We start from the raw sequence: 55386 nt of genomic DNA, 5'->3' as shown, positions 1-55386 counted from the left end.
GGCGAAGAGGTTGAATCGGGCGGTGCGGCGTTCCAGGCCGATCGCGGCGCGCGTGCCCTGCACGGCGGTATCGCCCGCGAGGCCGGTCTCGCCGCCGCTGCTGGTCGCGACCGCCGCGGTGACGATGCCGAGATTGCCGATGCGCAGCGCGGCGCCGACACCGCCCAGCGCGAAGCCGCTGGCGCCCTCGGCATGCGCCTCCAGCGTCAGCCAGTCGGTCAGGCCGTAGCGGAGCGAGCCGCTGGCGGCAGCCTCGCCATAGTCGCTCTCCTCCAGCCCGTAGCGCCGGCGCACGCCGCCCGCCTCCAGCGAATAGCTGGCCAGTCCCGCGCGCAGCAGCGCGGTGCTGGCATAGAAGGGCAGGCTCACCACGGTCTGCCGCCCCAGCGCATCGGTCACCGTCATCAGCACCTCCCCCGCGCCGGTGACGATGGGCAGGCTGCGCAGCTGGAAGGGCCCCGGCTGCACCGGCTGGCTGAGCGAGCGGACGCCGTTGACCAGCACATCGACGGTGGAGGGCACGGCGGCGGAGCCGCCGAAGACCGGCAGGGGATAGGTGATGAGGTCCGGCCGCAGCCCGAAATCCGTGCTGACCTGCGCGCCGCCGAGCCGCACCGCGCGGCTCCAGCCCAGCGCGCCGCTGACCACATCGCCGATGCGCCAGCGGCGCAGTTCCTCCGGCTCGCTGTAGGTATAGACCGTCTCCAGCCGGGCGAAGCTGGATTGCTGCGCGTAAGCCGGGCTGTAGCTGCTGAGCGCCGAGGCGGTCAGCGTGCCATGCGGGCCGAAGCCGCGCGCCTCCAGGAAGGCGCCGCCATAGTCGCCCTCGCCGCTGAAGGTGCCGAGCACGTCGTAGTTCAGCAGCGCGCCCCAGCCGGCCGGCGCCAGCGCGGCCATGCGCGGCAGGCCGCCGGTGAACAGCTCCGAGGGCTGCCGGGCCGCATCGGTCGCCGTGACCATCAGCGCCTGGCGCCGGACATCCACCCGCGTCTGCAGGCCGGGGATGCGGGAGAGCGGGATCGGCGCCTCCCCCTCCTCCAGCCCGCGCGGCAGCACGAAGCCGAGGGCACGCAATTCCTGCGGCCGGGCCAGGATCTCCTCCCCCTGCTGGACGAATTCGCCGATCTTGCCGGAGGCATGGCCATTGACCACGATCTCCAGGAACATCGGCGCAGGCTCGGCCAGGGCGGGGCTGGCAGGGATCGGGCCGGCGATCAGCAGCAGGCAGGCGCCGAGGGCGCTGGTCAGGCGTCGACGCACAAGGCCTCGCTCAGGCTGGCAGCGGGATGGCGGTCTCGGTCGCCGGCCCCGGGCCCGCCTGGATGCGCAGGCGCAGGCTGCCGGAGGCCGCGGCCAACGGCAGTTGCCAGCGCCGCTCCGCCCCGGGCAGGACGAAGGGGTTCGCGCTGACCGGCTGCGCCGTGACGGCGCCGCGCGGCAGCAGGGCCTCCAGCTGATCCACCCGCACATGGCGCGGGCCGGTGTTGCGCGCCAGCAGCAGGATCCGGTTGCCCGGCCCCCGCTCCGCACGCCAGCTCAGCGCCGGCGCGGCCGGCAACAGGCCTGCGACGATCACGGGCATGGACAGCCGCAGCGCCACCACCACCTCGCGCGGGCGACCTGCCGGCGGGATCTCGTCCAGGATCAGCCGGTAGGTGCGCTCCAGCCGCTCGGCCGGCCGGCGCAGCGCCAGGCGCACCACCTGGTCCTCATCCGGCCGCAGCTCGAAGATCGGTGGCGAGGCCAGCAGATCCGTGGTGGGCGTCAGCACGTCCCGGTCGCCATCCTGCGACCAGGCGAAGAGGCGAAGCTGGGCCGCGGTGGCGCTGCCACCGCGGTTGCTGACCTGCAGCGTGGCCGTTGCCCGCCCTGGCCGGAACTCCACCATGATGGGGTCCACGGCCAATGTCGCCGCCTGCGACGATGCGGGGCGCAGCAGGGCGGCCAGCGCCGCCCCGCCGAGAACGAGCCGACGCCGGGGAAGGGAGGGAACGGCCATCTGCGCTCAGTAGGTCAGCGTCAGGACGACGGAGTCGGTATAGGTGCCGGCGGGCTTGTTGCCCTGGGCGGCCGGGATGCGGCCATAGAGCGTGGTGCTGCCGGCGCCGGTCGAGGCGCTGATCTCGATGTCCACCGCGTCCGTCGCCGCCAGGTCCGCGCCACCGGCCGAAATGGCGACCTGATAGTTCAGGAAGTTGGTGCCATCGGTGATCCGGCGGCTGCCGCCGGAGTAGTTGCCGCCCTCGCCGACCGTGAAGGTCAGGGTGCCGCTGGTGCCGGTGCACTGGCCGCTGGCGGTGGCGGTGGTGTCGGTCGGGACGGTCTGGGAATAGCCCGAGAAGGTCAGGGCGGTGGCCGAGATCGTGCAGATCTTGGTCACTTCGGCGGAGACGGCCATGTTGCCGGTGGCGGTCTGCGCGGCCGCCGGCAGAGCGAAGGCCGCAAGTCCAAGGCACGCAGTGGAAAGAAGAAGGCGCTTCATGTCGGATTCCCCAGCTGTAAGGGTTTCAAACAGGGAACTACAGCATGAAGCATCAATGCCTTGGGCAGAGGGCAACCTCGGCTATTGCAACACTTCTTCTGCTCCCCCGCTTGCGATACCACCATAGCGTGTAGGGAGACGACTCGATAAGCGCCAAACGTTTAAATGATGCGTAATCTACACTTCCTGACAAACCCATTTGGTGACAGCGCATTGTTCGGCACAAACGCCTACGATGCCCTTACGAAGGCATACAATGTTCGGGTTTGTGGGCGGGCCTCTGACAGCGGCGATGGCCAAGGCGCATGCCAATACGCCATCGCGGTCTGCTGCTGCAGGCGACGGCCTGATGAGGAACGGGGCCTCCCCGCTTCCTAGGCCGGGCTGCCGGGATCGGCCGGGCGCTGGCGCACCCGGCCGGGGGCCTGGCCGGCCTCAGGCCAGCGCCGCCCCTTCCCGCCGGCTGCGCAGGAAGTTCCACAGCAGGATCGGCAGCGCGATGGCCACGCCGATCGCGGTCGTCGGCCCGCTGGGGGAGATCGTCATCAGCGCCGCCACCACCAGCCCGAACTGCGAGCCGATGCCCATATGGGTGAAGGCATAGCCGGTCAGGCCGATGCCCAGCACCAGCACGCCCAGCGCGCAGGTGATGGTGACGAACAGGAAGCTGGCCAGGGTGAAGTCATCCACCATGATCAGCATCACCGGCGCATAGGCGAAGACGAAGGGCACCGTGGCCTTCGCAGCCCCCAGCCGGAAAGCCGTCAGCCCGGTGCGGAAGGGGTTGGAGCCGGCGATGCCGGCGGCGGCATAGGCCGCGACGCAGACCGGCGGCGTGAGGTCCGCCAGGATGCCGTAGTAGAGGATGAACAGATGCGCGGCGAGCGGCGGCACGCCGAGCTGGATGACCGCAGGCGCCGCGATCGCCGCCAGCACGATGTACAGCGCGGTCGTCGGGATGCCCGCGCCCATGACGATGCAGATCACCGCGACGAAGAGCAGCGTCATGAACAGGGTCAGCCCCGCCAGGCTGCCCATGCCGGCCGGCAGGATCTCGAAGATCGGCGCGAACCACTGCGCCGTGCTGGCAGCCGCCTGGGTCACGATGAAGCCGACGCGGAAGCCGGCGCCGGTCAACGTCACAACGCCCACCACCATGCCGACCGCCGCCGCCGCGGCGCCGACAGCCAGCGCGTAGCGCGCGCCCATGTCCAGCGCATCCCACAGGTCGCGCAGGGTCAGCCGGTTGCGCGGATTCAGGAAGCCCACGATGACACACAGCGTGATTCCGACGAAGGCCGCGAGATAGGGCGTGTAGCCATCGACGATGACCCAGATGAGGGCCACCAGCGGGATCACGGTCGGCCAGCCGTCGCGCACCGTCGGCCACAGCTTCGGCACCTCATGCGCCTCCATGCCGCGCAGGCCCAGGCGCTTCGCCTCGAAATGCACCTGCACGAAGACGCCCCAGAAATGCATCGCCGCCGGCACCGCCGCCGCGATCAGCAGCGTGGTCAGCGGAATCTCCAGGAACTCGATCATGACGAAGGCCGCCGCGCCCATGATCGGCGGCGTGATCTGCCCGCCCGCGCTTGCGGCCGCTTCCACGGCGCCTGCGAAATGCGGCTTGTAGCCCACCTTCTTCATCGCCGGGATGGTCAGCGACCCGGTGGTGACGGTATTGGCGATGGAGGAGCCGCTGATCGAGCCGAACATGGCGGAGGCCAGCACCGCGACCTTGGCCGGCCCGCCCGGATAGCGCCCGGCGATGATGCTGGCCAGGTCGATGAAGAACTGGCCCAGGCCCATGCGCGTGGCGATGACGCCGAAGAGCACGAAGTGGAAGACGAAGGTCGCGACCACCTTGGCGGGAATGCCGAAGATGCCCTCGCCCGTCAGATAGACATGGTTGACGAAGCCGGACCAGTCGGAGCCCGGATGCGCCAGCACGCCGGACAGGTGGTTGCCCCATAGCGCATAGGCGATGAAGATGCAGACGATGATGGGCAGGATCGGACCCATCGATCGCCGCGTCGCCTCCAGCACCAGCACCACCATGATGGTGCCCATGACCACATCGGTCTCGCTGGGATTGCCGATGCGGAAGGTCAGGTCATCGAAGATCAGCGGCAGGTAGAGCGTCGCCACCACGATGGCGCCTGCAAGGATCCAGTCCAGCACCGGCACGCCGCCGATGCGCGGGCCGACCGAGAGGAAGCCGCCGGGAAACAGCAGGAAGATCAGGCTCAGCACGGCGGCCAGGTGGATCGCCTTGTGCCAGTGCTCGGTCAGGATGCCGAAGCCCGCGGTGTAGTAATGGAAGACCGACAGCGCGACGAGCAGGAAGGAGACCAGCCGGGCGGTGAAGCCTGTCAGGTCGCGGAAGCGCAATTCGCTGTCCGCCTCCTTCTCCAGCCGCGCCGCGGCCTCCAGGTCGAGTTTGTTGGGCGCGGGGGAGCCGCTCATGGTCAGGGCCTCGGGAGAGATGAAGACAGTCCGGAACGCAGAACCCGGCCCGACGCTTTCGCATGGGCCGGGTGGGGCGGCTCAGCGGCTGCGGATCAGCGCAGGATGCCGGCCTCGCGGTAGTAGCGTTCGGCGCCCGGGTGGAAGGGCACCACGCCGCGGCCGGTCAGCGCGCCTTCCTTGACGATCTCGCGGCCCTTGGCATGGCCGCGGTCCAGCAGGCCGCGGGTGGTGTCCGACCACAGCGACTTGGTGATGGCATAGACCGTCGCCTCCGGCACCGTATCGCGCACCGCCAGCACGGCACCGACCGTCAGGGTCGGCACATCCGCCTCCAGCCCCTCATAGGCGCCGCGCGGGATGGTGCCGGTGCCGTAGAAGGGCGCGCGGGCGATCACGCGCTGCGCTTCCTCGCCCTGGATCGGCAGGATGCGGCAGCCGGCGCGGCTGCAGAATTCGGTGAAGGCGGCGGCGGGATAGCCGACCACGGTGAAGGTCGCGTCCAGGCCGCGATCCTGCATCCGCTCCGTCCCCTGCGCCTGGTTCAGGTATTCCGCCTGGTATTCGCGGCCCGCCCGCAGGCCATTCGCCTCCAGGATCATCTCCGCGCCGATGCGCGCGCCGCTGGCCTGCAGGCCGATGGCGATGCGCTTGCCGGAGAGGTCGGAGAAGCCGCGGATGGCGCTGTCGCGGCGCACCACGGCGTGGATGTGCTCGGGGAAGAGATGCGCCACGAAGCGCAGGCGGTCCACCTTCGGGCGGCCCTCGAACAGGCCAGTGCCGGTATAGGACCAGTGCGCCACGTCGGACTGGGTGAAGCCGGCCTCGGCATTGCCGGACTGGATCAGGTTCACGTTCTGCACGCTGCCCTGGGTGGCAACCGCCACGGCGACCATGCCGGGGACGCCATCGGTGGCGCCGGCCGTGTTGCAGGGCGCGCCGGGGGGGCAGGAGATGGCATTCGCGATGATGCCGCCGATCGGGTAGTAGGTGCCGCCAGCCGAGCCCGTGCCGATGCGGAAGAACTGCGGCGCCTGCGCGGATGCCAGGCCGGGAGCGAGGGCGGCGGCGGCGAGGCCGAGGCCGCGCCGCGTCAGGGAATGCATGGTCATCGGAATCTCCCGTTGGGTGCCAGTTCCGGAACCCTATCCAGCGGCGGCGCCGGGGACAATCTTGCGCCGCAGCAGCCGCCCGGCCAACGGCAGCGCCAGCCCGGCCAGCGTCACCACCATCAGCACCAGCGCGATGGGCCGGCCGAGGAAGCCGGTCAGGTCATCGCCGAAGATGATCAGCGACTGCTTCAGCGTCTCCTCCACCATGGCGCCCAGCACCAGCCCCATGATCAGCGGCGCCGGGGAGAAGCCGGCGCGGCGGAACAGGAAGCCGAGGACGCCGGCCACCAGCATCACCATCACATCGCCCACGGACTGGTTCGGCCCATAGGCGCCGATGACGGACAGCGCGAAGACGGCGGGCCAGAGGAAGGCGTTGGGGATCAGGCTGATGCGGGCGAAGAATTTTGCCATCGTCAGCCCCATCACCAGGTAGAAGACATTGGCGGCGAGCATCGAGGCGAAGACGGCGTAGAGCAGCGTCGGCTGTTCGGTGAAGAGATGCGGCCCCGGCCGCACGCCCTGCACGATCAGCCCGGCGAGGATAATGGCGGTGGTGGCGCTGCCGGGGATGCCGAGCGCCAGCGTCGGCACCATGGAGCCGCCGACCGCGGCATTGTTCGCGGCCTCCGGCCCGGCCACGCCCTCGATGCTGCCCTTGCCGAATTCCTCGGGGGTCTTCGACCAGCGCCGCGTCTCGTTGTAGCCGATCAGCGCCGCGGTGGTGGCGCCCAGTGCCGGCAGCGCGCCGATGAAGGTGCCGATGGCGCTGCCCAGCCAGATGGCGCGGTTGCATTTGCGCATCTCCGGCCAGCCCGGCACACGCGCGGCATCCAGGGCGATGATCTTCGCATCCGCCGCCCGTCGCGCCGCCTGGTCCAGCATCTCCCCCACCGCGAAGAGGCCTATCAACACGGGGACGAAGCCGATCCCGTCGGACAGCTCCATCACCCCGAAGGCGTAGCGCTCCACGCCGGTGGTGAGGTCCATGCCCACGGTCGCGATCAGCAGGCCGAGCGTGGCCGCGATCAGGTTCTTCAGCGGACTGTCGCCGCCAATCGCCGCGCACATGGAAAGCCCGAACAGGGCCAGCGCAAAATACTCCGGCGGCCCGAAGGAATAGGCGGCGCGCGCCAGCAGCGGCGCCGCGAAGATCAGCACGACCACCGAAAAGATGCCGCCGATGGCGGAGGCGATGGCGGACATGCCCAGCGCCATGCCGGCCTGGCCCTTCTCCGCCATCTTGAACCCCTCCAGCGCCGTGGCGCTGGCCGACGGGTCGCCGGGGGCATTCACCATGATGGCGGTGATGGAGCCGCCGAAATTGGCCGCGCAGTAGATGGCGCCGAGGAAGCAGATGGCCGGGATCGGCCCCATGCTGATGGTCAGCGGCAGCAGCAGCGCGATGGTGGTGGAGCCGCTGATGCCCGGCAGAGCGCCAACGAAGATCCCGAGCACCGTGCCCAGCAGCACCATCAGCATCACATAGGGATCGGTGAGGATGGCGAGGCCACCAAGGAAGGCGTCCATCTCAGACCCCGAACAGCATCTGGCCGACCACGCCATCAGGCAGCGTAAGCCGGAAGATTTTGATGAAGACCAGCCAGGCGGAAAGGGTGAATCCCACGGCGACGGCGAGCAGCATGAACCAGCGGGTCTCGCCCCAGAGCCGGCCCACCACCACCAGGAACACCGCGCAGGCGCCGAGCAGGCCGATCACCGCCATGACCGGCAGGAAGGCCAGGCAGCAGGCGAAGATCAGCCAGCCGCGGGCATCGATGCGCGGTGCCGGCGGCTCGGCATCTTCCGGCGCCACCACCTTCGGCTTCTCGAACGCCAGCAGGAGGGCGAGTGCCAGCAGCAGGCCGCAAAGCAGGCGCGGGAACTCCACCGCGCCCAGCCCCGGCAGGCCCGGCGGCACCGGGTCGAAGGTCCAGGTCGCGGCGAAGGCCGAAACCGCGACCAGACCGATCAGCGCCGCGCTGACCTGATTGACGGTCACCGCAGCAGGCCGAGCGCGGTCAGGGCCTCCCGCCCCTCCTCGAAGAAGCCGGTGAGCTGGGCGCCCCAGGGGCCGCTGCCGGCGACGCTGTCGGGCGCCTGGCCGGTATTCTCCAGATAGGTCTTGTAGGTCGGCAGGGCCATCAGCTTCAGCAGGCCCTGCTCCAGCCGCGCCAGGCGGTCCGGCGGCGTGCCTTTCAGCACGCAATAGCCGCGCACGGTGGCGGAGATATTGTCGATGCCGAGTTCCTTGCCGGTCGGCACATCCGGATGGCTCGGCAGGCGATTGGCCGAGAGCACCATCAGCGGGCGCACCTCGCCCGCCCGCATCTGCGCCTCGGCCTCGCCCGGATTGACCAGGGCCAGGTCGATATTGCCGCCCACCAGGTTGATGACGATCTCCCCGCCGCCACGGAAGGGCACCAGCGTCGGCGCCTGCATGCGCGCGGCGCGGCCGAAGGCGAAGATCGAGACATGGTCGACGCCGCCCACATGGGTGCCGCCGAAGCGCAGCGACCGCGCGCGGCCGGCCGAGAGAAGCTCGTCCGCGCTGCGCAGCGGGCTGTCGCGCCGCACCAGCACGAACATCGGATCCTCCGTCGCGCGCGCCACCGGCATCAGGTCCGAAAGCTGCGGCAGGCTGCGGTTGCGCAGCATGGTCAGCAGATGGGTCTGCGTCACCAGGATCACGGTATGGCCATCGGCGGGCTTCGAGGCGAGGTATTGCAGCGCCTGCGCGCCGCTGCCCGCGGTGCGGTTCACCACGGTGAATTCCTGGCCGAATTCCGCTGCCGCATTCGCCGTCATCATGCGCACGGTGATGTCGGTGCCGCCACCGACTCCGGCATGGGTCACCACCTCCACCGTGCGGCTGGGAAAGGCCGCCTGGGCGCGGAGGCTAGAGGGTGCGGCCAGCCCGGCGCCGAGGGCGGGCAGCGCCAGCAGCAGGGACCGCCGGCTCGGGCGGGGCAGGCTTTCGGTGTTCCTCATCGTTCTTGGCTCCCTTGCGCACCGCTTGCTGCGGTGTCGTTGGCGTCCTGGCGGGCGGATGTCCCGCGCCGCTGGCATCGGTGGCCTGGAAGCGGCGCTTGCCGCCGGCGATATGCGCCTCCCCCGCCGCGCGCGCGGCCTCCGCATCGCCGGCGGCGATGGCAGCCAGGATGGCGGCATGCTCGGCATTGCTCTCGCGCATATTCTCGGGCTCCACCAGCGCGCGGCGGCGGAACAGGTGCAGCTCATTGCCCAGGTCCTCATAGATCCTGAGGCCGCGCGGCCCGCCGCCATGGGTGAGGAGGGCGGCGTGGAATTCCAGGTTGGCGGCGTAGTAGGCGGGCGCCGCATCGGCCTCCCGCGCCGCCTCCATCCGCCGCACCAGCGCGCCCAGCTCCCGCAGCTGCGCGGGCGTCGCGGCGCCGGCCAGGCGGGCGCAGGCGAAGCCGGTCAGCGCCGCGCGCAGGTCGTAGATCTCCAGCGCCTCCGCCGCGCTGATGCTGCGCACATAACTGCCCTGGTTGCGGACCGAGACGACGAGGCCGGAGCGTTCCAGCCCGCGCACCGCCTCCCGCACCGGGCCGCGGGAGACGCCGAGGCGCAGCGCCAGCTGCTGCTCGTTCAGCCGCTCCCCGGCCGGCAGGCGGCCGTCCAGGATCATCGCCTCCAGCTCCTGCCCCACCAGGGAGGCCAGCGACCGGGTGCGCACGATCTCCAGCGCCGAGGGACTGTTCCGGTCTTCCGCCATGCGGTTGACCCTGGCGGGTGGAAGTGCAGTCTGTCAACAGTTTGCCAGGGGGTGGGGTGGTGCTAGACCATCCACCGGAGAAGGAGAAAACCATGCCGCAAGCCGACGCCGGGATGCCGCGGGCATCGACCGCCCTGTCCCGCTTCACGGTCCTCGACCTGACCCGCGTGCGATCCGGCCCCACCTGCGTGCGGCAGCTGGCCGACTGGGGCGCCAATGTCATCAAGATCGAGATGCCGGAAGGCCTCGACCAGGGCGACCCGATGGGCGGCCCGCGCCAGGGCTCGGACTTCCAGAACCTGCACCGCAACAAGCGCGGCATGACGCTGAACCTGAAGGACAAGGACGGCGTCGCCCTTCTCAAGAAGCTGGCCGAGAAGGCCGACGTCGTGGTGGAGAATTTCCGCCCCGATGTGAAGACGCGGCTGGGCATCGACTACGAGGCGCTGTCGGCGGTGAATCCCCGGCTGGTCTACGCCTCCATCTCCGGCTTCGGCCAGGACGGGCCCTATGCTGGCCGCCCCGGCTTCGACCAGATCGCCCAGGGCATGGGCGGGCTGATGTCCATCACCGGCCTGCCGGGCCAGGGCCCGGTGCGCGTCGGCATCCCGATCGCCGATCTCTGTGCCGGCCTCTTCGCCGCCCAGGGCATCTTCATCGCCCTGCTGGAGCGTGAGGTCTCGGGCAAGGGGCAGTGGGTACAGACCAGCCTGCTGCAGGCGCAGATCTTCATGCTGGACTTCCAGGCCAGCCGCTGGCTGATGGAGGGCCAGGTGCCGAAGCAGGCCGGCAACAACCACCCGACCAGCATCCCCACCGGCGTCTTCCAGACCAGCGACGGCTACATGAACATCGCGGCCTCCGGCCAGCGCATCTGGGAACGCTGCGCCGATGGCCTGGGCAAGCCGGAGTGGAAGACCGATCCGCGCTTCAACAGCGGCGCCCTGCGCAGCGAGAATCGCGACACGCTGAATGCGATGATCGAGGAGGTGACGCGCACCAACACCACCGCGCATTGGGTGAAGTCGCTGAACGACCTCGGCGTGCCCTGCGGGCCGATCAACAAGGTCGACGAGGTCTTTGCGGACGAGCAGGTGCAGCATCTCGGCATCGCCCAGACGCTGAACGGCGGCGACCGCAACGTGGCCTATGTCGGCCAGCCGATCGGCCTGTCCCGAACGCCCTCGCGGATCGTCTCGCATCCGCCGGAGATCGGCGAGCACACGGATGCGGTGCTGGCGGAGCTCGGCCTGGACGCGGCGACCATCGCCGATCTGCACAGGCGCCAGGTGGTTTGAGGGAGACGCGACGATGGACGGCATGATGGTGACGGGTTCGGAGAAGATGCTGGCCCGCAAGGCGGACGGCATCGGCTGGGTGACCTTCAACAACCCCGAGCGGCACAACGCCGTCTCCATGGAGATGTGGGAGGCGCTGGAGCGGATCATGGCGGACTTCACCGCCGATCCGGCGGTGCGCGTGGTGGTCCTGACCGGCGCCGGCGGCCGCGCCTTCGTCTCCGGCGCCGATATCTCGAAGTTCGAGAGCGAGCGCAGCGGGGAGGCCGCGGTCGCCGCCTACCAGGCGCAGACGGCGCGCGCCTATGACGCCGTCTATGACTGCCCGAAGCCCACCATCGCCATGATCCAGGGCCATTGCATCGGCGGCGGCACCGCGCTCGCCGTCTGCTGCGACATGCGCATCTGCGGCGAGACGGCGAGCTTCGGCGTGCCGGCGGCCAAGCTGGGCCTGGGCTATCCGCTGCATGGGCTGCGCAAGCTGGTGGATCTGGTCGGCCCCTCCTTCGCCAAGGAGATCTTCTTCACCGCGAAGAAGTGGTCCTCTGAGGAGGCGCGCATCATGGGCCTGGTGAACCGCGTGGTGCCGAACGACCAGCTCGAATCCTTCGTGACGGACTACGCCAAGACCATCGCCGGCAATGCGCCGCTGACGGTGGGCAGCGCCAAGTTCATCATCGGCCAGGCGCTGAAGGATCGGGGCGAGGCCGACGAGGCCGCCTGCGACGCCATGGTCAAGGCCTGCTTCGCCAGCGAGGATTATGTCGAAGGCCGCCGCGCTTTCATGGAAAAGCGGCCGCCGCAGTTCAAGGGCCGCTGACGGGGCCAAACCGGGGCGACCCACTCTGGACGGGCGGCGCCTCGCGGGTGCATTTGTCAGGATGAATCACGGAGTCCTGCCCATGCCGCTCGTCACCCGCCGCCTTGTCCTGGGGGCCGGCCTCGCCGCCCCCTTCGCCGCGCGGGGACAGGATGCCTGGCGCCCCTCCCGCCCCATCCGCCTGATCCTGCCCTTCGCCCCCGGCGGGCTGACGGATATCCTGGCGCGCGCCGTGGCGGACCGGCTGAGCCCGGTCTTCGGGCAGCCCGTGGTGGTGGAAAACCGCGCCGGCGCCGGCGGCAACCTGGCGGCGGAGGCGGTGGCGCGCGCCACGCCGGATGGCCATACGCTGCTGGTCGCGACCCAGGGCATCATCGCCATCAACAAGGCGCTCTTCGCCCGCCTGCCCTATGACCCGGACGAGGATTTCGTCCCCCTCGCCATGCTCGCGCAGCAGCCCAACCTGCTGGTGGTCTCGCCGCGGGCCCTGCCCAACGTGACCAACCTGCAGCAACTGGTCGCGGCGGTGCGGGCGACGCCGGGCGGCATGCCCTATGGCTCCAACGGCGTCGGCTCCTTCACCCATCTGTCCATGGAATTGCTGCGCGCGGTGGCGGGGCTGGAGATGACGCATGTGCCCTATCGCGGCAGCGCCCCGCTGCTGACCGATATGGTCGCCGGCACCATTCCCTTCGCCTTCGATGGCCTCGCCACCTCCGCCCCGCAGGTGGGCCCGGGCGGCGCGCTGCGCGCCATCGCGGTCACCTCCGGCACCCGCTTCCGCGCGATGCCCGAGGTGCCGGCGGTGGCGGAGACGGTGCCCGGCTTCGATGCCAGCCCCTGGTACGGCATCTTCGCCCAGTCGAAGCTGGACGAGCCGGTGCTGGATGCGCTGGAGGCCGGCTTCCGCCGCGTGCTGGAAAGCCCGGAATGGGCGGCGCTGCTGGAACAGCGCCAGGCCGATGCCATGCCGCAGGGCCGGGTCGCCCTTGCCCAGGTGATGGCCCGCGAACGCCGCGTCTGGCGTGAGGCGGTGGCGCGCTCCGGCGCGCGCGCGGATTGAGCCTCTTCGCCGTCATCCCGGCCGCCTTCGGCGGGCCGGAGGGGCCGGCAGCCGCCAAGGCGCGGCTGCTGTTGCTGGACAGCCTGGGCTGCGCCCTGGCGGGCCTTGGCCATCCGCGCGTCGCGGCCTTCGCCCAGGCGATGCAGGCGGGATTCACGGGCGAGGTGGCGCTGGCCGGCGCCCGGCTGGCGCCAGCCGCCGCCGCCGCGGTGCTCTCCGCCGCCACCTGCTGGGACGAGGCGAATGAGGGGCTGGCGCGCGCCCATGGCCGCCCTGCCCTGCCCGTCGCGCCGCTCGCCCTGGTGGCGCGTGCCCAGGGCGCCGATCCCGCGCTGGCGCTGGCCGCCTTCGCCCTGGGCTATGAGGTCGCGGCCCGCGCCGGGGAGGCCTGGCGGATCAAGCCCGGCATGCATGTCGACGGGTCCTGGCACAGCCTGGGCGCCGCCGCCTGCGCGGCGCGGCTGGCGGGGCTGGATGCGGAAGCGGTGGCGCGCGCCGTGCGGCTCGCCGCCTGCCAGATCCCCTTTTCCCTCTACGCACCCATTGCCGCCGGGATGGATGGTCGCAACAGCTTTCCCGCCCATGCCGCCCTGCTCGGCCAGATGACGGCCGCCGCCGCTGCCGCCGGGATGGATGCGCCCGAGGCAGGTTTCGCCGAGGCCCGCCGCATCGCCCTGGGCCATGCGGCGGAGGCGGTGGTGGCCCCGCCAGGCACCTGGCTGATCGAGGAAGCCTACCAGAAGCCTTACGCCGGCGTGCGCCACGCGCATTACGCGGCGGCGGCCGCCCTCGCCCTGCGGCCACGCCTGACGGCATCGCCGCGGCGGATCATGGTAGGAACCTATGCTGAGGCGCTGCGCTATGCCGGCAATCGCGCGCCGCGCGCGGCCATCTCGGCGCAGTTCAGCCTGAGCTGGGCGGTGGCGGCCGCGCTGGCGCAGGGCGACCTCGGCCCGGCCGCCTATACCGAAGCCGCGCTGGCCGATCCCGCGCTGCGGGCGCTGGAGGCGGCTGTGGAGCTGGTGGAGGATGCCGGGATGACGGCCGCCGGCCTGCGCGGCGCGACGGTCACCATCGATGGCCTCTCCGAAACCATCCACCACGTCACCGGTGATCCGGGCCATCCGATGACGGAGGCCGAGACGGTCCAGAAGTTCACGCGCTTTGCCACGCCCGCGCTGGGCGAGACGGGTGTCGCGCGCGCCATCGCGGCCCTGCTGCGGGATGCGCCGGCGGAGGGCCTGTTCGGTGGATGAGACGGAGGTGCTCATCGCCGGTGCCGGCCCCGTCGGCCTGGCGCTGGCCCTGGCGCTGACACAACGCGGCGTCGCGGTGCGGGTGCTGGAGAAGCGGGAGGGGCTCTCCGCCGCCTCCCGCGCCTCCACCTTCCACCCGCCGACGCTGGATGCCCTGCACGAGCTGGGCGTGCTGGCGCCGCTGCTGCCGGGCGGCGTGCGGGTCGATCGCATCCTGTGGCGGCGCGTGGACAGCGGCGCCGCGGCGACGATCGACCTCGGCATCCTGGCCGGCGAGACCGGCTTTCCCTTCCGCTGGCACCGGGAACAGCAGGACCTGACCCCGGCCCTGGCCGCCGCCCTGCCCGCCGGCTGCCTGCGCTTCGGCGCCGGGGTGATGGCGCTGGCGCAGGATGCGGCTGGCGTCACCCTGCGGGCGGCCGATGGCAGCACGCATCGCGCGCGCTATGCGGTGGGCTGCGACGGGGCCTCCGGCGCGCTGCGCGGCCTGGCCGGCATCCCGGCCGAGACCAATGCCTATGCGCATCGCGTGCTGCGGCTGCTGACGCCGCTGGACCTGCGGCAGGTAGTGCCGGGGCTGGATGGCCTCGGCTACCTGTACGACGAAACGGGCTCCTGCTCCCTGCTGCGCATGCCGCGCAACTGGCGGCTGATTTTTCGCATTGCACCGGAGATGAGCGATGCCGAGGCGATGGCGGAGGACCATGCCCGCGCCCGCATCGCCCGCTTCCTGCCGCAGGCGGCGGGGATGGAGATCGAGGGCCGCGATGTCTATGGCGTGACACGCGCCATGGCCACGGCCTATCGCGCCGGCCGCGTGCTGCTGGCCGGCGATGCGGCGCATCTGACCAATACGCGCGGCGGCATGAACATGAATGCCGGCATCCATGACGCCATGACGCTGGCCGCCACGCTGCCCCGCGTGCTGGGCGGCGCGCCGGAGCAGCTGCTGCAGGGCTGGGCCGATTCCCGCCTGGCCGTGGTGCGCGAGGCGCTGCTGCCGCGCACCGACAGCCGCGTGGCCGCCAGCCCGGCCGAGGAGGTTTCGCGCATGGCCGCCCTCACCCCCGCCGAACAGCTGGTCTGGGCGCGGGAGGCTTCGATGCTGGATCTCGCCAGGGTGGGAATGCCGTCATGAGCTGGCCCGAGCCGGACTATCTGCCGACCCATCGCATCGGCCTGCTGGCACCTTCCGCCAATCCGGCGGTGGAGCCGGAGCTGCGGAACCTGCTGGCACCGCGCGCGGCGCTGCATGTCACCCGCCTGCCGGTGATGCCCGGCACCACGCTGGAACAGCGCAACGCCGCCTATCCGGCGGCCTTCGTCGAATCGCTCGGCGATTTCGGCGCCCTGGCGCTGGATGCGGTGATCGTCGGCCTCACCGGGCCCAGCTATGCCCAGCCGCCGACCGAGGATGCGGCGCTGCAGAACCGGCTGGGCAAGCTGGCGGGCCGCCCCGTGCTGCTGGCGGCGCGTGCCATCGCGGAGGCGCTGGAGGCGCTGGGCCGCCCAAAGCTGCTTCTCTTCTCGCCCTATCCCGGCTGGCTGACGGAGCGGGCGGAGCGCTATTGGCGCGGCGCCGGGCTGGACCTGACGGAGAGCTTCAAGGTCTCCGACAGGTTCATGGCCTATGAACTGTCGCCGGAGGAGGTGGCCGATGGCCTGGCCCGGCTGTCGCTGCCGGCGGATTGCGCCGTGCTGCTCTCGGGCACCGGCATGCCGACGCTGGATGCCATGGGCTGGATGGCAGGGCGCATCGGCGTGCCGATGGTTTCCTCGAACCTCGCCTGCGCCTTCGCCGTGTCCCGCAGGCTCGGCCTGCCGCCGAGCGCGGCCATGACGAAATGCTGTCCGGAGCTGGCGGCCCGGCTGGGCTGAGCGCACAAAAAAGCCTTCGGAAGCTCCCCCCCGAAGGCTGTTCCTGCCGGCCGTGCCGCGCGGACTACTTAGTGCGCTGCTTCCGCGCGGCGTAGCGGGCGTCGCGCTTGGCCTTCTGCTCGGCCGCCAGCGCCAGGGCGCGGGCCTTCTTCTCGGCATCCAGGATCATGCTGCGGTTCTGCGCATCAATCTCCGCGATGCGGGCGCGCTGAGCTTCCTCGGCGGCCTGGCGCTCGGCCTCGCGACGGGCGGCGGCGGCCGCGGCTTCCGCGGCGGCCTTCTCGGCAGCGATGCGCGCGGCTTCCGCGGCCTTCTCGGCGGCGCGTTCCGCGATACGGGCGGCGCGGGCATCGGCGATCGCCTTCTGCTCCGCCAGCTTCCGCTGGACTTCCGGATCCTCGAGGCGCGACTTCAGCGCCTGGAACTTCTCCGCGGTCTTCTTCCGGGCCTCTTCCGCCGCGTTGCGACGGTCATTGAAGTCGAACAGTTTTCGTGCCTGCATGGCGGCTATGTAGACCCTGCGGACCTCCCGGAAAAGGGGGGATCGCTGCGCGTGGGATGCAACCCTGGCATCTTTCCGGGCCGGAAACCGGCCATTCGCGCCTCAATTGGCCAGGGTCACCCCGGATTCCCGCACCAGCTCGGCCCAGCGGGTGACCTCCGCCTGGTGGAAGGCGCCGAAGGAAGCGGGCGGCAGGGTGGCGATCCGGAAACCCGCCGCCTCCAGCCGGCCGCGCACCGCGGCATCGGCCAGCGCCACCTCGGTGGCCGCGAAGACCGCCTGCAGCACTGGCTCCGGCGTGCCGCGCGGGGCGAAAAGGCCGAACCAGGCATCGCCCGAGATATAGTCATAGCCCTGCTCGCGCAGCGTCGGCACCTCCGGAAGGTCCGGGAAGCGCGCCGCCCCGCCCACGCCCAGCGCGCGGATCCGGCCATCGGCGGCAAGCGCGGAGACGCTGGCCCAGGTCGCCATCATGAAGTCGACCGTCCCCGCCACCAGGTCCAGCGCCGCCGGCGCCGCGCCGCGATAGGGCACATGCGTCGCCTGCATCCCGTTGCGGCGCACGAAGGTCTCGCTCATCAGGTGGGAGGAGGAGCCGGCGGAGGAGGAGGCATAGGACAGCCCCGGCCCAGGCCGCCGCCCCAGCGCCACCAGGTCTGCCACGCTCCGCGCGGGGGAGGAGGCCGGCACCACCAGCGCATGCGGCGCCCGCGCCACAAGCGTGATGGCGGCGAAGCCGGCGGGGTCGTAGGGCAGGCCCGGGATCAGCGCCCCGTTGGTGGCATGGGTCTGGTTGTTGCCGAGCACCAGGGTCAGCCCATCCGGCGCCGCGCGGAAGGCGGCCTCGGTGCCGATCACGCCGCCGCCGCCGCCGCGATTGTCCACCACCACCTGCTGGCCCCAGCTCTCCTGCCACTTGGCCGCGAGGGCGCGGGCCAGCACATCCGTGGTGCCGCCCGGGGGAAAGGGCACCAGCAGCCGCACCGGGCGCGCCGGCCAGGCGGGCTGCGCCGTGGCCGGCCGGGCCAGGGCCAGTCCGGACAGCAGCAGGATGGCGCGACGGCTGGGCATGCGGGCATCTCCGAAGGGTGCATCTCAGTCTCGCGCGGCCGGGGCGGTCCGGGCCAGGGGTCTCGGCGTCTCGCCAGCTTGTGCCGCGGCGCGGCGCCCCATAAAGCTGGCGCCGGACAAAGGACCTCGCCCAGGGCATGCACGAACCCGATCTGGTCTTCCGCCTCGGCCCGAATGGCCCCGCTGCCCGGACTCAAAGCCACCCTGGCTTGGCCGCGACCTTCCTGCCCCCCGGCCCGGTGCGGCGGGTGTGCCGGGCCTGATGGCCCACCACGTCTTCCTGCATGTGCCGAAGACCGCGGGCTCCACGCTCCGCACCGTCCTGTCGCGGCAATATGGCGCACGGCACGTGCTGTATTTCGACCTGGGCGCCGGCGATCCACGCCCGATGGCGGAAGTGCTGGGCGAGCTGCGCGCGCGGGTCGGGCCGCGCGACATCCGGCTTTTCACCGGGCACCAGTATCTCGGCCTGCATGAAGCACTCCGCGAGCCCTGCCTCTACTTCACCCTGCTGCGGGACCCCGTGGAGCGGGCGCTGTCGGAATATTTCTACGCCTTCAGCTATCCGCATCATGCGCAGCGGGAGGAGATCCTCTCCGGCGCGCTGGGGCCGATGGACTTCCTGACCAGCCGGCATCGGCGCGGCGACGACCAGGCGCGGCAGATCGCCGGGCGCAGCCAGCGGCCGCTGCTGGAAGCGGCGCTGGCCAATCTGCACCACGCCGTCGCGGCGGTCGGCATCGCCGAGGATTTCGATCGCTCCCTGCTGCTGATCGCGCGCCGGCTGGGCTGGGCGCCGCCCGTGCATGTGGCGCGCAACGTCACCCGCCTGGCGCCGGAACAGGCGGCCCTGCGGGCGGCGGCGCGGCGGCAGGCGGAGTCGCATCGCGGCCTTTTCGCCATCGACCAGGCGCTGCATGACGCGGCCCGCGCCCGGCTGGCAGCGGATTGCGCGGCCGAGGGCCCGGATTTCGAACCCGCCCTGGCCGCCTTCCGCCGCTGCCAGGCGGCGCTGGCGGAAGGGGCCGGCGATGCGGTCTTCGAACGCTATGAATTCCGCGCCGATGACGCCCTGCCCCCCTGGGCGGAGGCGGTGCGCGCAGGGCCGGATTTCGCCCAGGTAGCGGAATTCCTGGCCCGCCCGCCCCTGCCGCTCCGCCCGCCGGTGAATCTGCTCGGCCAGGTGGAGCGGGTGGCGGGCGGGCTCGTGCAGGGCTGGGCGACGGACCTGCTGGCGACGCGGCCGGTGACGCTGCGGCTGATGGCCGGCGAGACGCCGCTCGGCGCCACCCGGGCGCAGCTGTTCCATCCCGGCGCGGAGGCGGCCGGCCTCGCCCGCGGCTGCTGCGGTTTTCGCCTGCGCCTGCCCGAACATCCGCCGGGCCCGCTGCGGCTGGTGGCGGAGGGCACGAATATCGCCCTGCCCGATCCCGAAAGGTTGCTGGCCCCATGACCCGCCCCGGCACCCAGGGCTATGCGGCGGAAGCTGCGACCCTGCTGCAGCAGTATGAGAGCATCGACTTCGCCACGCTGCACGCCGCCTTCCTGGACCTGATCCCGCCCGCCCCCGCCCGGGTGCTGGATATCGGCGCCGGCACCGGCCGGGATGCCGCGGCCCTGGCCGGGATGGGCCATCAGGTGCTGGCGGTGGAGCCGACGGCGGAATTGCGGGCCGGCGGCGCCTTGCTGCACCCCTCCCCGCGCCTCGCCTGGCTGGATGACGGTCTGCCGGGGCTGTCGGGCGTGGTGGCCCTGGGTCAGAGCTACGACCTGGTGCTGCTGACCGCGGTCTGGATGCACCTGGATGCCACGGACCGTGCGGCGGCCATGCCGGTGCTGGCCGGGCTGCTGGCGCCAGGCGGGCGGCTGTGGCTGTCGCTGCGGCATGGGCCGGTGCCGGAGGGCCGGGTGATGCATGCGGTGGACCCGGCCGAGGTCATCGCCCAGGCCGAGGCCGCGGGCCTGACCTTGCTGCGCCGGCGGGAGGGGGGGGATACGCTGGGCCGTGACGGGGTGCATTGGACATGGCTGGCCTTCGCCCGGGCGCCCTGACCGGCTATAGCCACCGGCATGAGTGACACCTCGGCCCTCGATACCGTCGCGCGCGAAGCCGCCCGGCGCCGCACCTTCGCCATCATCGCCCATCCGGACGCCGGCAAGACCACGCTGACGGAGAAGCTGCTGCTCAAGGGCGGCGCCATCCAGCTGGCGGGTGCCGTGCGCGCCAAGGGCAATGCCCGGCGCACGCGGTCCGACTGGATGAAGATCGAGCAGGACCGCGGCATCTCGGTCGCCACCAGCGTGATGACCTTCGAGCGCGACGGCATGGTCTTCAACCTGCTGGACACGCCGGGCCACGAGGATTTTTCGGAGGACACCTACCGGACGCTCACGGCCGTCGATGCCGCGGTGATGGTGCTGGACGCCGCCAAGGGTATCGAGAGCCAGACGCGAAAACTGTTCGAGGTCTGCCGGCTGCGGGACATCCCCATCGTCACCTTCGTCAACAAGATGGACCGCGAGGCGCTCGACCCCTTTGCGCTGATCGACGAGATCCAGCAGACCCTGGCGCTGGACGCCGCCCCCGTCGCCTGGCCCGTCGGCCGCGCCAGCACTTTTTGGGGGACCTACGACATCCTGGCGAAGCGCCTGATGCCGGTGGATGCGACCGAGGAGAGCGGCATCCCGGTCAGCGGGCCGGATGATCCGAAGATTGCCGGGCTGGTGGGCGAGGAACGCGCGACCCAGCTCTCCGAGGATATCCTGCTGGCGGAGGCGGGCCTCGCGCAGTTCGATCTGGCAAGATTCCGGGAGGGGACCCTGACGCCGGTCTATTTCGGCTCCGCCCTGCGCGACTTCGGCGTGGGCCATCTGCTGGAAGGCCTGGCCGACTTCGCCCCGCCCCCCGGCAACCGCGAGGCCGACCGCCGCCCGGTGGCCGCGGCGGAGGAGAAGCTGACCGGCTTCGTCTTCAAGGTGCAGGCCAATATGGACCCGAACCACCGGGACCGCGTGGCCTTCGTGCGGCTGTGCAGCGGGCGGCTGACCAAGGGCATGCGGCTGCGCCAGGTGCGCACCGGCAAGCAGGTGCCGGTTAACGCCCCGCTCTTCTTCTTCGCCAAGGAGCGCCAGGTGGCGGAGGAGGCCTGGCCGGGCGACGTGGTGGGCATCGCCAACCACGGCACGCTGCGCATCGGCGACACGCTGACCGAGGGCGAGGACATCAATTTCCGCGGCGTCCCCAGCTTCGCACCCGAGATCCTGCGCCATGTGCGGCTCGGCGACCCGATGCTGGCCAAGAAGCTGCGCACGGCACTCGACCAGCTGGCGGAGGAAGGGGTGGTGCAGGTTTTCCGGCCGCTGGACGGTTCCCCGCCGGTGGTCGGCGTGGTCGGGCAGCTGCAGCTGGATGTGCTGAAATCCCGCCTGGCGGTGGAATACGGCGTGCCGGCGGGCTTCGACGAGACGCGCTGGCAGACCATGCGCTGGATCTCCTCCCCCAAGGGGGACCGCGCCGCGATCGAGAAATGGGCCACCACCAATCGCGGCGACACCGCGGCGGACCATGACGGCGAATATGTCGCGCTGTTCGGATCCGACTGGCGCCGCAAGCGGGCGGAGGAGGAATACCCCGACCTGCGCTTCGACGCGGTGCGGGAGCAGAGCGGCCTCGTGGCGATGGTCCGGTGACCGACCGCCGGCCGATCGCGGCGCGCGAACTGGCGCTCACCGGGCGGGTTGCCGGCTGGCTGGTGGCGCGTGGCGCCTCGGCCAATGGCATCTCGGGGGCGGGCATGGTCGCGGGGCTGCTGGCCGGGCTGGCGCTGGCAGGCACCGCCTGGGTGCCGGAGGCGGCACGGCCGCTCTGGCTCGCCGGCGCGCTGCTGGTGCAGCTGCGGCTGCTGGCCAATCTTCTGGACGGGATGGTCGCGATCGGCCGCGGCATCGCCTCCCCGGTCGGGGAATTGTGGAACGAGGTGCCGGACCGCGTCTCCGACACCGCCGTGCTGCTGGGGCTGGGCGTGGCGGCGGGCAGCCCGGGATGGGGGCTGGCGGCGGCGCTGGCGGCCATGGCCACGGCCTATATCCGCGCCGTCATCAAGGCGGCGGGCGCTCCGAGCGATTTTCGCGGGCCGATGGCCAAGCAGCACCGGATGGCGCTGGTAACGGCCCTGGCGCTGTGGTGCGCGCTGGCGCCGGCGGCCTGGCAGGGCCCGGGCCTCGTCGCCGGCCTTCTGGTGGTCATCACGCTGCTGGCCAGCCTGACGGCGCTGCGCCGCCTGCTGGCGGGCGCCGCCGCGCTGCGTCGGTAGCGATCAGCCGGTCAGCGGCACCACCGCGGTGGGCCGTGGTTTCGGGCGGCGGCCGAGGGACCAGTTGTTGGCCATGCGGATCTCGGGATTCGGTACGGTCCAGCAGGCGCCATCGGCATCGAGGAAGACGACCCACATCAGGTGGCTCTCCGGCCCATAGTCGAGCAGGAAATGCGCGAGGCCCGGCCCATGCGGCGTGGTCATGGGAAGGGGGGGATTGAGCTGCTGGAGCGTCGCCATCGCATGCCTCTCGGAAGCGTCGTTGCGGCCTTTCAACGTGGCGGATCGAGGCGGGTTGGCATGCGACGGGAAGTTGATGGCGGGGGCGGCCCGCAGCACCCCCAGGGGGAAGCCCTGACGGCCATCAGGGCCTGGCGAGCAGCTGGATCTCCGCACGCCGGCTACGGGGGTCGATCCGGCTATGCAGGTCGCGCTGCTCGGCGGGGGGTGTGGAGACCTCGATTCTATCCCGCGCCACGCCGAGGCGCTGCAGCTCCTCCGCCACCGCCTCCGCCCGCCGGCGGCTCAGCAGCCCGTCCAGCCGCGGGCCCTGCTGGTCCTGGGCGAAGCCGCGCACCGCGATGGCGGGCGCGGCGCCGGCGGGCTGGGCCTGCCAGTCCCGCGCAAGGCCGGCCAGCAGCTCCTGGCAGGCCTCGTCGAGCGCGATGCCGCCGCGCGGAAACAGGCAGGCGGGGGGTGGGGTTTCGGCCCGGGCGTCGGTGGCGGCCAGGGCCAGGGACAGGGCCAGGAGGAAGAGGAGCAGTCGCATGCCCCATGCCATCCCATGCCCGGCGGTCGCTGGCGAGGCGGCCTTCTTGACGTTCCGCCTTCGTTCGCCCTAATCGGGGGCTCGAGCCGTTTCACCGTAAGCGAAGACGCTGAAACAGCTCTAGCTTATTGTTCTGACACATTTTCCAAGTCGCCATGCGAAGCCGCAGGGCTTGAAGATGCTCTAGGCTGCCAGCCGGGAAACCCGCCTCTGACCCCCGCCCCCACGCTGCGCCTCACGCGCCTCCGGCTCACCGACTTCCGGTCCTATGCCAGCTTCGAGCAGCGTTTCGCCGGCCGCATCGTGGCCATTGCAGGCCCGAATGGCGTGGGCAAGACCAATCTGCTGGAGGCGATCAGCCTGCTCGGCCCCGGGCGCGGCCTGCGCGGCGCGCGGGCCGGCGAGATCGGCCGCCGCAGCGCCGGTGAGGCAGCGCGGCCCTGGGCCGCCTTCGGCGCCTTCGAGGGGCCGGAAGGGGCCACCGAGATCGGCACCGGCACGGTGGGCGAGGCCAGTGAAAGCAGCCGCCGCAAATACCTGGTGGATGGGGAGCCCGCAAAGAACCAGGCGGAGCTCGCCAGCCGCGCCGCCGCGGTCTGGCTGACGCCGCAGATGGACCGGCTGTTCCAGGAAGGGGCCTCCGGCCGGCGTCGCTTCCTGGACCGGCTGGTCTGGGCGCTGGATCCCGGCCATGCGCGGGAAGTGGCGGCACACGACACCGCCATGGCCGGGCGCAACCGGCTGCTGGCGGAGGGTCGGCGCGATGCCGGCTGGCTGGCGGCGCTGGAGGATGCCATGGCGCGCCATGCGGTGGCCGCCGTCGCCGCGCGCCGGTCGCTCGGCCAGCGGCTGAACCTGCTGCTGGCGGCCGGCACCGCGACCGGCGCCTTCCCCGCCGCGCGGCTCGACCTGCTCTGCCCCATTGCCGCTGCGCTGGACCAGGCCCCGGCGCTGGCCGTGGAGGACCAGCTGCGGGAGGGTCTGGCGGCCAGCCGGGGGCGGGATGCCGCGGCCGGCGGCGCCGCCCAGGGCGCGCATCGCAGCGACATGGACCTGGTGCACCTGCCGAAGGGGCTGGAGGCGGCGCTGTGTTCCACCGGGGAGCAGAAGGCGCTGCTGGTCTCCGTGGTGCTGGCCCATGCCGCGCTGATCGGCGCCGCCCGGGGGTTTGCGCCGCTGCTACTGCTGGACGAGGTGGCGGCGCATCTGGATGCGACGCGGCGGGAGGCGCTCTATGCCGCCCTGGCCGCGCTGCCGGCGCAGGTCTTCCTGACCGGCACGGATGCCGAGATTTTCGCCCCCCTGCAGGGGCTGGCCGAGAGTTTTGCGGCGACGCCGCAGGGGCTCGTGCCGGGCTGAGGCCTCCCCCAGCCTGTGCCCCGCATCCTATAAGGATGCCGCATGGCAAATCCGGCGGTTTCCGGCTATAGAAGGCCGTGCCGTAACCCGCGCGAATCCCTGCCTCCGGGGGGTTTCAAGCCACAGTCAGGAGCCTCTGCCGGCATGTCCGACGCCGCCGCGCGCGCCAACCCGCCGAATGACCCGAATCCGGGTGCCGATGCCTATGACAGCGCCTCGATCACCGTGCTGCGGGGGCTCGAGGCCGTGCGCAAGCGGCCGGGCATGTATATCGGCGACACCGATGACGGCTCCGGCCTGCACCACATGGCCTTCGAGATCATCGACAATGCCGTGGACGAGGCCCAGGCCGGCTTCGCCAGCCGCTGCGACGTGGTGCTGAACGGCGATGGCAGCGTCACCGTCACCGATGACGGGCGCGGCATTCCCGTGGACATGCATGCCGAGGAAGGCGTCTCCGCCGCCGAGGTGGTGCTGACCCGCCTGCATGCGGGCGGCAAGTTCAACCAGAACTCCTACAAGGTCTCGGGCGGCCTGCACGGCGTCGGCGCCGCGGTGGTCAATGCCCTGTCCGAATGGATGGAAGTGCGCATCTGGCGCGACGGGCGGGAACATTTCATCCGCTTCGAGCACGGGGACACGGTGCAGCCGCTGACCATCGTCGGCGAATCGCAGCACATGCACGGCACGCAGGTGACCTTCAAGCCGGCGGCCACGACCTTCACCAAGACCGAATACGAATACCCGATCCTGGAACGCCGCCTGCGCGAGCTGGCCTTCCTCAATTCGGGCCTGAAGATCTCGCTGCGCGACGACCGCCACGTGCCCGCGGTGGAAGCCAATTTCGAGTTCAAGGGCGGCCTCATCGCCTTCGTCGAATGGCTGGACCGCAGCAAGGAACCCATCTTCAAGCCGCCGATCAGCCTGGTGAGCAAGGAAACTGACGGCATCCGCGTCGAGCTCGCGATGTGGTGGAACTCGAGCCCGCACGAGGTGGCGCTCTGCTACACCAACAACATCCCGCAGCGCGACGGCGGCAGCCACCAGGCCGGTTTCCGCCAGGCGCTGACGCGCATCGTGATGAAGTATGCCGAGGACCTCGCCAAGAAGGAGAAGGTCGAGCTGATCGGCGACGACATGCGCGAGGGCCTCACGGCCGTCCTCTCGGTGAAGGTACCGGACCCGAAGTTCAGCTCGCAGACCAAGGACAAGCTGGTCTCCTCCGAGGTGCAGCCGGTGGTCCAGGTGGCGGTGGCCGATGCGCTGTCCCACTGGTTCGAGACGCATCCGAAGGAAGCCAAGCTGGTGCTGGAGCAGGTCGTGCTCTCGGCCGCCGCCCGCAAGGCGGCGCAGCTGGCGCGCGACAAGGTCGGCCGCAAGAACGCGCTCGATATCTCCACGCTGCCCGGCAAGCTGGCCGATTGCCAGGAGAAGGACCCGGCGAAATCGGAAATCTTCCTGGTCGAGGGTGACAGCGCGGGTGGCTCCGCCAAGCAGGGTCGCGACCGGCGCTTCCAGGCCATCCTGCCGCTGAAGGGCAAGATCCTGAATGTCGAGCGGGCGCGGATGGACAAGATGCTGTCCTCCGCCGAGATCGGCACGCTGATCACGGCGCTCGGCACCGGCATCGGCACGGGGCCGGAGGATCGCGGCGGCTTCTCCGCCGACAAGCTGCGCTACCACCGCATCGTCATCATGACGGACGCCGACGTGGACGGCAGCCACATCCGCACGCTGCTGCTGACCTTCTTCTTCCGGCAGATGCCGTCGCTGATCGAGCGTGGGCACCTCTATATCGCGCAGCCGCCGCTCTATCGCGCCAAGCGCGGCAATGACGAGCGCTATCTGAAGGACGACCGCGCGCTCGAGGATTTCCTGCTCGAGAAGGCGCTGTCGGGCGCGCGCATCCGCTTCGCCGATGGGCGCATGCTGGCGGGCGACGAATTGCACGAGGAGGTGGAGCGGCTGCGCCAGGTGGCATCCCGCATCCGCAGGCTGGCCACGCAGGTGCCCGCCGGAATCATCGAGCAGGCGGCCGTCGCCGGCGCGCTGACGCCGGATGTGGACCGGGCGCTGGCCGGCGCGGCGCTGCTGGCGCAGCGGCTGGATGCGCTGGCGCCGCCTTCCGAGCGCGGCTGGAAGGCCACGGCGGATGCCTCCGGCCTCAACCTGTTCCGCGTCGTGCGCGGCGTGACGGAACGCCATGCGCTGGACCCCGCGGCGCTGCGCAGCGCCGAGGCGCGCTGGCTGGACGAGCGCCGCGAGGTTTTTGCGCGGGACTATGCGGCGGGGCCGGCCATGCTGGCCTTCGATGCGACGGAGACCACGCAGCACGGCCCGCTGCTGGCCTTCGACCGCGTGCTGACCCAGGGCCGTCGCGGCCTGACCATCCAGCGCTTCAAGGGGCTGGGGGAGATGAACCCCGACCAGCTCTGGAAGACCACGCTCGACCCCGCCGTGCGCACCCTGCTGCGCGTGCGGGTCGAGGATGTGGAGGATGCGGAGCAGGTCTTCTCCACGCTGATGGGCGACGTGGTGGAGCCGCGCCGCGAATTCATCGTGGGCAATGCGCTGAAGGTGGCCAACCTGGACGTGTGAGCTGCAGGGACACCCTTCAGTCACCCCTATTATCGAATGACCGCCCCCGTCGGGCGCCTCCGCGGCGCTCGCCGGGGGTTTTCCATGTCGACACGGAAGCGGACTGGAGTCCGGCCGGGCCGGCGGCTTCTGTTGAACCTGCGTCTGCCAGGGGCCCCTTGGACACGTCAGCGCCGTCCTATCCCTGGTGGCGGAATGGGCGGAAGGCGGGATCGCCTGCCACGCCCGCGGCCATACGCCGCGCGGCCCGAACAGGGACGGCCCGGGCGAGGTGAATCTGCCCATCGCCTGCGCCGGGATGGCGGTGCTGCCCGGCGACCTCGTGCCCTGCGTTGCGGATGGCGTGATCGTCATTCCCGCGGCGGAGGCGGAGGCCCTGCTGCCGCGCGCGAAGGCGCATGCCGAGCGGGAGGCGAAGATCCGCCAGGCCAAGCTGGCCGGCACCACCGACCCGGAGCGGTTCAACGCGCTGCTGCGCTGCAAGGGATGCCCGGTCCAGGGCCTGTCCAGCCCGAGGCTGAACCGGTACCCCAAGCGTTCAGAGTTGCTGGAGGCCTGACGTGCCAGACCATCCCCCTGCATCCCACGCCATGAGCCCGTTCCTCGACCGCCTGCCGGACGGCACGGGCTTCGTCTCCCTGGCCGCTGCGGAGCGCGCCGGGATGGCGGGGCTGCGCGCGCTGCCGGCCAGCCTGATCGTGCTGGTCGAGGATGCGCTGCGCCACGGCGATCGCGCCATGGCCGAGGCGATCGCGAGGCGGGACGGCGAGGCGACGGTGCAGTTCCATCCCGGCCGCATCCTGATGCAGGACAGCTCCGGCATCCCCGTGCTGGCGGACCTCGCCGCGCTGCGCGATTCCGCGCCGGCCGGCACCGCGGTCGAGCCGCTGATCCCCGTCGATCTCGTCGTGGATCACTCGGTGGAGGTGGATGAGCACGGCACGCCGGGCGCGCTGGAGGCCAACATGGCCATCGAGTTCGCGCGGAATGCGGAGCGCTACCGCTTCGCGCGCTGGGCGGAGGGCGCCTTCAGGGCGCTGCGCGTGGTGCCGCCAGGGAACGGCATCTGCCACCAGATGAACCTGGAGGTGCTGGCCCCGGTGGTGTCGGTGCGGGACGGCGTGGCGCGGCCCGACACGATGCTGGGCACCGACAGCCACAGCACCATGGTGAACGCGCTCGGCGTGCTCGGTTGGGGCGTGGGCGGAATCGAGGCGCTCTCCGCGATGCTCGGTCGCCCGGTGGCGCTGCGCGTGCCGAAGGTTGTGGGCGTGCGGCTGGAGGGAAGGCTGCCGGCCGGCACCACCGCGACAGATCTCGCTTTGGCCCTGACGGAGCAGCTGCGGCGCCATGGCGTGGTGCTGAAATTCGTGGAGTTCCACGGGCCCGGCCTGGCCTCGCTCAGCCTGCCGGACCGCGCGACGGTCGCCAACATGGCGCCCGAATACGGGGCGACCATGGGCTTCTTCCCCGTGGACGACGAGACTCTCGCCTATCTGCGGCTGACCGGGCGGGACGCCGCACAGGTTGCCCTCGTGGGGGCCTATGCCAAGGCGCAGGGCCTGTGGCACGCGGAAGGCCGCAGCTTCGACGAGGCGATCACCGTCGATCTCGGCGCCATCGAACCGACCGTCGCCGGCCCGTCGCGCCCGAACCAGCGCCTGGCGCTGAGCGCCGTCCCGGCATCGCTGCCGCCGCCACGCTCCGCGAAGGCCACGGAGGCCTCCGGGCCGATCCGCGAGGGCGACATCGCCATCGCCGCCATCACGAGCTGCACCAACACCGCGAACATGGCGGCCATGCTGCGCGCCGGGCTGCTGGCGCGGAACGCCCGCGCGCGGGGCCTGCAGCCGAAGCCCTGGATCAAGGCATCCCTCGCGCCGGGCTCCCGGGTGGTCAGCGATACGCTGGGCGCGGCCGGGCTGCTGGAAGACCTGGCGGCGCTCGGCTTCGCGCTGGTGGGGCATGGCTGCATGACCTGCATGGGCAATTCCGGACCGCTGCCGGCGGACATCGAGGCGGCGGTGCGCCAGCACGACCTCACGGTCGCCGCCGTGCTCTCGGGCAACCGCAATTTCGAGGGGCGCATCCACCCGCTGGTCCGCGCCGCCTACCTGGCTTCCCCGCCGCTGGTGGTGGCCTATGCCCTGGCCGGCACGATGCGCCGCGACCTGACGCGGGAGCCGATCGGCATGTACGCCGGGGGCCAGCCCGTGATGCTGGCCGATCTCTGGCCCGACGATGCGGCCGTGGCGGCCATCGCGCGCGAAGTGCTGGTGCCGGCGCGCTACGCGGCCCGCGCCGCCAGCGCCTTCGAGGGGCCGGCGGCGTGGCGGGCCATCGACGCGCCGACGGGCGAGCGCTTCGCCTGGGAGCCGGCGAGCGACTTCATCCGGCCGCCACCCTTCGCAGCCGGGGAGACGGCGACGCCGCTGCTGATGGGAGACCTGAAGGGCGCGCGCATCCTGGCGGCCCTCGGCGACGACGTGACGACGGACCACATCTCCCCCGTCGCCCGCATCCCCGTGGACTCCGAGGCGGGGCAGTGGCTGATCGAGCGGGGCGAAGCACCGGGCGGCCTGCAATCCTACAGCGCGCGGCGCGTGAACCATGAGGTGATGGCGCGCGGCACCTTCGCCAATCTGCGCCTGCGCAACCGGCTGGTGCCGGATCGGGAAGGCGGCTTCACCCGCCTCTCGCCGGGTGGCGAGGTGATGACGATCCACGCCGCCGCCCAGGCGCTGCGCCGCGCGGGTCAGCCCATGGTGGTCCTGGCCGGGCGCAACTACGGCGCCGGATCGGCCCGGGACTGGGCCGCCAAGGGCACGCGCATCCTCGGCATCGCGGCCGTGATCGCGGAGAGCTTCGAACGCATCCATCGCGCCAACCTCGTGGCGCTCGGCGTGCTGCCGCTGGTCTTCCAGCCAGGGGAGGGCGCGGCCTCGCTCGGCCTGGATGGCTTCGAGGGGGTGGACCTGCTGGGCCTGCCAGCGGCGATCCGGCCGGGCGGGAGCGTCACGGCGCGCTTCCACAAGCCGGGCGGGCAGGTGGTCGAGACGACGCTGCGCTGCCGGCTGGAGACGCGGGAGGAGGCGGAGGACCTGCGCGCGGGCGGCGTGCTGCCGGCCGTGCTGGATGGCTTCACCGCGGGCGCCGCGGCGGGCTGACCCGCGGCGGCATCGCGGCAAGGAGACCGGACGCATCCTGGGCGAGGCGATGGCCGACCTCGGGCGACTGGGCGGCCGCAGGGCTGATCGGCAGGGCGCCGAGGCAGCGGGCGCAGCCCAGCGCGAGCAGTCCGCGGCGGGCTGGCGAGACGGCCTCGGCACGCCGCGGCCCGCGGGGACCGCGTTGGTGGAACAGCATGGCGTCCACTCCCTCGACGGATGACCGCGTGCCGAAGGGTCTGCCGCCAGGTCCAGTCCGAAGCGGCGTGCGCATCAGCGATCCGCCAGGATTGCGCAATCGGCGCGGCGCGCTGCTTTGGCCGTCGAGGCGCCGCTTACCGCCCCTCCCGCGGTAGCTGTGGAGCCGGGGAGCGACCGCCGAGTTCGCCCGGGAGCGGTCCTCGGTTCGGCTCACGCCCCCTCGCCCTTGTGCCTGCCGGCAAGGTCAGCGGAAGCCGGCCCGCTGTGTCCGTCGCGCGCGAAGAAGCCGAAGAAGGCCCGGACCTTCGGCGAGAGGCGCCGGTTGGCCGGAAACAGCGCGACGATCGGCCGCCGCACGCCGGCATGGGCGGCCAGCACCTCGACGAGCCGCCCGGCGTCCAGGTGCTCCTGCACCACGTAGTGGCCAGTCTGGAATAGGCCGCCGCCGGCCAGGCCGAGCGCCACCATGCCCAGCGGATCGTGGACGATCGTCGGCCCGCGCGCCGGCGGTCGGCGATGGGGGCGGCCTTCGTCGAGGAACTCGAAATCCAGCACCTGCCCCGATCCCGGATAGACGAAGCCGATGCAGGCATGGCGGGCGAGATCGTCGAGGCTCTCCGGCACGCCACGCTCGGCCAGGTAGGAGGGGGCGGCGAAGGTCCCGATGGGGAGTGTCTCCAGCGTGCGCTGGACCAGGGCGGAGGACGGCTGCACACCGAGGCGGATGACCAGGTCGAAATTCTCCTCGACCATGTCCACGGCCCGGTTGGTGATGTGGATCTCCAGCTCCAGCCCGGGGTTCTGCCGCATGAAGTCCGGCATGCGCGGCAGGATCCGCGCAGTTCCGTAGGTCGTGGGCGCCGCGATGCGGAAGCGCCCGACGGGCCGGCCGGCGACGCTGCCGACCGCATGCTCCGCATCCTCGACCTGCTGCAGGCCCTCGCGCGCGGCCTGGAAGAACATCGCGCCATCCTCGGTCAGCACCACGCGGCGTGTCGTGCGGGTGAACAGCGGCACGCCGAGCCGCGCCTCCAGCCGTTGGATCGCCCGGCTGACGGAGGAGGGCGGCAGGCCCAGCGCCTCCGCCGCGGCGGCGAAGCGGCCGAGTTCGGCAGCGCGGCAGAATACCTCGATATCGGCCCAGCGGCCGGCCCGGTCGGTGGGCATGATTGCTCCAGAAGCATGAGTGAATACCACCTTTGCCAGATTATCCCGACTGTGGCGCGTGGCACACCGTTTCGCGCAGGCCACGCCGACGCGTCGCCGCAGAAGGAGCCGAGAGATGACGCAGGGCGCGACCGCCATCACCACCAAGGACCGCTACGCGTGGGGTCCCTTCCCGATCCCGGGGGCGCTCGGCGACATCCGGGCGGCCTTCCTGAACCGCGACCTCGGCGCGGGGCCGATCGTCGCCGCGATGCGGATGGCGCCGGGCGCGCGCATCCCCGCCCATGTGCACCGCAAGGCGACCGAGACCTTCCTGGTCCTCGAAGGCGACTTCATCAACGCAGGGACGGATTACGGGCCGGGCGCCTTCTTCTCCGTCCGGCCGGGCGACATTCACGGCCCGCACGAGACGCGGGGCGGCTGCACGATCGTGTTCATGCAGTCCGTCGAGGTGGATCCCACGGACTTCGAGCTTTCCGAGTGATCCCGCAGATACCGAGGAGGCGAGCGGCATGAACGCGCATCGCAGCAGCACCGTCGTCCGCGCAGAGGAGGTGGTGTTCCATCCCTTCTCCCTGCCCGGCTTTACCGGCGGCACCTCGGCCGCCTTCCTCAACACCGATGTCGCGACGGCGCCCTTCGTCGCGCTGCTCCGGCTGGAGCCCGGCGCGGTGCTTGCGAAGCACTACCACCCGAAGGCGATCGAGGCGGTCTACGTGCTGGAAGGCGAGATGATCAACGCCGGCGTAGCTCTGGCGAAGGGCTCGATGGTGAGCCATGGGCCGGGCGTCGCGCATGGTCCGCACAGGACGGAGACGGGCTGCACGCTGATGTTCATCCAGTATCCGGGCGTCGGGCCGGACGACAGCGTCTTCATCGACTGACCGCGCTGGCAGTGGTCGCCCGCGCGAACACGGAAGCTTGAGCCGGGCCGGCATGACCGGCTTGACGGTGGACTCGTTGTAACAGCCACAGCTATCTCCGCCCAAGCAAGGCCGGGCTCATCCGGTTGCGGGGCGCGGCCATGGCCATCAAGCAGGCTTGGACTTGAGCGATGCCGGAGCAGGTCTCGCGCGAGGATGTCCTTGCCGAACTCGGGCGCATCGAGGCGAGCCGGGATTTCCAGGACTCCGGCCGCCTCACGGCCCTGCTGCGCTTCCTGGTCGAGGAGACTCTGCAGGGCCATGGCGGCCAGCTGAAGGAAGTGGTGATCGGCAACGCCCTCTACGAGCGGGAGCCGGCCTATGACCCGCGCATCGATTCCACCGTCCGCGTCGAGATGCGCCGGCTGCGTCGCAAGCTCATCGACTACTTCGCCGGCGAGGGCCGCGGCGATCCCGTGGAGATCGCGGTGCCCACCGGCCAATACGCCGCCGTCTTCACCCCCCGCGCGGCACACCCTGCCGCCGAAGCCGTCGCGGCCGATGCGCCGGCCCGAACGCCGATGTTCGAGGCTGGGCAGGGTGCGACGGCGGCGGTCCTGCCCTTCCTGGCGCTGTCACGCGATCCGGCCGAGCAGGACCTGGCGGACCGGCTGACGGATGAGATCACCTTCCTCCTCTCGCAGTGGGAGGGGCTGCGCATGGCCCCCCGAGGGGCCGTGATGCGCTACCGGGAGGGCGCGCATACGGGCAAGGCGGCCGCCGCGGAACTCGGCGTGGACGCCGTGCTGCATGGCAGCCTGCGGCGCCATGGCGACATCCTTCGGGTGATCGCGGAACTGTCGGACGCGCAGGGCTATGTGCTCTGGTCCGACCGCTTCGACACCCCGGACGCCGATCAGCTGCAGGTGCTGGAGCGGATCGCGCGGACCTTGACGAGCCGCCTCGGCATGGATTCGTCGCAGATCCGCGCGGGGACGATGCGGCCCCGGCCCGGCGCGGTGCAGGTGATGGCCGCCGTCAGCCACGCGCGGCGCCTGATGGACAGCCAGCGTCCCCATGCCCTGCAGAGGGCCATGACGCTGTTCGAACGCGTGGCCCGCACCGTGCCGGACGCCGCGCGGGGCCATACGGGGATCGCCGATTGCGCCTGCGACCTCTATCGCCTCGGCCTGCTCGACCGCGCCACGGCGGCTTCCATGGCGCGCGTGGCGGTGCAGCGGGCCTTGCGGATCGATCCCGCCTCGGCCGAGGCGCATGCCGCGCTCGGCACCATCGCCGCCTGGATCGACTTCGATCGTGCAAGCGCGGACGCCTGCTTCGTCCGCGCCGCACAGCTCGGCGAGACCGCGCGTGCGGCGCGCATCCGTGGCGTTGCGCTGCTCCTGCTCCATCGCGAAGCCGAGGCGGCGGCCCGCCAGCTGCGCTCGGCGCGGACGCTGGAGCCCATCTCGGCCCATCAGGACATCGCGGAAGCCATCAGCCTGTTCCAAAGCCGGCAGTTCGAGGTGCTCGCCGAACGCTTCGGCCACGCGCCACGCGTTCCGGCCGCGGCCGAGGCGCGCTACTACGGCGCCCTCGCCCTGCTGGAGATCGGCGCTCCGCAGGCGGCGCGCGACGTCCTCGCGGAGATTGCGGACGAGCTCGTCGACCTGCCGGACCTTGCCCTGGGTGCCGCGGAGATCGCGGCCCGGCTGGGCGATCCGGCGCCGGCGGCCGGGGAGGCCATGCCGGTCTCGCATTTCGCACGCGCGACCCTTGCCATGGCGCGCGGCCGTCATGCGGAGGCGCTGGACGCGCTGGCCGCCTGCGTGGCGCGGGAGGACCTTGCCCGCGCCTGGCTGCGCACCGACCGGCGCTTCGACCCACTGCGCGGGATGACAGCCTTCGAGGCGCTGGTCGCCGCGGTGCGCGATGCGGCCGCGCGGCACGATCTGTCTGGTGAAGGCTAGCCCGCGCCGCCCGCCTTCGGGTCCACTGTCGCGCGCAGCTGCCGGCGCATCATCTCGGTGTCCAGCCAGCTGTGCTGCTCGGCCACCTTGCCGTCCTGCCAGAGCGCGATCTCGGTCAGCCTCACGTCGAAGCGGCGCTGGAAGGGCTCCAGCAACAGGCCGTCGAGAGACGGTGGACGGCAGACCGCATGCCCGACGAGGCGCGTGACGGCGACGCTGCGGGCGCCGTCGTGGCTGGCGAAGAGCTGGAGATAGGCCTCGGTGACGATCCGGCAATCCGGGAAGGCGGCGCAGAAGGATTGCGCCCAGGCCAATTGCTCGGCCTTGCCCTGCGGTCCCGACGCGCCGGAGACATGCGTGATGCAGCCTTCCGCCAAATAGGCTGCATAGTCCTGCCATCGTCGATCGTTCCAGGCCCGATGCAGCGCACGGATCCGGTTGAGCGTGCCACGGGTCGCCATCAGTCCCCCCGCCGACATCGGGGTCCGGACTCTAGCGCCGCCCCGCATCGCGCCAGCAGTGAGCAGGAGGCCTCACGGCGTGAGCGATCCGCGTCACCAACCTGCCGCCGGAAAGTCGCCGCACCGCTCACCGTGAGACGGTCGCGATCTCACCTCCTCACCCGTCCGGAGGCGGATGCGCATCCCTAGACTCCCGCCATCACCACAGGGATGAGGACGATGATGGCGACCTGCTTGCGGGCCGTCCACGATGACGGTTTGCCCGGCGAGGCCGGAATCCAGGCCGGCGCACCCGGACCCTTGGCGGAGACACGGCCCTTCCGCCTTCTTGCCGAGGCGATCGCCCAGTTGCGCCACGGCGACGCCGCGCTGCCGCGGGAACACCAGGCCGCGGCTCTCGTCATGCTGGCCGATGCCACGGCGCTGCTTTCGGCCGGCGCGCAGCAACCCGCCAGGCGCGGCGGCCTCGCGCCATGGCAGATGCAGCGGCTGACCCGCTACATCGACAGCCATCTGCAGGATGCGCTCGCCATCGCGATGCTGGCCGAGATCGCAAGGCTGAGCCCGGCACATTTCTGCCGTGCCTTCAAGGTCAGCTTCGGCCGGACGCCGCATGGCTACGTGCTGCATCGCCGGCTGGAATGCGCCCAGCGGCTGATGCTGACCACGGATGCACCGCTGGCGCAGATCGCCGTGGATTGCGGCCTGTTCGACCAGGCGCATCTGTCGCGCGTGTTCCGCCGCTCGACCGGCACGACGCCGAATGCCTGGCGCCGCCAGCATCGCCGCCCCGCGGCCACGGTGAAAGCCATAGCAAGCCTGTCAAAGAACCAAGCGGCCATGCAAGCCGCGTGAACGGCGCAACGGCATCCTGCCCCCACGCCGCATCCAGCCGGATCGGCGAAGCGGCCGCTGCCAGCAAGGGCCGCGCGCCGCGGGCCAAACCCACACAATATCGAACCAGGAGTCCATCCCATGACCGCCTCCCGCTTCAGCCGCCGCGCCGCCTTCGGCGCCGCCGTCTTCCTCGCCGGCGCCATCGGCGCGCAGGGTGCCATGGCGCAGAACGCCAATTGCATCGACACGATCGCCGGCCTGCCCGAGGCCTCGCGCTTCGTCGGCGTCGCCTCCCGCGTCCATGTCGCGCAGGACCTGCGCGAGGCCAGCCTCTTCACGGTCTTCGTGCCGACGAATGCGGCCATCGACGCCGTCCGTCCGGCCCTCGTGCCGATCCTGTTCCCCGTCTCTGGCGAAGGCGGCGCCGCCGTGGATCCGGTGCTCGGCCCGGCGGCGGTGAACGCGCATATCCTGCAGGGCCGGTTCACCTCCGCGGCCCTCGCGCCCGGCGCGACGGTGACCGTGCCCAGCCGCGCCGGCACGCCGATCACCCTGTCCAACAACGGCGGCAAGGTGACCCTGACGGCCAATGGCGTCACCGCGACGGTGGTGCGCGCCGACATCCCCTGCGCGAACGGCGTGATCCACGTGATCGATCATTCGCTCGTGCGCTGAAGCGGCAGCTTTGCGACGGCTCTCCGCGGGGTCGGAAGGTGGAAACACCGGCCGGCCCTGCGGCCCCCCCAGCGATGCGATGGAGTGATTCACATGAGACGACATCGATGCTTGCGCACAGGCGCCGTCCCTTCCCCACCGGTGGCCGGCTGCTGCGCGGCCCTGGTGGTGCCGCTGCTGTTCTGGACGTCGGCAGCGCAGGCGCATGTCAAATGGTTCGCCCCCTATATCGTCGCCGCGCCACAAAGGCCTGTCCTGGCAACGCTGGAGGACGCCTGGTTCTGGCTTGGCATCGTGCTCGTCATGGTCTGCTTCCTCACCGCGCGGCTGGTGGAGACAGGCCGATACGGCACGGCGATGCTCGGTGCGCTGGACCGCGCCACGGCCCCGCTCTGGCGGCGGCTCGACGACTATCTGCGCGCCATCATCGCGGCCTTCTTCATCGCGATCTTCGCCGTCGGCGGCATCTATCTCACGCCCGATCTGAAGACGCCGCATGAATGGGTCTCCTGGCTCCATTTGCTGATTGCCGCGGGCGTATTCTCGCGCCGGACGATGCCGCTATCCGCCGCCGGGATCGTTGCGCTCTGGGCCCTGGCGGTGCGCGACTACGGCCTCTACCACCTGCTCGACTACCTGCCTCTCGGCCTGGCCACCGCCGCCTATCTCGTGCTCGCCGCCTCGCGGCGCGAGGCGTGGCGCGCGCATCGCTTCGAGGTGCTGCGCTGGGGGCTGGCGATCGCGCTGATGTGGTCCAGCATGGAGAAGTTCGCCTACCCCGCCTGGTTCGATCCCATTGTCGACCAGAAGCCCTTCCTGACCCTGGGGCTGCCGCGCGAAGGCTTCGTTCCCATGGCGGGTGTGGCCGAATTCACGCTGGGCTTCGGTCTGGTCTGGACGCCCTTGATCCGACGCCTGTCCGGAGCGGCCTTGCTGGCAACCTTCAGCGCGGCCGTGCTTCCCTTCGGTCGCATGGACCTCATCGGTCACGGCCTCATCATGGCCATGATGCTGGCGGTCGTGGCCGAGCAGGACCGCGAACCGACGCCGCTGGCCCGCTGGCAGGAGGCGATCCGCCGTCCTCTTGCCGGCATCCCGCTCGGCTTCGCGGCGGCGCTGCTGATCTTCGCCAGCTGTTACGCCGGCCTGCATGCGGCGCTCTATCCGGCTGGTCCGCATGAGCTTCCACCAGCCTACGAACGATCCACCCATGGGCAGGACCCGGATCACCCGCACAGCCAGCACATGCGCCCGCAACGGCAGTGAGTGCCCCGGACTCAGCCGGCCCCGGCGCAATCCAGGAGGACGCGCGCAAGCGCGGAGGGCCGACCGCGGGGCGTGGCGAGCCAGATGCTGGTGGTGGCCCCCTTCTCCGCCAGGTCCCGATGCGTCACCTCCGCCACGCGGATCTGCGCCAGCGAGGCCGGCATCACGGCGATGCCGAAGCCGGCGGCGACCAGGCCGATCAGCGTCGAATTTTCCCGGGCCGTCTGGGTGATGTCGGGCGTGAAGCCGGCGGCGCGGCACAGCGCCTCGAACTGCGCGTGCAGCGTTGTGCCGACGGAGCGCGAGAAGAAGATCAGCTTCTCCTCGGCCAGGGCCGCGATCGGCAGCGGGCCGGGCTGCGCAGCCAGCGGGTGATCCTGCCGCATCATCGCCACCAGCCGCTCGCGCAGCAACTCCACCGCCGCGACATCGCCGGGAATATCGGAGGCCGAGGGGCAGCGCAGGAAGCCGGCATCCAGCGCGCCGCGGCGCAGCGCATCCACCTGCTCCAGAGTCGGACTTTCCTGCAGCGCCAGGTGCACATCCGGCAGCCGGCGCCGGAAGCCCAGCACCGTGGCCGTGAAGACCGGCAGCAGCGGCGCGGAGGCAAACAGACCGATGCGCAGCTCGCCGATCTCACCGCGCCCGGCACGCCGCGCGACGGTCGCCGCGCGCGCCGCCTGGTCCAGCGCCGCGCGCGCCTCCGGCAGCAGCATGCGGCCGGCTTCCGTCAGCGCCACCCGCCGCGTGCCGCGTTCGAAGAGCGGCGTGGCGAGCTCCGCCTCCAGCTGCTGGATCTGCTGGCTCAGCGGCGGCTGCGCCATGCCGAGGCGGCGCGCGGCCCGGGTGAAGTGCAGTTCCTCCGCCACCGCGACAAAGTAGCGCAGATGCCGCAGCTCCATATCCAAACCCTCTCAATATAGATGCGTTTGATATTGGACGGGTTGTTTTCCGGCGCATAGCGTTTCAATCGCATGAACGGGAAAGGCGTGTCCCTTGGAGTCCTTTGATCCGATCACCCTGGAGGTCTATTGGAGCAGGCTGATCTCCATCGCCGATGAAGCGGCGACGGGGCTGCTGCGCACCGCCTTCTCCACCATCGTCCGCGAATCCAACGATTTCGCGACCGTGCTGATGGATGTGAAGGGGGATTCCATCTCGGAGAATACCGGCGGCATCGCCTCCTTCTCCTGCATCCTGCCGAAGACCACGAAGCATTTTCTCGCCCGCTTCCCGATCGAGACCTGGCAGCCCGGCGATTGCGTGATTACCAACGACCCGTTTCTCGCGACGGGCCACCTGCCGGACTTCACCGCGGTCTCGCCGATTTTCCACAAGGGAAAGATCGTGGGCTTTGCGGGCTCCATCGCCCATTCGCCGGATGTCGGCGGCGCGCTTTGGTCGGCGGATTGCCGGGAACTGTTCGAGGAAGGCATCCGCATCCCACCGTCGCGCCTGTTCCGCGCCGGGCAGCGCAACGAGGATCTGGTGGAGCTGCTCTCCGCCAATGTGCGCATCCCGGGGCCCGTGATGGGCGACCTGGAGGCGCAGGTGGTGGCGAATGAGGTGGCGGTACGCCGCTGCGCGGAATTCCTGGAGGACACCGGCCTGGACGACCTGCAGGGCCTGTCCGAGGCGCTGCAGATCCGCGCGGACCAGGCGATGCGCCGCGCCATCGCGCAGGTGCCGGACGGCGTCTATCGCGCGACGATCGAGGCGGATGGCTTTGACGAGCATGTCACGCGCATCAGCTGCGCCGTGACCGTCTCCGGCGAGACCATGCATATCGATTTCGCCGGCACTTCGCCGCAGATCGATCGCGGCATCAACTGCGTGCTGAACTACACGCATGCCTATTCGGTCTATCCCGTGAAATGCGCGCTGGATCCCTTCACGCCGCGCAACGAGGGCAGCTACCAGGCGATCACCGTCGCCGCACCCGAGGGCTCGATCCTCAATCCGCGCTTCCCCGCGCCCTGCAGCGCGCGGCAGCTGACGGGCCATCTGCTGGCGGGCGCCATCTACAAGGCGCTGGCGGATGTGCTGCCGGACAAGGTGCTGGCGGAATGCGGCGGCGCGCCGACCATGCGCGCGCTGTTCAGCGGCATGGACCAGAATGGCGACCGCTTCTCGCAGGTGCTGTTCGCGAGCGGCGGCATGGGCGCCAGCCCGCATCGCGACGGGCTGCCGACCACCGCCTTCCCCACCAATGTCGGCGCGGGCTCCATCGAGGCCTATGAGAGCGTCGCGCCCTTGCTGGTCTGGCGCAAGCAGCTGCGCGTCGATTCCGGCGGCGCCGGGCGCTTCCGCGGCGGCCTGGGCCAGGAGGCGGAGATCGAGGTGCGGACGCCGGCGGCGGTGCGGCTCTCACTGCTGTCCGATCGTCGCGATCATCCGGCCGAGGGCCTGCTGGGCGGTGGTCCCGGTGCGCCGGCGGTGATCGCCATCGATGACGGCACGAAGCCGCATCCGAAATCCCGCACCAGCGTGGAGACCGGGCGGCGTGTGACGCTGCTGTATCCCGGTGGTGGTGGCTTCGGCGATCCGAAGCAGCGGGACCCGGACGCCGTGCGCGCGGATCTCCGCGACGGCTACATCACCGAAGAGGCGGCAATGCGTGACTATGGGGTGAAGGCATGAGCGCGGGCACGGCACGCATCGGGGTCGACGTCGGCGGCACCTTCACCGATTTCGTGCTGCACGATCCCGTCCGCAAGCTGGTCGCGACCGGCAAGCGGCTGACCACGCCGGACGATCCCAGCGAGGCGATCATCGCCGGCACCATGCGGCTGCTGGAGGAGACGGGCCTGAAGCCCGCCGACCTGCACAGCATCGTCCACGGCACCACGCTGGTGACCAACACCATCATCGAGCGCACCGGCGCGACCGTCGGCCTGCTGACCACGGCGGGTTTCCGCGACGTCATCGAGATCGGGCGCGAGACGCGCTACGACCTGTATGACCTGTATCTGGAAGCGCCGCCGACACTGGTGCCGCGTCATCTGCGCCTGGAGATTCCGGAACGCATTGACGTGCATGGCGCGACGCTGCTGCCGCTGGATGAAGACGCGGTGCGCGCGGCGGTGAAGCAGCTGGTCGAGGTCGAGAAGATCGAGGCGCTCGCCATCGCCTTCATGCATGCCTATCACGCCGATCGGCACGAGGTCCGCGCTGGCGCGATCGTGGCGGAAATGTATCCGGACCTGCCACTGTCGCTCTCCTCCCGCGTCGCGCCGGAAATCCGGGAATTCGAGCGCACCAGCACGGCTTGCGCCAATGCCTATGTGCAGCCGCTGATGCGCCGCTACCTCGACAAGCTGGAGGCGGATCTCGCCGCGCTGGGCTTCGTCGGGCGGCTGCATGTCATGCTTTCGGGTGGCGGCATCGCGGCGGTGCGGGATGCGAAGGAGTTCCCCATTCGGTTGATCGAATCAGGCCCCGCGGCCGGCGCCATGGCCGCCTCCTTCCTGGCGCGGCTGACCGGCGAGAACCACGTCGTCTCCTTCGACATGGGCGGCACCACCGCAAAGATGTGCCTGGTGGAGAATGCGGCACCGGACCGGAAATTCGATTTCGAGGCAGGGCGCGTGCGGCGCTTCCAGAAGGGCTCCGGCCTGCCGCTGAAGGTGACGGTCGTCGATATGATCGAGATCGGCGCCGGCGGTGGCTCCATCTCCCGCGTCGATGAGGCCTCGGGCCTGATGAAGGTGGGCCCGCGCAGTGCCGGCGCCAAGCCGGGGCCGATCTGCTATGGCCGCGGCGGCACGGAGCCCACCGTCACCGATGGTGATCTCGTGCTGGGCCGGCTGGACCCAAAATACTTCCTGGGCGGCGAGATGGCGCTGGACCCGAATGCCGTGCAGCGCGCCATCGAGACCGGCATCGCGAAGAAGCTGGGCGTGGAACGCGACATGGCTGCCCTCGGCATCCGCCGCATCGTGGATGAGACCATGGCCGCCGCCACGCGCATGCATCTGGCGGAGAAGGGGCGCGACCCGCGCCGCTACACGCTGATCGCCTTCGGCGGTGCCGGGCCGGTGCATTCCTACGATCTCGCACGCCTGCTCAAGATGAAGCGCATGGTGGTGCCGCTGGGTGCCGGCGTCGCCTCGGCGCTCGGCTTCCTCGTCGCGCCGCCGGCTACCGACCTGGTGCGCAGCCATGTCGGCCGGCTGGAGCGGCTGGACTGGGATCATGTGAACGGGCTGCTGGCGCAGATGGAGGCGGAAGGCCGCGCGCTGCTGCTGGAGACCGGTGCTGATCCGGACCAGATCACGGCCGTGGCCGCCGCCGACATGCGCCATGTCGGCCAGGGATTCGAGATTCCCGTGAAGCTGCCTTCGATGAAATTGACCGCCGACGACCTGCCGGCAATTCGACAGAACTTCTTCGAAAGCTACCGGGAGCGCTTCGGCCGCGCGCTGACCGATCTGCCGATCGAGGCGCTGTCCTGGCGCGTCGCCTGCCTGGCGCCGGGGCGCGACATCCAGCTCGCCGAGGTCGCCAATACCGCGACCGAAAGCTTCACCGACGCGGCCAAGGCGGCGCGCGGGGTGCGGGAGGTGCTGTTCGAAGGCCTCGGCTGGCGGCCCTGCCAGGTCTACGACCGCTACGCCCTGGCCCCCGGCGCCAGCTTCACCGGCCCCGCGCTGGTGGAGGAGCGGGAATCCACCTGCGTCATCGGGCCGGATGCGAAGGTCTCGGTCGATCGCTTCCGGAATCTGGTCGTCGAGCTGCCCTGAGCGGCTCCATACTCCACACCGCCGCGCCACAAGAAGCGCGGCGCCACAACAGGGAGATGCGCAAGCATCACGGCACGCACCCCCGTCGCAGCGCGACGGCGACAAGGAGATGGACCATGGCGACACGTCGTTCCCTGCTGGCCGCCGGCCTGGCATTGCCTGCGCTGAGGCCTGCCTCGGCGCAGGAGGTCTTCCCCAACCGCCCCATCACGCTGGTGATCCCATGGGCGGCGGGCGGATCCACGGATGTGATGGGCCGTGTCATCGCCCAGGCGATGGCGGCCGATCTCGGCCAGCCCGTGGTGGTGGACAATCGCGGCGGCGCCTCCGGCACGCTGGGGCACAGCCACGTCGCGCGGTCGCGGCCGGATGGCTATACCTTCCTGCTCGGCACCAACAGCACCTACGCCATCGCGCCGCATCTGATGCGCAACCTGCCCTATGAGAACCGGGCCGCCTTCACCGGCGTCAGCCTGGTGGCGCGCAGCGCGCAGGTGCTTTGCGTGCATCCTTCCGTGCCGGTGAACAGCATCGCCGAATTCGTCGCCCATGCTCGGGCGAAGCCGGGCGAGGTGACCTATTCCTCGGCCGGCATCGGCGCCAGCAGCCACCTGGCGGCGGAGCTGTTCCAGGCGAAGTCCGGCACGCGGCTGCTGCATGTGCCCTATCGCGGCGGCGGCCCTTCCGTGCAGGGCCTGCTGGCCGGGGAGGTCGCCATGTCCTTCGTCGACATGGTCACCTGCCTGCCCTTCCGCGCCAATGGCCAGCTGAAGCTGCTCGGCGTCAGCACGGCGCAGCGTTCCTCCTTCGCCACCGATATCCCGACGCTGGCGGAATCCGGCGTGCCGGGCTTCGCCTCCTCCACCGATGTCATCATGCTGCTGCCGGCGGGCACGCCGGCGCCGATCGTGGCGCGGCTCACCGCCTCCCTGCAGAAGGCGCTGCGTGATCCCGCGACGAAGGAGCGGCTGACGACGATGGCGGTGGAGACCATCGGCAGCAGCGCGGCGGAGCTCGACAGCTACTGGACGGAGGAGCTCGCGAAGTGGGGCGAGATCATCCGCGGCCAGAACATCACCATCTGAAGGAACACCTGCCATGCTGACGCGCCGTCTTGCCCTGGCCGCCCTCACGGCGGCGCCCTTCGCTCAAGCGCGCGCCCAGAGCGCGGCCTGGCCGGACCGTGTGATCAGCTTCACCATCCCCTTCCCCGCCGGCGGATCCGCGGATCTGCTCGCCCGGCTGGTGGCGGACCGCATGGCGCCGGTGATCGGCGCCGGCGCGCGCATCGTGGTGGAGAACCGCGCCGGCGCCGGCGGCGTCATCGGCAGCGATTTCGTCAAGCGCGCGCCGGCGGATGGCCATGCCATCCTGCTCGGCACGCCCTCCACCCATGGCACGGTGCCGGCGCTGCAGCCGGATACCACGCCCTACGACCCCATCGCGGATTTCTCCGCCATCGCCATCCTGGGTCGCGCGCCGATCGCGCTGGCGGTGCCGAGGGATTCGCCGCATCGCGATCCGCAGGCGCTGATCGCCTGGCTGCGCGCCAATCCGGGCCGCGCGAGCTGGGGCAGTTCCGGTTCCGGCAGCGTCGGGCATCTGGCGGGCGAATTGATGAACCTCTCGGCCGGCGGGCTGCAGGCCGAGCATGTGCCCTATCGCGGCGGCGCGCCGCTGGTGGAGGCGCTGACCAAAGGCGAGGTGCAATACGGCTGGGAACCGCTCGGCTCGCTGGCCGCGGCGGCGCGGGATGGGCTGTTCCGCATCATCGGCATGGGCAGCGCCGCGCGGCACCCGCTGTTCCCGGATGTGCCGACCCTGCAGGAGTCGGGCCTCGCGAATTTCGAGGCCTCCACCTGGAATGTCATGCTTGGCCCGAAGGGCATGCCGGCCGCCATCGTCGCGCGGCTGAACGCGGCCTCGAATCGCGTGCTGGCCATGGAGGATGTGAAGGCCCGCCTGGCCACCGCCGGGATCGATGCGGTGAGCGACAGCACGCCGGACTCGACGCGCGATTTCATCGCCGGCGAATTCGCGAAATTCAAGGACATCGTAACCCGCGCCCGGCTGAACCTGGCGCGCTGAGGAATCGACATGAGTGACGTCATCGCGGATCGCCTGAACCGCATCTCACCCTCCCAGACCACGGCCATGCGCCAGCGCGCCCAGGCGCTGAAGGCGGAGGGCAAGGATGTGCTCGCCATCTCGTCCGGCGAGCCGGATTTCGACACGCCGGAGCACATCAAGGAAGCGGCGATCGCCGCCATCCGCAACAACCAGACCCGCTACACCGATATCTCCGGCACCCTCGCCCTGCGCCGCGCGGTGGCCGCCAAGTTCAAGCGCGACAACGGGCTGGACTATGCGCCGGAGGAGATCCTGGTCGGCACCGGCGGCAAGCAGGTGATCTATGATGCGCTGATCGCCACCATCAATGCGGGCGACGAGGTCATCATCCCCACCCCCTGCTGGGTCTCCTATCCGGATATCGTGGGCCTGGCCGATGGCACGCCCGTGCTGCTGCCCTGCGGCCCCAATCAGGGTTTCAAGTTGACGCCGGAGCAGCTGGAAGCTGCCATCACGCCACGGACGAAATGGCTGATCGTGAATACGCCGTCGAACCCGACCGGCGCGACCTATTCAGCCGCGGAATTGCGCGGCCTCTGCGACGTGCTGCTGCGCCATCCGCAGGTGCACATCCTCACCGACGACATCTACGAAAAGCTGGTCTTTGACGGCCGAAGCTTTGCCACCTTCGCGCAGGTGGAGCCGCGCCTGCGCGATCGCACGCTGACCATGAACGGCTGCTCCAAATCCTACGCCATGACCGGCTGGCGCATCGGCTTCGGCGGCGCGCCGCGCCACCTGATCAAGGCGATGGACAAGCTGCAGGGGCAGTCGACCTCCAATACCTGCTCCATCGCCCAGGCGGCTGCCGTCGCCGCGCTGGAAGGCCCGCAGGATGCGACGGAGGCGATGCGCCAGGTCTATGAGGCGCGGCGCAACCGCGTGGTCGGCGCGCTGAACGCCACGCCGCATCTGCGCTGCCACCTGCCGGAAGGCGCCTTCTATGCCTTCCCGGACATGACCGCCTGCATCGGCCTGACCACGGCGGCGGGCACGAAGATCACCAATGACTGGGACTTCGTCTTCGCGCTGCTGACGGAACAGGGCGTGGCGACGGTGAACGGCACCGCCTTCATGTTTCCCGGCCATTTCCGTATCAGCTTCGCCGCGGCGGATGCGCAGCTGGAGGATGCCTGTGCCCGCATCCGCCGTTTTTGCGAAGGGCTGCGCTGACCGCCGCTATTCCGCCAGCAGGCCCGGAAACATCCCGGCCAGCGCGGCCTCCTCCGGCAGATCCTCGCCCGGGAAACTGGCGAGGATCTCGCGCAGATCGGCGGGGCGCAGCTTCTCCTCCACGGCCTTGCCGGCGGCGGCGCGGCGCAGCAGTTCCAGCACCCGGGCGCGTGGCGGCAGCGCCATCAGCTTTTCCGCCACCTCGCGGCTCGCCGCCTCGCGCTTCTGCTCCAGGTCCTCCAGCGCGGCCACCGGCAGCCAGCCGGAGTCGGGCAGGTCGTCACTTGCGGGCATGGGGTTCTCCTCGGCTGGGGGGCTGTCATCCCCCGCCGGGGGGCGGGCGGCAAATCACATAGCGAAGGCAGATCAGGCCTCCGCCAGCACCGCCTCCAGCGCCTCTGCAAAGGCGGCCATGGCGGGCGGGGGGCCGCAGGAGACGCGCAGCCAGCCGGGGTAGCGGAAGCTGGTCATGGCGCGCGCCATCACGCCGCGCGCCATCAGCCGCCGATGCGCCACGGTATCGGGTATCGGCAGCCGCAGCATGGCGAAATTGCCTATGCCGCCCAGCAGCGGCAGGCCGAGCCGGGCCGCCAGCGCCGACAGGGCGGCACGGCCCTGCCGCACCTGCTCCCGCGTCGCCGCCAGATGCGCCGTGTCCCAGACCGCGGCCCGCGCCGCCTCCAGCGCCATGCGGTTGATGCTGTAGCTGATGCTGGTCTTGCGCACCGTCGCGGCCACGGCGGGCGCGGCCGCCATCCAGCCGATGCGCAGCCCGGCCAGGCCCCAGGCCTTGGAGAAGGTGCGGAAGACCACCAGGTTCGGGTGGCGCGCCATCAGCGCGAAGCTGTCGGGAAAGCCCGGTACATCGGCGAATTCGGCATAGGCCTCGTCCGCCACCACGATGGCGCGGCCATCGACGGCTTCCAGGAAGCGTTCCAGCCGCGCATGGTCCCACCAGCTGCCGGTCGGGTTGTTCGGATTGCAGAGGAAGACCACCCGGGTTTGCGCATCGATCGCGCGCAGCAGCGCCACCTCGTCGAAGCCATCCGCCCGCAGCGGCACCAGCCGCGGCTCGATGCCCGAGAAACTCGCGAGCCATTCATAGACGGCGAAGGTGCGGTCGGCGGTGACGATGTTGCAGCCCGCTTCGCAAAAAGCCTTGATGACGAAGCCGATCACCTCATTGGCGCCATTGCCGAGGATCACCTGCTCCGCCTCTAGGCCGAAATGGCCGGCGATGGCGCGCCGCAGGTGCCAGCCATCGCCCTGCGGATAGGCCGCCGCCTCCCGCACATCCCAGCCGGCCAGCACCGCCTGCGCCGCCGCGGGCGGGCCCAGCGGGTTCTCGTTGTTGTTCAGCCGGTGCAGATGCGGCACGCCGAAGCGGCGCAGCAGCACATCGTCGGGCGGCGCGGGGACATAGGCCTCGAAGGCCGCCACATGCGCCGGCACCAGCCGCTCCAGCGCGAAGCCGGTCATTCCAGCACGGCCAGAAGCAGCAGGTCGCCCGCCGCATCCGGGATCAGCGCCGCCGGCGCCAGGCCCGCCTGCACCAGCCCCTCCGCGAAGGCCGCATGCCCCGGCTGGCCGAGATCGAGCACCGCGCGGAAATGGGCGAAGCCCTGGCTGCGGAACAGCGCCACATTGCCGGCGGCGACCGACGCCGCATCGCCCGCGGTCAGCAGCGGCCGCAGCGTGACGCGGCCGGCGGCGCGATCCGTCTCCGCCGCCATGGCGGCGCCGGTGGCGCGCGCGGGCGGTGGCGGTTCCTCGATATCGCGACCCAGGCCCAGGCGGCGCACCGTCCGGGTCACCCAGTCCCGCAGCAGCGGTGGCACCCAGGCGATGCCGCCTGGGTCTTCCTCCAGCGCCCGGAACAGCACAGGTTGCGGGGCGCCGGCCGCGTCCGGCAGATGGCCCACCACCTCGAAGGCCGCGCGCGGCATGTCGGGCGCGGCCTCCAGCACCACCAGCCCCTGGATGCCGCCGCGCGCCAGGGCGCCGAGCGCGGCCTCCAGCAACCCCATGGCCAGGGCTTCGCGCGCCGGTCCGGGCGGCAGCAGCAAGGCCGGGCCGGCCAGCGCCATCATCCGCCGGCCGAAATTCTGCCAGAGCAGGCCGCCGATCGGCCGGCGCTGCGCATCCATCGCCACGCGGGCGAAAAGCTCCCCGGCCGCGCGCTGGTCCAGCACCCGGGGCGCCGTGCGGAAGCCCGCGCCGCCGAGGCCCTGGGCCTCCGCCCAGTCCACCAGCAGCGCCAGCGTCGCATCATCCGGATCCACGGGCGCGCCGGCCAGCGGCCCGAGGCCGGACGGCGGCCGCTCCGGGCTGCGGGGGGCGTAGCTGCGCGCCAGGTCGAAGCCCAGCAGCAGGCCGTTGCGGCCCACGGGTTCGGTGGTGAGCTGGTCCGCCAGCCGCGCCGCCAGATAGAGGCCGACATCAGCCGCCTCATCCTCCAGGTCCCGCTCCCGCGCCTGGTCCAGCCCGGCGAGGTCGAGATCGGCCGTGCCGAAGCCGAGTTCGAGCCGCACCGCATGCCGCCGGTCGCGCAGCGCCAGGCTGACCGGGCCGGCGCCGGGCGGGCTGGCCGCCAGCACCTCCTCCGCGATCAGCGCCAGGCGATCGGCGAGCCGGGGCTCAATCCCACTGCCCGCGCCGGCGCCCCGCACGAATTCGGCGCCGAGCGCGGCGAAGCGGGGCCCGGGCGGCAAGGTGAGCCGCGGCGCGGCGTCATCGGCGGGCATGGCGAGGGATCATGGCGGCGGTGTTCCAGGCAGGTGATCCGGGCGGCGCCCTGGCGCCGCCGGTCCAGGCGCGAAATAAACCCTATCATCACACGAAGGCGCGACAATTGGCACAAATCGGCCCGAAATCCCGGCGAAGTTCGATTTGGGTTGCAGTTCAGCCATGCCGGGCGCATATGGTGTGCCGTCAGCCTTGTTCGGTTCGGCCTGCTCTCTTTGCTCCGATCGAGCGCCGAGCCTGCTGTCCGTTTCCCGTCGAAGTCTGATCCGCCCGGCAATGTTGCGGGGCGGTCTTTCTGTTTGCGAAGCGGATCTCAGCCATGCCGATCGGCACCGTCAAGTGGTTCAACGCGACCAAGGGCTACGGCTTCATCCAGCCGGAAGACGGCTCCAAGGACGTGTTCCTGCACATCTCCGACGTGCAGCGTTCGGGCCTGCAGGAGCCGCGCGAGGGCGACAAGCTGCAGTACGAGCTGCAGCACGGCCAGCAGGGCAAGGTTTCGGCCGGCAACCTGAAGCAGGCCTGACACGGACGGGGTGGCCCAGGGCCGCCCCGGCCGAATACCGGTGGTGGGGCGGGAGCTACGGCGCCCGCAGCCTCCGCCATCCCATTGCCGCCCCAAGGGCGGCGCCCAACGCCTGACGCGTCCCTGGCGTGTCCTGCGAAAGACCCCAGCATCCGCAGCACGGTGGCACGGCCACCGGAGACTGCCCAAAGGACAACGTGCACACTTCCTACGACCGAGTCTCCAGCCGTCTGCTGCAATCCGACGGTTCCACAAACCCGGCCCAGCCGGCCAACCAGGCCAGCGGCGGCCCGGTGATTTCCAGCCTCACCCGCGACGAGATCCGTCGCATCGTCCTGGACCGCATCGGCTGAACAAGGGACGCAGGGCGCGCGGGCTGCCTGGTCGTCCCGTCCCCGGCACCCCCGCCGGGACACGTCCCCGACCCGTGAGGATCGCCGTATGCTCCCCCAGCATCGCTATGCCGTCGGCCAGCGCATCCAATTCATCCCCGGCCGCTTCGACGGTTCCGCCCCCTCCGGGGCCTATACCGTCCTGCGGCAGCTGCCGAACGATGCGGCGGACCGCGAATACCGCGTGAAGAACGCCCGCGACGGGCATGAGCGGATCATCCGCGAAAGCCAGATGCGGCAGGGCGCCCTCGCCTGAAGCGCCCCCGTCCCGGCCGGAAGGCCGGGATGGGGCTCGCGCCTCTCCCATCAGCAAAATGACGGGACCAAGGCACGATTGGCGCCCTTTCTGGGCATTCGCAGGGGCCTTGTCACATCAGCTCCAGAACCGTGACCCAAAGGTCATGCAGTTCGCAAGTGGCTGATTCGCGAAACTTCTCCAAAGTCACCAGGTTTCTCCAGTCCCCTTAACAGCGACTGGAGAGCTGACTTGAGCGATGCCTTCTTCTCCCAGGCCTTTTCCTCGTCCTCCGGCGGCTGGGCGATCGACCGCTCGCCGGCCGAGAACCTCAGCGAGGATTTCGGCGCCATGGAGACGACCCTGGATGCGATGACGGGCTTCCAGAGCCCGGCCGCCAAGGGGCTGGGCACGCTGTCCACCGTCTTCTCCGGCTTCGGCATCGCCGATCATTTGGCCGAGGGTGAATGGGCCGAGGCCACGATCGATGGCTTCACCCTGGCCGGCAGCACGCTGGCAGGCGGCGCCGGGGCCGTTGTGGGCGGCCTGCTGGGTGCGCCCGCCGGCCCGCCGGGTGCGGCGGTCGGCGCCGGGGCGGTCGGCCTGGTCGGCGCCCAGTCCGGCGGCGTGGTGGGCGAGGAGTTGGGTGAGGCGGTCGTCCAGTTCGGCACCTGGGCCGGCAATGCCACCGGGCTGATCGATACCCCCTTCACCACCGTGAACCTGGAGAAGGAAGGGCGGCTGGAGGGCGCGCAGGACCTCCGGACGGATTTCCCGGGTGTGCTCGATGCCGGCCCGGCTGATGATTTCGACACCGGCCGCTTCGGCGCGACCGAGGCCAGCTGGGCCAGCGGGTCCTTCGACGGGGATTACGGCGGCTCCGGCTGGGATGGCGGTTCGGGCTTCGATACCGGCTTCAACAGCGACGGCTGGGGCGGCGGGTCCTCGGATGGGGGCTCCGGCTGGGATGGCGGATCCGGCTTCGATACCGGCTTCAACAGTGATGGCTGGGGCGGCGAGGCCAGCGGCAGCTTCGGCGGGGGCTACGACACCGCCGATGCCGGTGGCGGCTGGGCCAGCGGGTCCCCGGACGGGGACTATAGCGGCACCGGCTGGGATGGCGGCTCGGGCTTCGATACCGGCTTCAACAGCGATGGCTGGGGCGGCGATTCCATCTGGTGACCAGGCTGGGGGGCCTGCCTGGCCCCCCGCCCCGGCTCAGCGCCGCTTCAGCGCGCCCAGGTCGCGCACCGCGCCGCGGGCGGCGCTGGTGGCCATGGCGGCATAGGCGCGCAGCGCGGTCGAGACCTGACGCTTGCGCGGCGTGGCGGGCTGCCAGGCGGCCTCGCCCTTGGCTTCCATCGCGGCGCGGCGCTGCGCCAGCACCTCCTCCGCCACCTTCAGCTGGATGCTGCGGTTGGGGATGTCGATCTCGATGATATCGCCATCCTCCACCAGCCCGATCGGCCCGCCCTCGGCGGCTTCCGGGGAGAGGTGGCCGATCGAGAGGCCGGAGGAGCCGCCGGAGAAGCGCCCATCCGTCACCAGGGCACAGACCTTCCCCAGGCCCTTCGACTTCAGATAGCTGGTTGGATAGAGCATCTCCTGCATGCCCGGCCCCCCGCGCGGCCCCTCGTAGCGCACCACCACCACGTCGCCGGCCACCACCTTGCCACCCAGGATGCCCTCCACGGCGGCGTCCTGGCTCTCATAGACCTTGGCCGGGCCGGTGAAGGTGAGGATCGAGGCATCGACGCCGGCGGTCTTCACGATGCAACCGTCCACCGCGATATTGCCCGCCAGCACGGCCAGCCCGCCATCGGCGGAGAAGGCGTGTTCGCGCGCGCGGATCACGCCCTTCTCGCGGTCCAGGTCCAGGCTCTCCCAGCGTTCGGCCTGGCTGAAGGCCACCTGGGTCGGCACGCCGCCCGGTGCCGCCTTGAAGAATTCCAGCACGCCGTCATCGGCGGTCCGCGTCACGTCCCATTGCTGCAGGCCCTCGGCCAGCGTCGGCGCATCCACCCGGCTGACGGAAGTGTCGATCAGCCCCGCGCGATCCAGCTCGCCCAGGATTCCAAAAATGCCGCCGGCGCGGTGCACATCCTCGACATGCACATTGGCGACGGAGGGGGCGACCTTGCACAGCACCGGCACGCGGCGGGACAGGCGGTCGATATCGGTCATGGTGAAGTCCACGCCGCCCTCATGCGCCGCCGCCAGCAGGTGCAGCACGGTGTTCGTGGACCCGCCCATGGCGATGTCCAGCGTCATCGCATTCTCGAAGGCGGTCCGGGTCGCGATATTGCGCGGCAGGACGGAGAAATCCTCGGTCTCGTAGTGCCGGCGGGTGATCTCGACGATCCTCCGCCCTGCCTCCAGGAACAGCCGCTTGCGGTCGGCATGGGTCGCCACCACCGTGCCATTGCCGGGCAGCGCCAGGCCCAGCGCCTCCGTCAGGCAGTTCATCGAATTGGCGGTGAACATGCCGGAGCAGGAGCCGCAGGTGGGGCAGGCGGAACGCTCGATAACCGCGACCTCGGCATCCGTCACGCTGGAATCGGCGGCCGCGATCATGGCGTCGATCAGGTCGACGCTGCGCTTCTGGCCGCGATGCACCACCTTGCCGGCCTCCATCGGGCCGCCGGAGACGAAGATGGTCGGGATGTTGAGGCGCATCGTCGCCATCAGCATGCCGGGCGTGATCTTGTCGCAATTGGAGATGCAAACCATGGCATCCGCGCAATGCGCATTGACCATGTATTCCACGCTATCGGCGATCAGGTCGCGCGAGGGCAGGCTGTAGAGCATGCCGTCATGCCCCATGGCGATGCCGTCATCCACCGCGATGGTGTTGAATTCCTTGGCGACGCCGCCCGCCGCCTCGATCTCCCGCGCCACCATCTGCCCGAGGTCCTTCAGATGGACATGGCCCGGGACGAATTGCGTGAAGCTGTTCACCACGGCGATGATGGGCTTGCCGAAATCGCCATCCTTCATGCCGGTGGCGCGCCAGAGGCCCCGCGCGCCGGCCATGTTGCGGCCATGGGTGGTGGTGCGGCTGCGATACTGCGGCATGGTCTTGGCGCGTCCTGGCTTGCGATGCTCGGCCGGCGCTTTTAGCGGCTGCGCGCCGGCCCGGCCAGACGGCGGGCCTCAGTGGAGCACGGGGCCGCCCTGCTCCCCCAGATGCAGGCCGGCCGCCGCGGTATGGCGGGCGAAGATCTGCGCGCCGCGCAGGGCGGCGCGCAGGTCGCCTGGCGCCAGCCATTCGGAAAGGCCGCCGATGGCCGAGAGGCAGTCGCCGCGCTGCAGCGCCGCCACCAGATCCAGCAGCACCGCCTCGTCCCGCCCCAGCCCCGTCCCGTCGCAGGGCCGCACATCCAGTTGGCGGACCGCGCCGCGCAGCACGACCGACATCAGCAGCCCGAAGCCCAGCGCGCCGGCCGGGCGCACCCCCGCCAGGGTCAGGATCTCCTGCCAGTCCGGATGCGGGCCGGCCGGGCGGTGGCGCGGCGCCATCCAGGCGCGCAGCGCCGCGACCACCAGCGAAGCCGGCGGCGGCAGGCCCGGCGGGCGGGGTTCGCGGAAGACCTCGGACATGCGGCTCGCCTCCTCGGGATGCGCCCGGAGCATGGCCCCGGCGCCGCGCGCAGGGAAGTGTGATTGCGAGTCATTCTCATATGTGCGATGCAGGCGGCGGATTGAGGAATTGGAGTCATGGCCCTCGCATCGTCCCTCGCCCGTTGCGGCCTGGTCCTCGCCGCCCTGGCGCTGGCGCCCGCCGCCGCCCAGGCGCAGCAGGCCTCCCCGCCTGCCCTGCCGCTGGAGCTGAACCGGCTAGAGCCGGTGACCGCACCCGCGGAAGGCTGCCGCATCTGGATGGTGCTCGGCAATGACGCGCCGGAGGCCGCGGCCATCGCGGCGCTGCGGCTCGATCTCGTGGTCTTTGGCGGCGATGGCCAGATCGCCCGCCGCGCCGCGGTGGAGCTGGCGCCGATCGGCGCCGGCCGCACCGCCGTGCGGCTCTTCGACCTGGCCGGCCTGCCCTGCGACCGCATCAGCCGCCTGCTGGTGAACGAGGTTCTGGCCTGCCGGATCGGCGGCGCCGATGTGGCGGATTGTGCCGACCGCCTGCGGCCTTCCAGCCGCGCCGGCGTGCGCTTCGGCCTGTAGGGAACACACGCCATGGAAACCGCGCACGATCTCTCGCCGCTCGGCCTCTTCCTCGCCGCCGACTGGGTGGTGCGGTCGGTGATGCTGATGCTGGTGCTCGCCTCCATCGGCGTCTGGGCGATGGCGCTGGACCGCGCGCTGCGTTTCCGGCGCCTGGCGCGGGACGCGCAGGCGCTGCGGCGCTTCGCCGAGGACGGCTCTCCGCCCAGCCATGACAATGCCTGGGCCGAGGTGCTGGTCGCCGCCGAACATGCGGCGCGCGAAGTGGCGGGCGAGCCCCCCGGGGAGCGCCGCCGCCATATCGCCAGCGCCGCGCGGCTGGCGGTGGTGGAGCGCACGGCGCGCGCCCGGCACGGCCTGCCGGTGCTGGCCAGCATCGCCTCCACCGCCCCCTTCATCGGGCTGTTCGGCACGGTCTGGGGCATCATGAACGCCTTCACCGCCATCGCCCGCAGCGGCAATACCAGCCTCTCCGCCGTGGCGCCGGGCATCGCGGAGGCGCTGTTTGCCACCGCGCTCGGCCTGGTCGCGGCGATTCCGGCGGCGCTCGCCTTCAACCGCCTCTCGGCCATGCTGGGCGAGGCGCGGGGCGCCGCGAATGGCGCGGCGGAACGCCTGGCCCGGCGGCTCGGCCTGGCCGGCTCCGGCCGCGCCCGGGTGGCGGCCGAATAATGGCCTTCGCCAATCTGGAGGGGGGCGACGAGGACGGCGAGGAGGGCGTGCTCTCCGAGATCAATGTCACGCCCTTCGTCGATGTCATGCTGGTGCTGCTGATCGTCTTCATGGTGGCGGCGCCGATGATGATGGCCGGCGTGCCGGTGGACCTGCCGCGCGCCGCCCAGGCGCCGGTGCCGCAGGTGACGCAGCCGCTGGTGGTGACGCTGGACCGCCAGGGCCGCATCTTCATCGAGGAGGCGGAGGCCAATCCGACGACGCTGGTGGCCACCCTGCAGCCGATGGCCGCCGCCGCGCCGGACCGGCCTGTCTTCCTGCGCGCCGATCGCAGCCAGTCCTATGGCGAGGTGATGCGCGTGCTGGCGGCGCTGGCGGCGGCCGGCTTCGGCCGTGCCTCGCTGATCGGCGAGGCGGCACCCTGACCCGCCGTGGACCAGTCCCCTCAATTCCTGGCCGCGCCGCGGCCCGCATCGGCGCGGGCCGCGCCCCTGGACTCCACCCTCGTGTCCTTCGCAGCCGCTGAACCCGCGCGGGAGCCGCGCGGCCTGCACCCCGCCGCCTGGGGCGTGGCGCTGGCACTGCATCTCGGCCTGGCCGCGGTGCTGATTCGCCCGGCCGCGCCGCCCTTGCTGGCGGGCGGCGGCGGCGGCCTGCAGGTCGGGCTGTCCGGCGGCCTGGCCGGCGGTGGCGGCGCCATCGGCACAGTGCAGCCGGAGGATCTGGCGACCAGCGGCGCGCCCGAGACCCTGGCCGAGGCCGCCCCGCCGGCCGAAGCCCTGGCCACGCCCGAGGCCCCGCCGCCGGCTGCCGCCCAACAGCCCCCGCCCGAATTGCAGCGCGCCCCGCCGCCGCCGAGCCAGCTCGCCGCAACCCCGCCGCCGCCCCAGGCGGTGCAGCCGCCACCACCCCAGGCCGCGCCACCGCCGCCACCGGCACTTGCGGCGGCCAACGCGGCGCCCAGCCTGCCGACGCCGGCGCCGGTTCCGCTCGAAGCGACGCCCTCGCCGCCCGAGGCGCTGGCCAGCCTGGCCCCGACCCTGCCGCCCCCGCCGCCGCCCGCCCCGGCGGAGCCCCGGCCGCCGGAGCCCGTGGTCCAGGCCGTGCCGCCGGAGGAGACGCTGACCGCCATGGCGGAGCCGGTGCCCCCGCCGCCGCCACAGGCCCCGCCCGAGCCCGTGCAGCAGGCCCGGCCCGCGCCGCGCCCGCGCCCGGCGCCGCGCCGCGCGGCGCCGGCCGCCACCGCCTCGCGCTCCACCGCCGCC

53 protein-coding genes and 1 pseudogene (1 of these 54 only partly in view) are annotated in these 55386 nt (G+C 71.2%); 33 read left to right on the top strand and 21 right to left on the bottom strand.

What is annotated here, in order from left to right; genetic code table 11:
* The 9 genes from ACTIF1_RS20715 to ACTIF1_RS20675 form a co-directional block, all read right to left on the bottom strand.
* On the bottom strand, positions 1-1260 hold the 5' portion of the coding sequence (locus ACTIF1_RS20715; protein ID WP_439598362.1) for a fimbria/pilus outer membrane usher protein. It extends 1110 nt beyond the left edge of the window; only the first 1260 of its 2370 coding nucleotides appear in the window; its start codon is at positions 1258-1260; the stop codon falls past the left edge of the window.
* Between the two features lie 10 nt (positions 1261-1270).
* Positions 1271-1999 (bottom strand): fimbrial biogenesis chaperone, encoded by a 729-nt coding sequence (locus tag ACTIF1_RS20710; RefSeq protein WP_439598361.1) that lies wholly within the window; start codon positions 1997-1999, stop codon positions 1271-1273.
* A gap of 6 nt (positions 2000-2005) precedes the next feature.
* Positions 2006-2398: a spore coat protein U domain-containing protein gene (locus ACTIF1_RS20705; protein ID WP_439598360.1), complete on the bottom strand. Its 393-nt coding sequence runs from the start codon at positions 2396-2398 to the stop codon at positions 2006-2008.
* A 519-nt stretch (positions 2399-2917) separates the two neighbouring features.
* Positions 2918-4948 carry a TRAP transporter permease gene (locus tag ACTIF1_RS20700; protein WP_439598359.1) on the bottom strand — a complete coding sequence of 677 codons (2031 nt, stop codon included), beginning with the start codon at positions 4946-4948 and terminating at the stop codon, positions 2918-2920.
* A 95-nt stretch (positions 4949-5043) separates the two neighbouring features.
* Positions 5044-6060, bottom strand: coding sequence for a TAXI family TRAP transporter solute-binding subunit (locus ACTIF1_RS20695; RefSeq protein WP_439598358.1), 1017 nt, complete (start codon positions 6058-6060; stop codon positions 5044-5046).
* Positions 6061-6093: 33 nt separating this feature from the next.
* Positions 6094-7590 carry a tripartite tricarboxylate transporter permease gene (locus ACTIF1_RS20690; RefSeq protein WP_439598357.1) on the bottom strand — a complete coding sequence of 499 codons (1497 nt, stop codon included), beginning with the start codon at positions 7588-7590 and terminating at the stop codon, positions 6094-6096.
* A gap of 1 nt (position 7591) precedes the next feature.
* A complete protein-coding gene (locus tag ACTIF1_RS20685) occupies positions 7592-8062 on the bottom strand; it encodes a tripartite tricarboxylate transporter TctB family protein (protein WP_439598356.1) in 471 nt (156 codons plus the stop codon).
* The gene (locus ACTIF1_RS20680; protein WP_439598355.1) at positions 8059-9051 is read right to left on the bottom strand and encodes a tripartite tricarboxylate transporter substrate binding protein; all 993 of its coding nucleotides are present in this window, start codon (positions 9049-9051) and stop codon (positions 8059-8061) included. The genes ACTIF1_RS20685 and ACTIF1_RS20680 overlap by 4 nt, the downstream gene beginning before the upstream one ends.
* Positions 8960-9799 carry an FCD domain-containing protein gene (locus tag ACTIF1_RS20675; RefSeq protein ID WP_439598354.1) on the bottom strand — a complete coding sequence of 280 codons (840 nt, stop codon included), beginning with the start codon at positions 9797-9799 and terminating at the stop codon, positions 8960-8962. Before ACTIF1_RS20675 ends, ACTIF1_RS20680 begins: the two co-directional genes overlap by 92 nt.
* A gap of 92 nt (positions 9800-9891) precedes the next feature.
* Here ACTIF1_RS20675 and ACTIF1_RS20670 point away from each other — a divergent pair, with 92 nt between their 5' ends.
* From ACTIF1_RS20670 to ACTIF1_RS20645, 6 genes are all read left to right on the top strand, one after another.
* Positions 9892-11097 (top strand): CaiB/BaiF CoA transferase family protein, encoded by a 1206-nt coding sequence (locus tag ACTIF1_RS20670; protein WP_439598353.1) that lies wholly within the window; start codon positions 9892-9894, stop codon positions 11095-11097.
* Positions 11098-11110: 13 nt separating this feature from the next.
* Positions 11111-11917 carry an enoyl-CoA hydratase gene (locus ACTIF1_RS20665; RefSeq protein ID WP_439598352.1) on the top strand — a complete coding sequence of 269 codons (807 nt, stop codon included), beginning with the start codon at positions 11111-11113 and terminating at the stop codon, positions 11915-11917.
* Positions 11918-11999: 82 nt separating this feature from the next.
* On the top strand, positions 12000-12980 hold the full coding sequence (locus ACTIF1_RS20660; RefSeq protein ID WP_439598351.1) for a Bug family tripartite tricarboxylate transporter substrate binding protein: 981 nt from the start codon (positions 12000-12002) through the stop codon (positions 12978-12980).
* On the top strand, positions 12977-14236 hold the full coding sequence (locus ACTIF1_RS20655; RefSeq protein WP_439598350.1) for an MmgE/PrpD family protein: 1260 nt from the start codon (positions 12977-12979) through the stop codon (positions 14234-14236). Before ACTIF1_RS20660 ends, ACTIF1_RS20655 begins: the two co-directional genes overlap by 4 nt.
* Positions 14229-15374: an FAD-dependent oxidoreductase gene (locus ACTIF1_RS20650; protein ID WP_439598349.1), complete on the top strand. Its 1146-nt coding sequence runs from the start codon at positions 14229-14231 to the stop codon at positions 15372-15374. Before ACTIF1_RS20655 ends, ACTIF1_RS20650 begins: the two co-directional genes overlap by 8 nt.
* On the top strand, positions 15371-16114 hold the full coding sequence (locus tag ACTIF1_RS20645; RefSeq protein ID WP_439598348.1) for a maleate cis-trans isomerase family protein: 744 nt from the start codon (positions 15371-15373) through the stop codon (positions 16112-16114). Before ACTIF1_RS20650 ends, ACTIF1_RS20645 begins: the two co-directional genes overlap by 4 nt.
* 64 nt (positions 16115-16178) lie before the next feature.
* Here ACTIF1_RS20645 and ACTIF1_RS20640 read toward each other — a convergent pair whose 3' ends face one another.
* Positions 16179-16616 (bottom strand): DUF6481 family protein, encoded by a 438-nt coding sequence (locus ACTIF1_RS20640; protein WP_439598347.1) that lies wholly within the window; start codon positions 16614-16616, stop codon positions 16179-16181.
* 102 nt (positions 16617-16718) lie between these two features.
* The gene (locus ACTIF1_RS20635) at positions 16719-17687 is read right to left on the bottom strand and encodes a Bug family tripartite tricarboxylate transporter substrate binding protein (protein WP_439598346.1); all 969 of its coding nucleotides are present in this window, start codon (positions 17685-17687) and stop codon (positions 16719-16721) included.
* A gap of 262 nt (positions 17688-17949) precedes the next feature.
* Between ACTIF1_RS20635 and ACTIF1_RS20630 the strand changes: the two genes are divergently transcribed.
* The 4 genes from ACTIF1_RS20630 to ACTIF1_RS20615 are packed head-to-tail and all read left to right on the top strand — an operon-like array spanning position 17950 to position 22000.
* Entirely contained in the window at positions 17950-19140 is a 1191-nt protein-coding gene (locus ACTIF1_RS20630) for a sulfotransferase family 2 domain-containing protein (RefSeq protein ID WP_439598345.1), read from the top strand.
* A complete protein-coding gene (locus ACTIF1_RS20625; protein WP_439598344.1) occupies positions 19137-19739 on the top strand; it encodes a class I SAM-dependent methyltransferase in 603 nt (200 codons plus the stop codon). The genes ACTIF1_RS20630 and ACTIF1_RS20625 overlap by 4 nt, the downstream gene beginning before the upstream one ends.
* Before the next feature lie 18 nt (positions 19740-19757).
* Entirely contained in the window at positions 19758-21377 is a 1620-nt protein-coding gene (locus ACTIF1_RS20620; protein ID WP_439598343.1) for a peptide chain release factor 3, read from the top strand.
* On the top strand, positions 21374-22000 hold the full coding sequence (locus tag ACTIF1_RS20615) for a CDP-alcohol phosphatidyltransferase family protein (protein WP_439598342.1): 627 nt from the start codon (positions 21374-21376) through the stop codon (positions 21998-22000). The genes ACTIF1_RS20620 and ACTIF1_RS20615 overlap by 4 nt, the downstream gene beginning before the upstream one ends.
* A gap of 3 nt (positions 22001-22003) precedes the next feature.
* Here ACTIF1_RS20615 and ACTIF1_RS20610 read toward each other — a convergent pair whose 3' ends face one another.
* Both ACTIF1_RS20610 and ACTIF1_RS20605 read right to left on the bottom strand, forming a co-directional pair.
* A complete protein-coding gene (locus tag ACTIF1_RS20610) occupies positions 22004-22204 on the bottom strand; it encodes a hypothetical protein (protein ID WP_439598341.1) in 201 nt (66 codons plus the stop codon).
* 160 nt (positions 22205-22364) lie between these two features.
* Positions 22365-22769 carry an OmpA family protein gene (locus tag ACTIF1_RS20605; RefSeq protein WP_439598340.1) on the bottom strand — a complete coding sequence of 135 codons (405 nt, stop codon included), beginning with the start codon at positions 22767-22769 and terminating at the stop codon, positions 22365-22367.
* Between the two features lie 210 nt (positions 22770-22979).
* On the opposite strand from ACTIF1_RS20605, the gene recF reads away from it, so the two are divergent.
* The 4 genes from recF (at position 22980) to acnA (ending at position 29893) form a co-directional block, all read left to right on the top strand.
* Positions 22980-24128: a DNA replication/repair protein RecF gene (gene recF / locus ACTIF1_RS20600; protein ID WP_439598367.1), complete on the top strand. Its 1149-nt coding sequence runs from the start codon at positions 22980-22982 to the stop codon at positions 24126-24128.
* A gap of 144 nt (positions 24129-24272) precedes the next feature.
* Complete coding sequence (gyrB, locus tag ACTIF1_RS20595) at positions 24273-26726, top strand: DNA topoisomerase (ATP-hydrolyzing) subunit B (RefSeq protein ID WP_439598339.1); 2454 nt, start codon at positions 24273-24275, stop codon at positions 26724-26726.
* A gap of 187 nt (positions 26727-26913) precedes the next feature.
* Positions 26914-27285, top strand: coding sequence for a hypothetical protein (locus ACTIF1_RS20590; RefSeq protein ID WP_439598338.1), 372 nt, complete (start codon positions 26914-26916; stop codon positions 27283-27285).
* Positions 27286-27316: 31 nt separating this feature from the next.
* Entirely contained in the window at positions 27317-29893 is a 2577-nt protein-coding gene (acnA, locus tag ACTIF1_RS20585) for an aconitate hydratase AcnA (protein WP_439598337.1), read from the top strand.
* A gap of 411 nt (positions 29894-30304) precedes the next feature.
* On the opposite strand, the gene ACTIF1_RS20580 is transcribed toward acnA, so the two are convergent.
* A complete protein-coding gene (locus tag ACTIF1_RS20580) occupies positions 30305-31261 on the bottom strand; it encodes a LysR family transcriptional regulator (protein WP_439598336.1) in 957 nt (318 codons plus the stop codon).
* Positions 31262-31376: 115 nt separating this feature from the next.
* On the opposite strand from ACTIF1_RS20580, the gene ACTIF1_RS20575 reads away from it, so the two are divergent.
* The 3 genes from ACTIF1_RS20575 (at position 31377) to ACTIF1_RS20565 (ending at position 34094) form a co-directional block, all read left to right on the top strand.
* Positions 31377-31745 (top strand): cupin domain-containing protein, encoded by a 369-nt coding sequence (locus ACTIF1_RS20575; protein WP_439598335.1) that lies wholly within the window; start codon positions 31377-31379, stop codon positions 31743-31745.
* A 28-nt stretch (positions 31746-31773) separates the two neighbouring features.
* A complete protein-coding gene (locus tag ACTIF1_RS20570; protein ID WP_439598334.1) occupies positions 31774-32145 on the top strand; it encodes a cupin domain-containing protein in 372 nt (123 codons plus the stop codon).
* 170 nt (positions 32146-32315) lie between these two features.
* On the top strand, positions 32316-34094 hold the full coding sequence (locus tag ACTIF1_RS20565; RefSeq protein WP_439598333.1) for a hypothetical protein: 1779 nt from the start codon (positions 32316-32318) through the stop codon (positions 34092-34094).
* Here ACTIF1_RS20565 and ACTIF1_RS20560 read toward each other — a convergent pair.
* Positions 34091-34555, bottom strand: a complete 465-nt coding sequence (locus ACTIF1_RS20560) for an ester cyclase (protein WP_439598332.1) — start codon at positions 34553-34555, stop codon at positions 34091-34093. The genes ACTIF1_RS20565 and ACTIF1_RS20560 overlap by 4 nt on opposite strands.
* Positions 34556-34855: 300 nt before the next feature.
* Between ACTIF1_RS20560 and ACTIF1_RS20555 the strand changes: the two genes are divergently transcribed.
* The 3 genes from ACTIF1_RS20555 (at position 34856) to ACTIF1_RS20545 (ending at position 37333) form a co-directional block, all read left to right on the top strand.
* Positions 34856-35410: a helix-turn-helix domain-containing protein gene (locus ACTIF1_RS20555; protein WP_439598331.1), complete on the top strand. Its 555-nt coding sequence runs from the start codon at positions 34856-34858 to the stop codon at positions 35408-35410.
* Positions 35411-35530: 120 nt separating this feature from the next.
* Positions 35531-36067: a fasciclin domain-containing protein gene (locus ACTIF1_RS20550; protein WP_439598330.1), complete on the top strand. Its 537-nt coding sequence runs from the start codon at positions 35531-35533 to the stop codon at positions 36065-36067.
* Positions 36068-36232: 165 nt separating this feature from the next.
* A complete protein-coding gene (locus ACTIF1_RS20545; protein WP_439598329.1) occupies positions 36233-37333 on the top strand; it encodes a hypothetical protein in 1101 nt (366 codons plus the stop codon).
* Positions 37334-37344: 11 nt separating this feature from the next.
* On the opposite strand, the gene ACTIF1_RS20540 is transcribed toward ACTIF1_RS20545, so the two are convergent.
* Positions 37345-38235: a LysR substrate-binding domain-containing protein gene (locus ACTIF1_RS20540; protein ID WP_439598328.1), complete on the bottom strand. Its 891-nt coding sequence runs from the start codon at positions 38233-38235 to the stop codon at positions 37345-37347.
* 94 nt (positions 38236-38329) lie between these two features.
* On the opposite strand from ACTIF1_RS20540, the gene ACTIF1_RS20535 reads away from it, so the two are divergent.
* The 5 genes from ACTIF1_RS20535 to ACTIF1_RS20515 all read left to right on the top strand — a co-directional run bounded on the left by ACTIF1_RS20535 (position 38330) and on the right by ACTIF1_RS20515 (position 45378).
* On the top strand, positions 38330-39973 hold the full coding sequence (locus tag ACTIF1_RS20535; protein ID WP_439598327.1) for a hydantoinase B/oxoprolinase family protein: 1644 nt from the start codon (positions 38330-38332) through the stop codon (positions 39971-39973).
* Positions 39970-42075, top strand: coding sequence for a hydantoinase/oxoprolinase family protein (locus ACTIF1_RS20530; RefSeq protein ID WP_439598326.1), 2106 nt, complete (start codon positions 39970-39972; stop codon positions 42073-42075). Before ACTIF1_RS20535 ends, ACTIF1_RS20530 begins: the two co-directional genes overlap by 4 nt.
* Before the next feature lie 116 nt (positions 42076-42191).
* Positions 42192-43160 carry a Bug family tripartite tricarboxylate transporter substrate binding protein gene (locus ACTIF1_RS20525; RefSeq protein WP_439598325.1) on the top strand — a complete coding sequence of 323 codons (969 nt, stop codon included), beginning with the start codon at positions 42192-42194 and terminating at the stop codon, positions 43158-43160.
* Positions 43161-43173: 13 nt separating this feature from the next.
* Entirely contained in the window at positions 43174-44163 is a 990-nt protein-coding gene (locus tag ACTIF1_RS20520) for a Bug family tripartite tricarboxylate transporter substrate binding protein (protein WP_439598324.1), read from the top strand.
* A 9-nt stretch (positions 44164-44172) separates the two neighbouring features.
* Positions 44173-45378, top strand: coding sequence for a pyridoxal phosphate-dependent aminotransferase (locus tag ACTIF1_RS20515; protein WP_439598323.1), 1206 nt, complete (start codon positions 44173-44175; stop codon positions 45376-45378).
* Positions 45379-45384: 6 nt separating this feature from the next.
* Here the strand turns inward: ACTIF1_RS20515 and ACTIF1_RS20510 are convergent, their stop codons facing one another.
* The 3 genes from ACTIF1_RS20510 to ACTIF1_RS20500 all read right to left on the bottom strand — a co-directional run bounded on the left by ACTIF1_RS20510 (position 45385) and on the right by ACTIF1_RS20500 (position 48122).
* Complete coding sequence (locus ACTIF1_RS20510) at positions 45385-45672, bottom strand: hypothetical protein (protein ID WP_439598322.1); 288 nt, start codon at positions 45670-45672, stop codon at positions 45385-45387.
* A gap of 72 nt (positions 45673-45744) precedes the next feature.
* The gene (locus tag ACTIF1_RS20505) at positions 45745-46857 is read right to left on the bottom strand and encodes a pyridoxal phosphate-dependent aminotransferase (RefSeq protein WP_439598321.1); all 1113 of its coding nucleotides are present in this window, start codon (positions 46855-46857) and stop codon (positions 45745-45747) included.
* The gene (locus ACTIF1_RS20500; protein WP_439598320.1) at positions 46854-48122 is read right to left on the bottom strand and encodes a hypothetical protein; all 1269 of its coding nucleotides are present in this window, start codon (positions 48120-48122) and stop codon (positions 46854-46856) included. The genes ACTIF1_RS20505 and ACTIF1_RS20500 overlap by 4 nt, the downstream gene beginning before the upstream one ends.
* Before the next feature lie 320 nt (positions 48123-48442).
* Here ACTIF1_RS20500 and ACTIF1_RS20495 point away from each other — a divergent pair, with 320 nt between their 5' ends.
* The 4 genes from ACTIF1_RS20495 (at position 48443) to ACTIF1_RS20480 (ending at position 50458) form a co-directional block, all read left to right on the top strand.
* On the top strand, positions 48443-48649 hold the full coding sequence (locus tag ACTIF1_RS20495) for a cold-shock protein (RefSeq protein ID WP_216837696.1): 207 nt from the start codon (positions 48443-48445) through the stop codon (positions 48647-48649).
* Positions 48650-48846: 197 nt separating this feature from the next.
* The gene (locus ACTIF1_RS20490) at positions 48847-49002 is read left to right on the top strand and encodes a hypothetical protein (protein WP_439598319.1); all 156 of its coding nucleotides are present in this window, start codon (positions 48847-48849) and stop codon (positions 49000-49002) included.
* An 88-nt stretch (positions 49003-49090) separates the two neighbouring features.
* Positions 49091-49297, top strand: a complete 207-nt coding sequence (locus tag ACTIF1_RS20485) for a hypothetical protein (protein ID WP_439598318.1) — start codon at positions 49091-49093, stop codon at positions 49295-49297.
* 231 nt (positions 49298-49528) lie between these two features.
* Positions 49529-50458: a hypothetical protein gene (locus ACTIF1_RS20480; protein WP_439598317.1), complete on the top strand. Its 930-nt coding sequence runs from the start codon at positions 49529-49531 to the stop codon at positions 50456-50458.
* 36 nt (positions 50459-50494) lie between these two features.
* On the opposite strand, the gene ilvD is transcribed toward ACTIF1_RS20480, so the two are convergent.
* Together ilvD and ACTIF1_RS20470 are read right to left on the bottom strand one after the other, a co-directional pair.
* Positions 50495-52351: a dihydroxy-acid dehydratase gene (gene ilvD, locus ACTIF1_RS20475; protein WP_439598316.1), complete on the bottom strand. Its 1857-nt coding sequence runs from the start codon at positions 52349-52351 to the stop codon at positions 50495-50497.
* Positions 52352-52429: 78 nt separating this feature from the next.
* Positions 52430-52876 carry a hypothetical protein gene (locus ACTIF1_RS20470; protein ID WP_439598315.1) on the bottom strand — a complete coding sequence of 149 codons (447 nt, stop codon included), beginning with the start codon at positions 52874-52876 and terminating at the stop codon, positions 52430-52432.
* Between the two features lie 117 nt (positions 52877-52993).
* Between ACTIF1_RS20470 and ACTIF1_RS20465 the strand changes: the two genes are divergently transcribed.
* From ACTIF1_RS20465 to ACTIF1_RS20450, 4 genes and pseudogenes are all read left to right on the top strand, one after another.
* On the top strand, positions 52994-53449 hold the full coding sequence (locus ACTIF1_RS20465; protein ID WP_439598314.1) for a Tat pathway signal protein: 456 nt from the start codon (positions 52994-52996) through the stop codon (positions 53447-53449).
* 12 nt (positions 53450-53461) lie between these two features.
* On the top strand, positions 53462-54121 hold the full coding sequence (locus ACTIF1_RS20460; RefSeq protein ID WP_439598313.1) for a MotA/TolQ/ExbB proton channel family protein: 660 nt from the start codon (positions 53462-53464) through the stop codon (positions 54119-54121).
* Positions 54121-54546: a biopolymer transporter ExbD gene (locus ACTIF1_RS20455; protein ID WP_439598312.1), complete on the top strand. Its 426-nt coding sequence runs from the start codon at positions 54121-54123 to the stop codon at positions 54544-54546. Before ACTIF1_RS20460 ends, ACTIF1_RS20455 begins: the two co-directional genes overlap by 1 nt.
* A gap of 81 nt (positions 54547-54627) precedes the next feature.
* Positions 54628-55386: pseudogene (locus ACTIF1_RS20450) on the top strand (hypothetical protein); the annotation flags it as partial.

Origin of the sequence: Falsiroseomonas sp. (assembly GCF_051860665.1) — a bacterium.
GTDB lineage: Bacteria > Pseudomonadota > Alphaproteobacteria > Acetobacterales > Acetobacteraceae > Falsiroseomonas.
The sequence above is the reverse complement of the archived record's forward strand: the minus strand, read 5'-3'. Positions and strand labels throughout refer to the sequence as shown.

Bases quoted from the DNA above. Each gene is read 5' to 3' on its own strand.
- ACTIF1_RS20710 (WP_439598361.1), bottom strand. From the start codon at position 1,999: ATGGCCGTTCCCTCCCTTCCCCGGCGTCGGCTCGTTCTCGGCGGGGCG.
- ACTIF1_RS20705 (WP_439598360.1), bottom strand. From the start codon at position 2,398: ATGGCCGTCTCCGCCGAAGTGACCAAGATCTGCACGATCTCGGCCACC.
- ACTIF1_RS20700 (WP_439598359.1), bottom strand. From the start codon at position 4,948: ATGAGCGGCTCCCCCGCGCCCAACAAACTCGACCTGGAGGCCGCGGCG.
- ACTIF1_RS20695 (WP_439598358.1), bottom strand. From the start codon at position 6,060: ATGACCATGCATTCCCTGACGCGGCGCGGCCTCGGCCTCGCCGCCGCC.
- ACTIF1_RS20690 (WP_439598357.1), bottom strand. From the start codon at position 7,590: ATGGACGCCTTCCTTGGTGGCCTCGCCATCCTCACCGATCCCTATGTG.
- ACTIF1_RS20680 (WP_439598355.1), bottom strand. From the start codon at position 9,051: ATGAGGAACACCGAAAGCCTGCCCCGCCCGAGCCGGCGGTCCCTGCTG.
- ACTIF1_RS20675 (WP_439598354.1), bottom strand. From the start codon at position 9,799: ATGGCGGAAGACCGGAACAGTCCCTCGGCGCTGGAGATCGTGCGCACC.
- ACTIF1_RS20670 (WP_439598353.1), top strand. From the start codon at position 9,892: ATGCCGCAAGCCGACGCCGGGATGCCGCGGGCATCGACCGCCCTGTCC.
- ACTIF1_RS20665 (WP_439598352.1), top strand. From the start codon at position 11,111: ATGGACGGCATGATGGTGACGGGTTCGGAGAAGATGCTGGCCCGCAAG.
- ACTIF1_RS20660 (WP_439598351.1), top strand. From the start codon at position 12,000: ATGCCGCTCGTCACCCGCCGCCTTGTCCTGGGGGCCGGCCTCGCCGCC.
- ACTIF1_RS20645 (WP_439598348.1), top strand. From the start codon at position 15,371: ATGAGCTGGCCCGAGCCGGACTATCTGCCGACCCATCGCATCGGCCTG.
- ACTIF1_RS20640 (WP_439598347.1), bottom strand. From the start codon at position 16,616: ATGCAGGCACGAAAACTGTTCGACTTCAATGACCGTCGCAACGCGGCG.
- ACTIF1_RS20635 (WP_439598346.1), bottom strand. From the start codon at position 17,687: ATGCCCAGCCGTCGCGCCATCCTGCTGCTGTCCGGACTGGCCCTGGCC.
- ACTIF1_RS20630 (WP_439598345.1), top strand. From the start codon at position 17,950: ATGGCCCACCACGTCTTCCTGCATGTGCCGAAGACCGCGGGCTCCACG.
- ACTIF1_RS20625 (WP_439598344.1), top strand. From the start codon at position 19,137: ATGACCCGCCCCGGCACCCAGGGCTATGCGGCGGAAGCTGCGACCCTG.
- ACTIF1_RS20620 (WP_439598343.1), top strand. From the start codon at position 19,758: ATGAGTGACACCTCGGCCCTCGATACCGTCGCGCGCGAAGCCGCCCGG.
- ACTIF1_RS20610 (WP_439598341.1), bottom strand. From the start codon at position 22,204: ATGACCACGCCGCATGGGCCGGGCCTCGCGCATTTCCTGCTCGACTAT.
- ACTIF1_RS20605 (WP_439598340.1), bottom strand. From the start codon at position 22,769: ATGCGACTGCTCCTCTTCCTCCTGGCCCTGTCCCTGGCCCTGGCCGCC.
- gyrB (WP_439598339.1), top strand. From the start codon at position 24,273: ATGTCCGACGCCGCCGCGCGCGCCAACCCGCCGAATGACCCGAATCCG.
- acnA (WP_439598337.1), top strand. From the start codon at position 27,317: ATGAGCCCGTTCCTCGACCGCCTGCCGGACGGCACGGGCTTCGTCTCC.
- ACTIF1_RS20580 (WP_439598336.1), bottom strand. From the start codon at position 31,261: ATGCCCACCGACCGGGCCGGCCGCTGGGCCGATATCGAGGTATTCTGC.
- ACTIF1_RS20575 (WP_439598335.1), top strand. From the start codon at position 31,377: ATGACGCAGGGCGCGACCGCCATCACCACCAAGGACCGCTACGCGTGG.
- ACTIF1_RS20570 (WP_439598334.1), top strand. From the start codon at position 31,774: ATGAACGCGCATCGCAGCAGCACCGTCGTCCGCGCAGAGGAGGTGGTG.
- ACTIF1_RS20565 (WP_439598333.1), top strand. From the start codon at position 32,316: ATGCCGGAGCAGGTCTCGCGCGAGGATGTCCTTGCCGAACTCGGGCGC.
- ACTIF1_RS20560 (WP_439598332.1), bottom strand. From the start codon at position 34,555: ATGGCGACCCGTGGCACGCTCAACCGGATCCGTGCGCTGCATCGGGCC.
- ACTIF1_RS20550 (WP_439598330.1), top strand. From the start codon at position 35,531: ATGACCGCCTCCCGCTTCAGCCGCCGCGCCGCCTTCGGCGCCGCCGTC.
- ACTIF1_RS20540 (WP_439598328.1), bottom strand. From the start codon at position 38,235: ATGGAGCTGCGGCATCTGCGCTACTTTGTCGCGGTGGCGGAGGAACTG.
- ACTIF1_RS20530 (WP_439598326.1), top strand. From the start codon at position 39,970: ATGAGCGCGGGCACGGCACGCATCGGGGTCGACGTCGGCGGCACCTTC.
- ACTIF1_RS20525 (WP_439598325.1), top strand. From the start codon at position 42,192: ATGGCGACACGTCGTTCCCTGCTGGCCGCCGGCCTGGCATTGCCTGCG.
- ACTIF1_RS20520 (WP_439598324.1), top strand. From the start codon at position 43,174: ATGCTGACGCGCCGTCTTGCCCTGGCCGCCCTCACGGCGGCGCCCTTC.
- ACTIF1_RS20515 (WP_439598323.1), top strand. From the start codon at position 44,173: ATGAGTGACGTCATCGCGGATCGCCTGAACCGCATCTCACCCTCCCAG.
- ACTIF1_RS20510 (WP_439598322.1), bottom strand. From the start codon at position 45,672: ATGCCCGCAAGTGACGACCTGCCCGACTCCGGCTGGCTGCCGGTGGCC.
- ACTIF1_RS20505 (WP_439598321.1), bottom strand. From the start codon at position 46,857: ATGACCGGCTTCGCGCTGGAGCGGCTGGTGCCGGCGCATGTGGCGGCC.
- ACTIF1_RS20500 (WP_439598320.1), bottom strand. From the start codon at position 48,122: ATGCCCGCCGATGACGCCGCGCCGCGGCTCACCTTGCCGCCCGGGCCC.
- ACTIF1_RS20495 (WP_216837696.1), top strand. From the start codon at position 48,443: ATGCCGATCGGCACCGTCAAGTGGTTCAACGCGACCAAGGGCTACGGC.
- ACTIF1_RS20485 (WP_439598318.1), top strand. From the start codon at position 49,091: ATGCTCCCCCAGCATCGCTATGCCGTCGGCCAGCGCATCCAATTCATC.
- ilvD (WP_439598316.1), bottom strand. From the start codon at position 52,351: ATGCCGCAGTATCGCAGCCGCACCACCACCCATGGCCGCAACATGGCC.
- ACTIF1_RS20470 (WP_439598315.1), bottom strand. From the start codon at position 52,876: ATGTCCGAGGTCTTCCGCGAACCCCGCCCGCCGGGCCTGCCGCCGCCG.
- ACTIF1_RS20465 (WP_439598314.1), top strand. From the start codon at position 52,994: ATGGCCCTCGCATCGTCCCTCGCCCGTTGCGGCCTGGTCCTCGCCGCC.
- ACTIF1_RS20460 (WP_439598313.1), top strand. From the start codon at position 53,462: ATGGAAACCGCGCACGATCTCTCGCCGCTCGGCCTCTTCCTCGCCGCC.
- ACTIF1_RS20455 (WP_439598312.1), top strand. From the start codon at position 54,121: ATGGCCTTCGCCAATCTGGAGGGGGGCGACGAGGACGGCGAGGAGGGC.